Genomic DNA, 57,671 nt, shown 5'->3' with positions numbered 1-57,671 from the left:
TTGATATCCCTGAGCTGCTAAGTGACGCACTTCTTGGATGATATCCTCTGGACGGCGACTACGCTCTTTCCCTCGTGTCATTGGAACGATGCAATAAGTACAGAACTTGTCACATCCATACATAATATTTACCCATGCTTTAATTTTACCGTTACGTACTTTAGGAAGATTTTCAATTATATCCCCTTCTTTTGACCAAACCTCTACCACTTGGGCTTTGTTAAACATTGCATCTTTTACTAGGTGTGGCAAGCGGTGGATATTATGTGTACCAAAAATAAGATCAACATGTTGGTGCTTTTTCATGATTCGATTTACTACGGACTCTTCCTGTGACATGCAGCCACAAACCCCAAGAATTAAATCTGGCTTTTCCAGCTTTAGCGGTTTTAAATGTCCAATTTCACCAAACACCTTATTTTCTGCATTTTCTCGAATAGCACAGGTGTTTAGTAAAATAATGTCTGCTTCATTTGTATCGGATGTTGATTCATATCCCATCTCTGTTAAAATACCTGCCATTACTTCTGTGTCATGCTCATTCATTTGGCAGCCGTATGTACGGATAAGGAATTTTTTCCCTTTTCCAATATTCGCCATATCTTCAGGGATGGAAAAGTCATAATGGAACTGTACATCTTCTTTACGACGTTTTCTTGCCTTCTTTATATCGGGCGGTTGATAGCTCGTTTGAAAATACTTCGCAATCATTTCATCACTAGAAGTGCTCTTAATACGATCCACATTATCCTTGCCGGATTTTACGTCCGTTGGATTGGTGCTTTGCTGGATTTGAGCTTGTTCTTTTCGCTGTTGCTCATTCATAAGGAATCTCCTTTCTTCTATAAAACACTTATTTTTATGCATAGTTGTTCATTATTTCAGTATAAAGCCTACACTTAAATTTAACAACAGAAGATCGAAACTGCAAATAAAACCTCTATAAAACTTTAAGTTAAGATTACTAAAATTGTCATATATTGATTTAAGTTAATCCTGCATAATGGGCCGTAATCCCCCGCTGATTCACGATTAACTTTATTCAAATAGTTACAAGTTTCAAAGTGAGTAAGACACATTGCTGATCGGAATCCTCAAACAGATATCTCTTAGTTCTCCACGGAAAAAATAACAATAAAAAATCGTGCTACGTAAAAACGCAGCACGGAATGGACAATCATCATTTCAATTATCTTGGTTCTACAATTAATTTAATTGCTGTACGTTCCTCATTATCGATTAAGATATCGGTAAATGCTGGAATACAAATCAAATCAACACCACTTGGGGCTACAAATCCTCTCGCTATGGCTACTGCTTTGACGGCTTGGTTTAAAGCACCCGCGCCAATAGCTTGAATTTCCGCTGATCCACGTTCTCGTAATACATTTGCAAGTGCACCTGCTACTGAATTTGGATTTGATTTAGCTGAAACTTTTAATATTTCCATTACTAGTACCTCCTTCATTTGCTATTATAGTTCTACTGCTACTATATTCTTGGAGATGTTAGCTTATTACCATTATGCATGAAGAATTCAAAAAATTCAAATACCCATTTAAGGATAATTAACCTGACCTTACTCAAAAAAATGCATGCAATTGTAAGAACGATGATGGCCAAAAACTACTTATAGATAAATTACCTATTCATAAAGTTCCACTTAACTACTCCTGGAAAAGAAATATAATTATTCTTATTCGAAGAAAGTGTGGTCATCATTAATTAATATGCGCTCTACCTTTTTGGCATGCCCAATATTTTTATCAATTGTTACTACTAAACCATTTAATTGCGTCCTTCCCTTTTTATCAATATCAAAACGTACAGGTAAGTTCGTTTTGAATCGTTTTAAAACTAGCTCTCGTTCTACACCTAATACCCCATCATATGGTCCAGTCATCCCAACATCTGTTATGTATCCTGTTCCGCCTGGTAATATTCGTTCATCAGCTGTTTGTGTGTGTGTATGTGTTCCAACGATACAGCTTACACGACCATCTACATACCACCCCATAGCTTGTTTCTCACTTGTAGCTTCCGCATGAAAATCGAGAAAGATAATGTTCGTTCTTTTTTTAGCTTCTGCTATTAACTCATCAACTTTTTGAAAAGGATCATCTATTGCAGGGAGAAAGGTTCTACCCTGTAAATTAATTACAGCAACTTTTGTGCCATTTATATTCATAAAGGTGATTCCCTTCCCCGGATTTCCTTCAGGAAAATTCGCAGGTCGTATCATATTTTTAGCATCATCAATGAACTCAAAAATTTCTTTTTTGTCCCAGGTGTGATTGCCCATTGTGATAACATGTGCACCCCATTCAAGGAATTGCTTATATATTTTCTCGGTGATACCTTTACCAGAAGCGGCGTTTTCTCCATTTATAATGATCATATTTGGACGGTATTTATCTTTTAGTTTTGGTAAATATTCTTGAATCATATCTCTACCCGGTGAGCCAACGACATCACCTATAAACAATATTTTCATTGTATTTCATCCTATCTAATAGTTTAATCGTGTAATAATGAGTAGTAAAATCTCCCGCCATAGGAAAGTCTAGAAGCGTTGGAGGGAGAAGTCAACTACATGATTTTCCCTAGTTACAACTTATGAGGCAGGGAGTGTCCTGCCTATAATTGAAGGTTTATTTTATGTATAGTTTTCCATAGTTAATATATATTGTCAAAAAGTAAAGATGCAAAGAAAAAAAGCGGGCTTACAAGCGCCGCTTTTTTCCAAAGGGTTCGTACTTATTAATAAGGCTAAACCCAGTTTATTTCGCATATTCTACTGCTCTCGTTTCACGTATAACGGTCACTTTAATATGACCCGGGTAATCGAGCTCACCTTCTATTCGTTTTCGAATATCACGTGCAATACGAACGGATTCAATGTCATCTATTTCATCCGGTTTCACCATAATTCGAATTTCTCTACCAGCTTGGATTGCAAATGACTTCTCTACACCTGTAAACGACTCAGAAATTTCTTCAAGTTTCTCTAAACGTTTAATGTAGTTTTCCAATGTCTCACTTCTTGCTCCAGGTCGAGCTGCGGAAAGTGCATCAGCAGCAGCAACGAGAACAGAAATGATGGAAGTAGCCTCTTCGTCCCCATGGTGTGAAGCAATCGAATTAATGACGACCTCATGCTCCTTGTATTTCATTGCTAGCTCTTTACCAATTTCAACGTGGCTGCCCTCTACTTCATGGTCAATAGCTTTCCCAATATCATGAAGTAGTCCGGCTCTTCTTGCGAGTGTTTCATCTTCACCTAACTCAGCAGCTAATAGTCCAGCTAGATATGCTACCTCAGTTGAGTGCTTTAATACATTCTGACCATAGCTTGTACGATATTTTAGACGACCGAGTATTTTAATTAAATCAGGATGTAGACCATGTACACCAACCTCAAATGTTGTTTCTTCACCAACTTCTCGTATATATTCATCTACTTCGCGTCGAGCTTTATCCACCATTTCTTCAATTCTCGCAGGATGGATTCTGCCGTCTTGCACAAGTTTTTCTAATGCCATACGAGCTGTTTCTCTACGTATTGGATCAAATCCAGATAGGATTACAGCTTCTGGTGTGTCATCAATGATTAAATCGATTCCTGTTAAGGTTTCTAAGGTTCGAATATTTCGACCTTCTCGCCCAATGATTCGACCTTTCATCTCATCATTTGGTAGGTTTACTACTGAAACCGTTGTTTCAGCAACGTGGTCCGCAGCACAACGCTGTAAAGCTAATGAAAGGATATTCTTCGCTTTTTTGTCTGCTTCCTCTTTTGCACTATTTTCAGCCTCTTTGATCATTAATGCTGATTCATGTGCGACTTCTTTTTCGATCCGTTCTAAAATAATATTTCTAGCCTGATCAGTAGTATATCCTGAAATGCGCTCAAGCTCGACTTGCTGCTCTTGTTTCATAGATTCCACTTTGCTTTCCATTTCTTCAATTTGTTGTTGTTTTTCTGCTAGTGAGTGTTCTTTCTTCTCTAACAAGAGCTCACGCTTATCTAGCGTTTCACTTTTTCTGTCCAGATTCTCTTCTTTTTGCATCAGGCGATTTTCTTGTTTTTGTGCTTCAGCACGACGTTCACGTAATTCATGCTCTGTCTGCTGGCGAAGTTTATGATTTTCATCCTTCGCCTCAAGAAGTGCCTCTTTCTTGGCGGCATCTGCATTTCGATGTGCTTCATCAACTATTTGTTTTGCTAAGGTTTCTGCACTTGAAATCTTAGCTTCCGCAATAGATTTACGAATCAGATAACCAACAACAATACCGACGACTAGGAAAATTAAGGCAAGCAAAATGGAGATGATTAAGGCTTTGTCCACGGTTTCACCTCCTCTTGCTATAAAATTGTTCAATTCATTATTGTCGGCATGTACCATATTCAATGAATAAAATTAAATTCGTATAATAAAAATATAAAATTATACATTTTAATTTTAATTGTCTTGTTAATGGTTGTCAAGGAATCGTCATATATTAGGTATAAATTATTGTGAAAAAGAAAATATCCCCTACTTTACGTAAAGGATATCGGGCGTTACCTTCTAAACATCTAATGTTTCTTGTTCAGGGTCTTCTTGTATTTCAGCAGCTGGTTCATCATCTAAATTATAATGAGCACGAACTGCATTGTGAATTTGTTCCATAATATCAGTATTTTCTTTCAAAAATTGTTTTGCATTTTCTCTACCTTGGCCTAGCCGTTCACCTTCATAGGAATACCATGCACCGCTCTTTTGTACAATATCTAAATCAGATCCAATATCCAAAATTTCACCTTCTTTTGAAATACCTTCTCCATACATTATATCAACTTCTGCTTGTTTAAACGGTGGAGCTACTTTATTTTTAACAACTTTTATTTTAGCTCGATTTCCTACCATGTCGTTACCTTGTTTCAATGTTTCCGCTCGACGAACTTCTAAACGAACTGAAGAATAGAATTTCAGTGCACGTCCACCAGGAGTTGTTTCAGGATTACCAAACATAACCCCTACTTTTTCACGAATTTGGTTGATGAAAATTGCAGTTGTTTTTGATTTATTAATGGCACCTGATAGCTTTCTTAATGCTTGTGACATTAGACGTGCTTGTAAACCAACATGGGCATCACCCATTTCACCTTCAATTTCCGCTTTTGGTACCAATGCAGCAACAGAGTCAACAACAATAATATCAACTGCACCACTGCGTACAAGAGCTTCGGCAATTTCTAGCGCTTGTTCTCCGGTATCAGGCTGAGATAAAAGAAGTTCTTCAATATTTACCCCTAACGCTCTAGCATAGGTTGGATCAAGCGCATGCTCCGCATCAATAAACGCCGCTTGCCCACCCTTTCTTTGCGCCTCTGCAATAGCATGTAGTGCAACAGTTGTTTTACCAGATGATTCTGGTCCATATATTTCAACTACGCGTCCCTTCGGATATCCACCGATACCTAGCGCAACATCTAGAGCTAGTGATCCACTTGGTACTGTTGCTATTTTTTGTTCAGCTTGCTCACCTAGCTTCATAACAGAACCTTTACCAAATTGCTTTTCTATTTGTCTTAACGCCATATCTAAAGCTTGTTTTCTATCACTCAACGAAACTACCTCCTCGAAATAACTACCTCTATCATACATTGTTTTATCCGTTTTGCCAAGCGAAAAACGAATGAATGTTCTTATTTTTTTATAGCCATTTTATCTACAATCTTCAATTTTACTACGTACAAACAATGCAGAAATCTAATTTTACCATAAAAATAGGCAGTTCTTTATTATTTTAAATAGTTTAATAATAATTCGAATCCTTTTAATACTGCTTTTCTCCGTATGGCTTCTCTACTACCGTGGAAATTACATTTCTCGACAACAAATTGCGTATTCTCATCGCATAGTGCAATATAAACTAAGCCAACTGGCTTATTTTCAATTGGTTCTGGTCCTGCAATTCCAGTAAAACTAATCCCAATATTCGTATTTAATAGATTGCGTACTTTGTTTGCCATTTCTATTGCACAAGCTTCACTTACAGTACCTTCTTCTGCAATGGTTTTTGCTGAAACACCTAATACGTCAGTCTTAACATTCGTATTGTAACAAACGATTCCGCCTGAGCAAACCGTGGATGCACCCTTTACTGAAATAAGATTTTCAGTAAACTTACCACCTGTTAAGCTTTCGGCAGCAGCTATTGTTTTTCCCTTTTCTTTCAATAAAGAGATTATTTTACGGTCGATTGTTTCCTCATTAATACCAACAAAATGACTACCAACTCGTTCTAATATTTTTCTTTTGGTATCCTGCAATAAATTCGATGCAGTATTTATCGAATCCGCTTTTGCAGTGAGTCGAATCACTACCCCATCAGCTTGAGCTAGCGGTGCGATGGTAGGGTTTACTTGCGATTGTATTATATCAATTATTTCATCTTCCAACTTAGCTTCTCCAATACCAATGAATCGCATTACCATTGATTCGATGATACTTTCATTTTCCGTTATTTCTTGAATGAAAGGTATTACATCATCTTTCATCATCTGCTTCATTTCTTTTGGAACACCGGGTAAAAAGACCCAGTTTTGCTTCTGTTGTGAAACAATCATTCCGGGTGCCATACCTACTTTATTCTCTAATACATTAGCATTGGTAAACACATGTGACTGTTTTCGGTTATTAGGAGTCATCTCCATACCTTGTTTCTGGAAATATGCTTCTATCTTGTTCAAAGATGGGCGGTGCTCCATTATATCTAATTTACTCACTAACTGAAACGCTTCTCTTGTTAAGTCATCTTCTGTTGGACCTAGTCCCCCAGTAACGATTACAAGATCCGATCGATCCTTTGCTTGGGAGAAGGTGTCAGCAACACGTTTAAGATTATCACCTACTACACCATGATAAAATACATTCACCCCATATGTTGAAAGTTCCTGGGAAATCCATTGTGCATTCGTATTGGCGATTTGCCCTAATAATAATTCTGTACCTACTGCTATAATCTCTGCATTAATTTGTTTCATTACTTTGAATCCCTCATTACATGCCAGTTTTTAATAAAATAATCGACACCAGATAATATAGTAAAGAAAAGTGCGATGTATAGCATGATCGTTGCAAATGGGAAGCCGATAAATGAAAACGGAAAATTATGTAGTAACAGTGCAGCAATACCTACCATTTGTGTCGCAGTTTTTAATTTCCCCATATTTCCTGCGGCCAGTACAATACCTTCACCAGCAGCTACTAATCTTAAACCAGTAACAGCAAATTCTCTACTAATTATGATAATAACAACCCACGCAGGTGCCAGTCCCATTTCTACTAGTAATATCAACGCTGCTGATACCAGTAATTTATCCGCCAGCGGGTCCAAAAATTTCCCTAAATTTGTGACAAGGTTATACTTTCTTGCATAATAACCATCAACCCAATCCGTCGCAGATGCAAATATAAACAATATTGCAGCTACAAAGTCCGCGATCGGTAAAGAAGTTTCTCCAATATCCCATTCTCCCCAATTGAATGGAACACTAAGTAATATAATAAAAACTGGAATAAGTAAAATTCGTGAAATCGTAATTCTATTTGGGATGTTCATATTTCTTTCCTCCTTAACATTTTATAAAATTGTTTTATCATCAAACCTTCACGGTGACAAGCCAACAAAGAAAGGGGTTGAAAATCTCTTCTCTGCCTATATAAGGCTAAAACCCTTCCATGTATAATTAGGAAGGGTTAACATGTTACTCATTTTCTTGAATTACATTTATCCAAAGTCGTTGAAAATCTTTTTCTGAAGGATCAATTGGATATTCAAGTTCAACTCCATTAATGGAGATTTGTAAATTTGGAGTACTTCCAATATTAAAGTATATTCGCTCCTCACCACTTAAATCAAGTTCCATCGGTGATGCATCTGAATTGAAATTATCACTATAGAATACCTCGTCTTGATCATTTTTGACATCAAGCCATGATTGTCCAGTAGTTTCCATTGTTACAATAAGCTCGTCTCCTGGATTCGAGAGTTCTAAAGTAGACTCCGGTGGATTCCCTGTTCCGGTTTCTACAACTGTTAGTTCAGGTTCGACAGGATCTTCTTGAACTTCATCTGTTTCCTCGTCAATATCCGTTTCTTCATCTTCTGTTTCTTCATTATCTTCTTCGGAAGAGTCCTCTATATCTGGATCGTCATTGTTATCATTTGGTCGAATGATTTCTTCACTATCATTAGGTTCTTCGGTATTATTCGCATCATCATTGTTTGTGTCAGACTGTAAGAACCACCAAGCGGCAAAAACAATACCGATCACTAATAAAATAACAATTATTGTAGGTATCAGAGAAAAGATTTGTGAATTTTTGGCTGGACTATTATCTTTTCTCGAGCGATTAATTCTAGTATATTGTACGGTGTTTTCCTCTGGAGATGGAATATCTTCCTTGAATTCCTCTAATAGTTCGTTTGGATCCAAACCAACCGCCGTCGCATACTCTTTAATAAATGCCCTAGCATAAAACTTACCAGGCAAAATACCATAGTTCTCTTCTTCAATGGCAATTAAATACCTTTTTTGAATCTTAGTTGTGTCTTGAAGACTTTCTAAAGATATATCTTTTTCTTCTCTAGCTTCTTTAAGCTTAGAACCTATTCCCATAGTTAACACCATCCAATTTAAAAATCAAACATTGAAAAACCATTACTTTGGTCAAATTCTGTTTTTTCAAATTGTTCATATGTAATTTCTTCCTCTTCGTGACTTCGTAATTCGATAATATAATCAAAATCATCAATCGTATACTCTGTAGCTCGAACAAAAATATCCGGGTGTTCGACTACTTTTATTGCAGGTAATTGCATTATTTCTCGTATTAATTGCCAGTGTTTCTCATTTGCTTTTCGTTTAGAAACAACCCCATCAATAATAAATATATTATCTGTACTATATTCCCCTTCAATGAGTTGATTACGAACGGTTTGTTTTAATAATGTACTTGATACAAATAACCACCTTTTATTTGCACAAACACTTGCTGCGACAACCGATTCTGTTTTACCAACTCGTGGCATTCCACGTAAACCTATAAGCTTATGCCCTTCTTTCTTATATAATTCAGCCATAAAATCAACTAATAAACCAAGTTCATCACGAACAAAACGAATCGTTTTACGGTCATCTACATCTCGGTGTATATATCGTCCATGACGTACAGCAAGTTTATCACGAAGCTTTGGTTTTCTTAATTTGGTGATTTGAATTGTATCCATTGTATCTAATATGGATTTTAATCGTGTGATTTGCTCATCGTATTTGGATAACAATAACATGCCTCTTCGGCCATGTTCAACACCGTTTATCGTAATAATATTTATGGATAACATTCCTAATAAGGAAGAAATATCTCCTAATAAACCAGGGCGATTATATTGAATTTCATATTCTAGATACCATTCCGTTCGAACCATAAGCAAACTCCTTTAAACTGGTAACACTTACCTATTAATGCAATATAACTCTATAATAAATCATTTTTGCTTATCTTGAAAGGAATTAATGATACATAAATAAAATAATTAATAAAAAGAAGCTGCGCATGATAATGCAGCTTCTAATCAAGAGCTTAATTACTGAGTATTTCCTTGATTTTGCACTAACTTAACCATTGAGCTTGCTATAGCATGCTGTTCTTCTTTAGAAGCAGCATTCCAGATTTCTCTTAAAACTGCTTCTTCACTATTTTTTGCATCAACGCTCTTTGCTAGGTAGTCCCCAACTTCATAAGCCACTTCATTAATTGTCTGTTGAGACATCCCTTGTGACTGCGCTTGCTCAAGACGGTTTGCTAGGAAATCTTTCCAAGTTCCAAAATTATCTAGAACAGACATTTTATCTCCTCCTTCATGATTACAAGCTTAGTATTTGAACTTTTAGTTTGTTTATACATCTTTACACAAAGGAGAAATGAAAAAAATATAACATATCTATGCTACCAGCCGCCATTTATCCGGATGATTTCTCCGTGAATATAATTGGATTCTTCGTCCATAAGAAATCGCACAGCATTTGCTATGTCCTTCGGCAACCCTACACGTTGAAGCGGTATATCTGAAACAATCATCGATTTATCCTCAGGTTGTAAATGTGCATTCATTTTAGTATCGACAAAACCAGGGCTAATTCCGTTGACTAAAACGCCACTTGGCCCCGTTTCTTTTGCTAAAGCTTTAATAAAGGAGTTTTGTGCTCCCTTTACTGCTGAGTATATAACCTCGTAACTTGCTCCAATATCACCCCAAATGGAAGTAATAAATACAATTTTTCCATATTGCTGTTTGATCATAGATGGCAATAAATTTTTTGTAATTATCATTGGGGATTTCACATGTATATTAAGCATTTCATCCATCTTTGCTTCGGATGTGTTTTGAAATAATTCATAGTACGCGTTCCCGCTTGCAAACACAATACCATCAACATGAAAAGGGATTTCTTGAAGGAGTTGAATTACTCCTGATTGACTACTTAAATCAGCCTGAATTTCGCTTAGAATACATTCATTACCTACCGTATTTCGCAAATAATTTATTTTTTCTCTATTTTTGTTGTAGTGTAACAATAACTGATAACCTTCTCGCCCTAATTTTTCAGCAATTGCACTGCCAATATCTCCACTCGCCCCAATAATTAAGATATTTTTCCCCATGTTCATCCTACTTTGCTACGATTTTACACACCGATAAACGGTCTTCTGTAATCCAGTTTTTCAAATAATCATTCGCTTGATCTAACGATATTGATTGAATTGCTGGTATTAAATCAAAAAAGTCAATTCCCACTGCATGGTAATGCAAATGTTTACTCGCAATAAATTCTAATGAATTCATGGAGCGAAGTAATTGACCAATCTTTTTCTTTTTCATTCGCTCAAAATCGTCTTTCTGAATCGATTCTTTCGTAGTTGTTAGTAACAATTCTTTTATTTTATTTCCTAATTTATCCGGATCATCTGTATTTCCTCCGATAAGTGTGTATCCAAAGTTTCGATCTAAATTCGTCTCGAAATAAAAACTATCGTCAATTAAACCACTGTCATAAAGTTCTTGGTAAAAGGATCCACTTTTCGAGAAATAATAATTCAAGACCATATCCTGAAGTAAATCTTTGGTAAGGAAAGTATCACTATCTAGCTCTGTCACTTCCTCTTTTATACCAACCGTACATTTAGGTACCGAAACAGGCATTTCAATTGTATTTTCTTTCATAGCAACCTGCTGAGATTCTTCTGGGAACGATCTATGAATTTCTGTCATATTATCAAATTTTTTGGCTGCCTGGTTTTCTTTTATCAATGCCATCATTTTTTCAGGGTCAAAGTTACCTGCAATAAATAATGTCATGTTCTCTGGATGGTAAAATGTATGATAACATGTATATAAATCATCTTTTGTAATCGAATTAATGGATTCAACGGTTCCGGCAATATCTACATTTACAGGATGATCTTTAAACATCGTTTTAATCGTCCCCATGAAAGATTGCCAATCAGGTTGGTCATCGTACATTTTTATTTCTTGAGCAATAATCCCCTTTTCTTTTTCAACGGATTCCTCCGAAAAATAAGGATCTTGGACAAAGTCGAGTAAAGTCGTTACATTGTCATCAATATGATTGGTAGCTGAAAATAAATAAGCTGTTTTCGTAAACGAAGTATAAGCATTAGCAGAGGCACCTTGCTTACCAAAATCGGCAAAGACGTCTCTATCTTCTTTCTCAAATAATTTATGCTCTAAAAAATGAGCGATTCCTTCTGGGACCGTTATTTGCTCCGATTCTCCAATTGGAACAAACGTTTGATCAATAGAGCCGTAGTTCGTGGAGAATATACCATATGTTTTTGACATTTCTCGTTTTGGTAATAAAAAGACAGATAAACCATTATCTAATTGTTCGGAATAAATGGTTTCGTTAATATTCTCATATACTTTACTACTCACCTGGCTCACCTCCGCTAGTCGTTAATAAATAAACGGTATCTTCTTCAACCTTAGAAGCAATTTGGACTACTTCATCTAATGTCACCTTTTTTATCTTTTCTATTAGTTGGCTTGGCTTCAGACTTGTTTCTGCGATCACTTGCTGATATAACATTTCAATGATTCCTTGAGGATGATCTAATGTTTCTAATAATTGATTAACAATGAGATCCTTCGTTTCTTTTAATTCTGATTCTGAAACATCACCATTTTTCATTGCGCTCATTTGAAGTTCGATTATTTCTCTTGCCTTCTCATAATCTTCTGGTGCAATTCCACTAAATACGAGTAGCAAGCCTTTATGGCTTTCCAGTCTTGATGATGCATAATAAGCAAGGCTATTTTTTTCCCTTACATTTATAAACAATTTCGAACTAGGAAAAGCACCTAAAATTCCATTAAAAACTTGTAAAGCGGGATAACCATCATCGCTGTACGTACAGTTTGTCCGGTATCCAATATGAAGCTTTGCTTGTTGAATATTTTGCTTCTCTATCACTTCATTGGGTTTTTGTTTATTGGATTGTCCTTGCCCACTAGTAGCGTTCTTATCGCGAGCTGCTTTTCCTGTGGAACTTCTTTCAATGGTATTCGAAATGAGGTTTTTCATTTCTTGTGAATCAAAGTCACCAAGCACAAAAAGGTCTAGTTCATCTTCTTGTAATAATGATTGATAATATCCAAAAGTATTCTGTGCTGTTAAATCAGTTAAATCCTCTTCATAACCATGAACATGTAGTTGATAGGGTTCCCCTTCACACATTTCATCAATTAAGCGCATGTTAGCAAAGTTCATTTTATCATCTTTAATTGAATTAATTTTTTGCTTTAACGTATTTTTTTCGCGATTGAAGATCTCAGGATTGAAAGAACCTGCGTTACTATTGGGATTAAATATAACGTCATTAAGTAACTGAACAGCCTCTTCTAAAATTCCAGTTTCGTTCGGAATGAATTTTTGGTTTGCAACTTCCAAACGCATGCTAATAATATGGTTTTCTCCTTTCTTTCCACTGTCGATGGAAAGGACAGCACCATATAAGCTATCTAATTTTGTTTGTAAGTCCTTCCTACTAGGGTAACTTTTAGGACCTTGTTTTAAGACATATGGTAGTAAGGCACGCTTCGTAATGGTGCTTTTTTGTAGAGGTGCTTTAAATTTCGCAACTAAATTTATTGTTTTAAATTTCTTATTCGGAATTAAATGTAAATTATATCCATTTACATTTAATACTTCCTCTTGAATTTCATTCATAACGTATCCTCCATTTGATCAACCTTATTCATCCGTAATAGTTTGTACTTTTTTTAGAATCATAATCACAAACTCATAAATCATTTATATTGAGTTTACCATTATATGGATGTAAAGGAAACATTAGAAGCTTAGCATTTTTAGAAAATCCACAGGTCGAGTACTTTAGAATATTATAAAAAAACTGACTCGCTTACTTGCAAGCGAGTCAGTTTTGCTAATTTATCTACTACCTTTAATATATGGTACTCCATTTGCTCTAGGTGCATCTGCACGTCCAATTACTCCTGCTAATGCTAAAATTGTTAACACATATGGTGCAATCAACAGGAATACTTGTGGGATATCCTGTAGTAATGGGATACCAGAACCAACAATACTTAGGCTTTGAGCTAAACCAAAGAATAATGCAGCTCCCATTGCTCCAAGTGGATGCCACTTACCAAAAATTACAGCCGCTAAAGCCATGAATCCTTGTCCTACAATCGTTGAATGTGAAAAGTTTGAAACAATTGTAAGTGCAAAAACAGATCCACCTAATCCGCCTAATACACCTGAAATAATAACTGCAACATAACGCATTTTATAAACGTTAATCCCATTAGTATCTGCTGCCATAGGATGTTCGCCGACTGCACGCAAACGTAAACCAAAGGAAGTTTTATAAAGAATATACCAAGCTATAAAAGCAAGAATGATCGCAACATAGGATGTTGCATAGATTCTTTCGAAAAATATAGGGCCGATCAATGGAATTTCAGATAAAATTGGAATATCTGTTCTGAAAAAGCCATCTACCATATCAGTTTGACCTTTACCATACCACTGTTTGGTTAAATATACTCCAATTCCCAACGCTAACATGTTTATGGCTACACCACTAACAACTTGGTTCGCATTAAAAGACACAGATGCTACTGCATGAATAACGGAAAATATACCTCCTACGATAGCTGCAGCAAGAATTGCTAGCCATGGTGTCATGGAGCCAAAAACATCCTCAAAAGTTAAACTAAACACGATACCTACAAATGCCCCCATTACCATTAATCCTTCTAAACCTATGTTTACAACTCCAGATCGCTCACTAAATACTCCGCCTAGTGCCGTTAGTATTAGGGGTGCTGAGTAGAATAAAACAGTTGGAATAATTGATTGTAATGCGTCAATCATTTATTTCCCCTCCTTTTTAAAGCGAAGTATAACCCATCGAATAATATAACTTGATGCAACAAAGAAGATAATAAGAGCAATGATAATATCTACTAGTTCGGTTGGTACACCTGCACCTGTAGGCATTTCACCGGCACCTTCTTTTAATACACCGAATAAAATAGCTGCCAACACAACGCCAAATGCGTTATTTGCACCGAGAAGTGCTACAGCAATTCCGTCAAACCCTAGATTTGTAAACCCGGACATTACTGAAATGTTACCGTAAGTTCCTAATCCTTCCATTGCACCAGCGAGACCAGCGAATCCACCAGCAATTACCATGGATAAAATAATGTTCTTACTAACGTTCATTCCTGCATATTTCGATGCATGTTGGTTGAAACCTACAGCTTTTAGTTCATAACCGATCGTAGTTCGTTGAATTAAAAACCACATAACAGCTGCAGCGAATAGCGCAATTAAAATACCATAGTGTAAGCGAGAATAAAAAGTTAATGTTTGTAGCCACTCGGATGATAAAGATGCTGTTTCTGGAATTCGATCTGTTTTAGTCGCATGATCAGTTAATACGGAGCGAATGATTTCATTTGTAATAAATAAAGCGATATAGTTCATCATTATCGTGACAATTACTTCATGAACTCCAATTTTCGCTTTCAATAGACCTGGAACAAAGCCCCAAATTCCACCTGCAATTCCACCTGCTAGTACTGCTAAAGGAAGATGTATAATCATAGGTGCATCAACGGCTAAGCCAACCCAAACAGCAGCCAACCAACCTACAATTACCTGTCCCTCTGCCCCAATATTAAAAAGGCCAGTACGAAATGCAAATGCAACAGCAAGTCCTGTTAAAATAAGAGGTGTAATTCGGCGAATTGTTTCTCCTATTGTAAAGGCATCACCAAAAGCCCCTCTCCATAAAGCTAGATAACCATCAATAGGATTATAACCAGAAAATAACATAATAATAGCACCTGCGATTAATCCGAGAATAACAGAAATAACAGGAATTAATAATGATAAAAACTTATTGTTTGATGTCATTGGGAACCACCTGCCTTATTCAATTGACTTCCCGCCATTAATAGCCCAAGTTCTTGCTCATTTGTCTCTTCAGGTTTTACATATGCAACGATTTTTCCATCAAACATTACAGCAATACGATCACTAACATCCATAATTTCATCGAGTTCAAACGAAACAAGTAGGACCGCTTTTCCTTTATCTCGCTCCTCTATTAATTTTTTATGAATAAACTCAATAGCACCAACATCTAGACCTCTAGTCGGCTGAGCAGCAATTAACAGGTCTGGAGAACGGTCTACTTCTCGACCAATAATCGCTTTTTGTTGGTTACCTCCTGAGAGTGCCCTAGCTAATGTTTGCGCACTTGGAGTTCGTACATCATATTCTTCAATTAATTCTTCTGCTTTGTCATAAATCTCTTTGTAATTTAGTACTGTTGCTTTCGAATACGGCTTTTGATAATAAGTTTGTAAAACAATGTTTTCTCCAATCGGATAATCAAGTACAAGCCCATATTTATGACGATCCTGAGGAATATGTCCAACTCCGCTTTCGGTCACCTTTCGCGGGGATAAATTTGTAATATCTTTATTGTTTAGCTGGATTGATCCAGAATGACTCTTACGTAATCCTGTAATTGCCTCAATTAATTCAGTTTGCCCATTTCCATCAATACCTGCTATACCAACAATTTCTCCAGCGCGGATGTCAAGGTCTAAACCTTTCACTAAATCTACTTTCCTTGAATCCCTAACATATAGATCTTTGACTTTAAGTACATTTTCTGTAGGTGTAGCTTCTTTCTTATCTGTTTTAAAACTCACTTCTCTCCCAACCATTAAGGAAGCTAGTTCATCTACGTTTGTTTCCTCTACTTCAACGGTACCAATACCTTTTCCTTTTCGGATAACCGTACATCGATCACATACTTCCATAATTTCTTTTAACTTATGGGTTATTAATATTATTGATTTCCCCTCTTTTATTAAAGAACGCATAATTTCAATTAGTTCCGTTATCTCTTGAGGTGTTAAAACAGCAGTAGGTTCATCAAAAATTAATACTTCTGCACCTCGATATAGCGTTTTCAAGATTTCGACGCGTTGCTGCATTCCAACTGAAATATCACTGATTTTGGCTGAAGGGTCTACACTTAAACCGTAGCGATCAGATAGTTCCTGAATTTCTTTTTCAGCTTTTTTAATATTAATTTTTCCAGTCTTGGTTTTTGGTTCATTTCCTAATATAATATTTTGGGTAACTGTAAATGGTTCAACTAACATAAAATGCTGGTGAACCATACCAATTCCTAAGTCATTCGCAATATTGGGGTTAGAAATCTCTACCTTTTCCCCATTAACCCGAATTTCCCCCTTTTCAGGTTGATATAATCCAAATAACACATTCATTAAAGTTGATTTTCCTGCTCCATTTTCACCAAGTAAAGCATGAATTTCTCCTTTTTTTAGTTGAACAGTTATATTATCGTTTGCTACAATACCGGGAAATTCTTTGCGAATATTTAACATTTCAATCACATAATCCACGAATGATCACCTCTCCAACTTAAATATGGTTCAAACCATATTTTAAAATAAACAAATAAAATGCTTTTAAAATAGTGTAATAAACATAAAATTTTCAAATGAAAAAGACGTATTGAAACATCTTCTTCAGTTGAGAATTTTATTTAACTGAATAGGAAAAGGTTGAATGGATTCAACCTTTTCCTGAATTTTTATAGAGATTCAAGGAATGTATCTAATTCATCATGCGTTTTTGGAATATCTACATCTCCATTTAATATTTTCTCTTCCCACTCATTAACACTGTCAATAATTTCTTGGTTCATTGCATCTTCGTTCGTAGTAGCAATGTCAATAGCATTATCTTCCAGTCCGAATTCTAAGGTTTCACCACCTGGGAAATCCCCGTTCATAGCAAGATTAGTAACGTCTTGTACTGCAACGTCAACACGTTTAACCATAGAAGTTAATGTAACATTATGGTCACCAATTTCGCCCTCTTCATATTGGTCACGGTCAACACCAATTACCCAGATGTCACGATCTGGATCACTATTTTTAAGGTCTCTTGCTTCATTAAATACACCGTTTCCAGTAGCACCAGAAGCGTGATAGATAATATCTACACCATCGTTATACATATCTGAAGCAATCATTTTCCCTTTTGATGAATCTGCAAATGATTCGGCATATTGTACATCAACCTCAATATCTGGATTTACTGATTTTGCACCTGCAATAAATCCTACTTCAAATTTGTTTATTAACGGTGAATCTACACCACCTACAAAACCTAGTTTGTTCGTTGTTGTTTTTTGCGCAGCTGCTACACCTGCTAAGAATGAGCCTTGGTGTTCTTTAAACAAAATACTTACTGCGTTTGGAACTTCCACTACATCATCAACTAATGCAAAATGCTTGTCTGAGTTTTGTTTAGCAACTTCCTCAATACTTTCTTGTAGTTCAAAACCAATTCCGAAAATTAAATTGTAATCATCACGAATTAAACGATTAAGGTTTGGAATATAATCAGATACATCATCAGATTGTGCATAGTCAAAGCCATTTCCTTGAGATAACCCATGCTCTTCACCCCATGCATTCAATCCTTCCCAAGCTGATTGGTTAAAGGATTTATCGTCTACACCACCAACATCGGTTACCATTGCAGCACTAAAGTCTTCTGCTTCTTCTTCGTTTGTTGCATCGTTTCCAGTAGAGCCTTCATCATTTGTATCTTCATCATCAGCTCCACCACCACAGGCAGCTAGTAGCATACCTAGACTTAATAATAATGCGAATAATAATACTAACTTACGATTTTTCAATGTAATTGCCTCCTTTTATACGATTCAATATTATATTGTGATAAATAAAACTTCGTATTCTTCTGTTTGAATCACCTCCTACAATGGATAAAAAGAAAACCCTTACAATCGTTTTCTTAAAACATAGAAACTGAATACATCCGACCGGAAATAGTTTGATGAGTAGAGAACAGGCTCATCATCCTCTGTATAATGCATTTGTTTCAGGAGTAATAACGGTTGGTTCGGATCACAATTTAAGATTTTGTAAATCCGGTCATGATAACTTACAGGCTCAATATAAGTAACGGCATAAGTTACTCTCTTATTTGCATGATCTTCTAATAATTTAAATAATGAATCTTCATACTTAACTAAATCCAAAGGAATATAATCTTTTGGAACTTGGTCAATACAGAAGACAACTGGTTCACCATCAGCTGTACGTACACGCTCAATTTTAGCTAATATACTGATTTCTTTTGGTGAGAACTGCCTTCGTTCTTCTTCTGTAGGTTCCATAATATCTGTGGATAAATATTGTGACCCAGGATTTCTTCCAAATTGTTCGATCATATCTGTCACACTTGTTAATTGCTCAATCCCTGAAGAAAAGATCGGCTTTTGATTAACAAACGTCCCTACCCCATGCTTTCTCGTAACAACATTATCCTCTTCTAAAATTCGTAAAGCTTCTCTTAACGTAGCCCGCGATACTCCGAGTTTTTTTGATAATTGGAATTCAGAAGGAAGCTTTTGTTTTGCTTGATATGTACCTTTTTCTATATCACGTTTCAATTCATCAATTACCTGGAGATATAGATGACGTGAATCCGCTTTAATTGACATAAATAATCCCCCTTGTTGCCAGCATGTAATGTAGAGAGATCTGACCTCTGACGTTTGACTATCTCAACTGAAATTATCATATCATTATTTAGCGAATAAATAAACCACAAAATAACAAATTTCTTAAATAAGTCATAATAATTGTCGATTTTTGACTGAAATAAGGGGATAAAAAAAAGACAATAAAAATAGGATGTTATTTTTATTGTCCATTTATGGGTGTTCATGCTATCTAGGATGTCTTTTCTTCCTCTATTTGTGATACTAATACTGTTCGAGGCTTGCTTCCTTCATAAGGACCTACGATTCCTCGATCTTCCATCGCATCAATTAACCTTGCAGCCCTTGTATAACCTATACGAAATCGCCTCTGTAACATTGAAACACTTGCGCTTTGCATTTCTAGAACCATTTGAACGGCATCATCATACAATTCATCGTCCACTTCTGTAGGAGACTCTTGGACATCTTCAGGTATCATTTCTTCCTGATAGGAAGCTTTCTGTTGTTCCACACAATGATCTACAATTCGTTCTACTTCCTCGTCAGACAAGAAAGCACCTTGTACACGTGTTGGTTTGGATGCTCCAACTGGGACGAACAACATATCTCCTCTACCTAATAATTTCTCCGCTCCACCAGAATCTAATATTGTACGTGAGTCAGTAGTTGATGAAACACTAAAAGCAATACGTGATGGAATATTTGCTTTGATAACACCAGTGATAACGTCTACAGACGGTCGTTGTGTTGCAATAATCAAGTGAATTCCAGCTGCCCTTGCCATTTGTGCTAATCGAGTAATGGAATCTTCTACATCATTAGAAGCTACCATCATTAAATCAGCTAATTCATCTACTAAAACTATGATATAAGGTAGATTGGGCTGTGCTTCAGATTCATCGACCGTTTGGTTATATTTTCGTACATATTCATTATAACCTTCTATATTTCGTGTACCTGTATCTGAAAATAGCTCATATCTTCGTTCCATCTCGGAAACGACTTTTTTCAATGCCTGTGATGCCTTTTTGGGATCAGTCACAACCGGTGCAAGTAAATGAGGAATGCCGTTATATACGTTTAATTCTACTTTTTTCGGGTCGATCATCATCATTTTCACTTCATGTGGTTTTGCACGCATTAATATCGTCGTAATAATTCCATTCACACAAACACTCTTTCCGCTCCCAGTAGCACCAGCAATTAATAAATGCGGCATCTTGTTTAACTCTGCTACAATAGCATCTCCAGAGATATCTCTACCTAACGCAAATAAAAGTTTGGAAGATTGATTGTGAGCGATGCTATCCAATACCTCTCGTAGTGACACCATCGCAACTTCATTATTTGGGACTTCTATTCCAACAGCAGATTTGCCTGGAATAGGTGCTTCGATTCGTATATCTTTTGCAGCTAATGCAAGCGCTAAATCATCATGTAAATTTACAATTTTACTAACTTTAACCCCTGCTTCGGGATAAACTTCATATTTTGTTACTGCCGGTCCAACATTTACTTTAGTAACTCTAGCTTTCACCCCAAAACTATGAAACGTTTTTTCAAGCTTTCGAACTATCGCTTGAATTTGTGATTTTTCATGTTGTTGTGAATTAACCGTTGGCTCAGCTAATAGATTTGTGGATGGTAAGATGTACTCATAGTTTTCTGGTTCTGTCATAGGCATCGATTGTAATAAGTCTACATCTGTATCTATCGACTCACCTTTTACCTCATCTTTTTTCTCATGTTGTTCATTTTCAATTTCTTGAGGGTCAGGCGTATTACTTGTCTTTGGAGTATTCCCATCAAAGGCATAGGTTACATCTGGGTAGTCTTCAATCTCAGGTTCTTTGACAGACTGATTTGTATCCGATATTTCTGGTAAATCTATTTCTGCATCTAGTGCTTTCTCTTGACGCTTTTCATGCCACTTTTCTTTTAAATTATGTAAAAATGAACTTAGTTTTTTCATAGTTTTGGAGAAAAAGTCACCCAACGAAAACTCAGTCATGAAAATTATACCGATTAAGATAGTAAATAGGACAATTATTCTAGCTCCGTCCAAAGAAAATAGATAGTAACTAAAAGCAAATAAGAATGCTCCAATCATGCCTCCGCCTGTTTGTGCTTGAGTACCTTGTCCATCCAAGTAAGCGAAAAAACTGTTCCATGTTGCTTTTATTATTGATACGTCACTTTCCGGAACCATTAATTGGTTCATCGTTTGGATATGAGTTAGTAATATGATACCGGTAAAGAAAATATAAAAACCAATTAATTTTTTATGGGTAAAATTAGGATAACGTCGTTTAACTACTAAAATGACTCCAGTAATAAATAAGAAAATGGACGCCACGAAATACCAAATACCTAGAAAGAACCGAAATAGATTCTCTAACCCACCAGGAATCGCCCCATCACTTATGATGCTAGCACCACTACCGAAAATTGCTAGAAATATAAACAGAAGTCCTAATAACTCATATTTGACTTGTTTTTTTAGTTTGCTTTTTCTTTTTTTGCGATTTTTTTTAGCCATCATTTCACCTCTGTGTGTTGACCGATTATATATAGCAGAGTAAACCCTTGCCGTTAAATTGGCAAGGGTTTACTCTCAGATGTCATTATGTCTAGTATAACACAATTTGTACGTTTGAATAATATTGAAAAAGAAAAACGCCTTAGTTTATGATTGTACCGGGACTGTAATTATCGTCCAAAAAATCTTGCGGATCGGTAGACAATAATTGTAGAAGCTGGTAACTACCATCTTTATTTTTTTCGACAAATACTTGCTTTCCGTTATAATTTATACATTCGCGGTTAACGTTCTCCCCTGCTTCATGAGGAAAAATATCTGTTTCTGCCAATGGAGTATATAAGATCATTGAATAACCTCCTGTTGTGGACCTTGGGTATTATCGATAAGTTCATTCACTTTCTCCATCGCTTCTTTTACCCCACCTACACCATCGATTAAGCCATAGTCTACTGCGTCATGTCCAACAACATTCGTGCCAATATCTCTTGTTAAATTTCCTTTAGCGAACATTAAATCTTTGAATTTCTCTTCTTTAATATTAGAATGACTTACTACAAAATTAATGACTCTCTCTTGCATTTTATCTAAGTATTCAAAGGTTTGTGGTACTCCGATGACTAGCCCTGTCAATCGAACAGGATGAATTGTCATTGTAGCAGTCGGAACAATAAAAGAATGATCGGCCGAAACAGCGATAGGTACCCCAATAGAATGACCGCCACCTAATACAATTGATACTGTAGGTTTTGACATAGAAGAAATCATTTCAGCTAGTGCTAGTCCTGCTTCAACATCACCACCAACTGTATTAAGTAAAATGACCAATCCTTCTATTTTAGGGTTTTGCTCTATTGCAATTAATTGTGGTAGTAAATGCTCATATTTTGTTGTTTTATTTTGTGGGGGTAATTGAATGTGTCCCTCGATTTGTCCAACGATGGAGAGAACATGAATATTAGAATCTGGTGCTTGAGGAACATTGGTTTGACCTAATGATTGTATTTTTTGTACCAAAGATGATGAATTTGAAGATTGATCATCTTGAGTTTGACCTTCTTTTTTCTGCATGTCTTTATCCATTTACGACACTCCCTTAACTATTTATAAGAATAGTATGATCGTAATCTGGGATATACATGCATATATAAATAAAGATACCGGCATTCATCCGGTACCTTTTACTTTTATTAATCCGAAGCATTTAATAGTAAATTACTAAAGAAGCCTTATGTTAATAACTGTCTTAATTGATCTTCTTCCTCTTCCGTTAATGGTACTAACGGTAATCTTACTCCCCCAACATGAAATCCTTTGACTTTTAAGGCTGTTTTTACAGGTGTAGGGGATGGCGCGCTAAATAAACCATTCATAATCGGTAATAATTTACGGTGTAAAGAAGCTGCTTCTTTAACATTACCACTTAGGTAATGTTTCACCATCGTTTGCATGTCATTTCCAATAATATGGGACGCTACAGAAACAATACCATTTCCTCCGATGGATAACATCGGAAGTGTTAATCCGTCATCACCACCGTAAACAGAGAAATCATCACTCGTGTTCTCGATAATTTCTGAAGCTTGATCAAGGTCCCCGGTTGCTTCTTTAACAGAAACTATATTGTCAATCTTACTTAAATTAATGATCGTTTCGGGAGTCATTTTAACTACAGATCGACCAGGAATATTATACAACATTACTGGCAAAGTTGTTTCCTTAGCAATGGATCGGAAATGCTCGAATAGTCCTCGTTGGTTTGGTTTGTTGTAATAAGGAGCAACTAACATTACCCCATCTACACCACATTGTTCCGCCTTTTTCGTTAAAGAAATGGAGTTAGCTGTATTATTGCTACCTGTTCCAGCTATAACCGGTACGCGTTTATTCACTACTTTAACTACATGTTCAAATAACTGAATTTTTTCTTCCGTAGTTAATGTAGGAGACTCCCCAGTCGTACCAGCAACGACAAGTCCATCTGTTCCATTTTCTATTAAATATTCTACTAATTCACTTGTTTTATTCAAATCAATATTTCCATCTTGATCAAAAGGAGTGATCATTGCTGTAAGAACTTTACCGAAATCCATTTACATTCACCTTTCTACATCATATTTACATTACTTAACTTAAAAACATCGTGTAAAGCATTTACAGCGAGCTTTAAGTCTTCTTCATGAATCAAAACCCATATCGTCGTGTGGCTATCTGCTGATTGTAATATTTGAATACCTTGATCAGTTAGTGCTTCTACAATTCGAGAAGCAACACCAGGTACACCAGTCATTCCTGCACCAACGACGGAAACTTTTGCACAGTTCTCTGTTACTTCTGGTTGAAACCCTAATAACTCAAGGATTTCAACTGCTTTACCAGTAAGTGGAGCAGGAACCGTATAAACCACACCAGTTGAAGAGATATTAATAAAATCAACTGAAATACCAGCATCTGCCATTGCTTTAAATACATCTGATTGAAGTCTGTAACCTTCTTCTTTGGTCTGTACTTTTATTTGAGATACGGATGGAATGTGTGCAATTCCAGTAACTGGACGATCAGCAATTTCCATCCCAAATTCCAATGATCTAGATGAAGTAACGAGTGTACCACCATCTTTTGCATATGTTGACCGGACTCGCATTGGTATTTTAGCCTGCATTGCAATTTCAACAGCTCTTGGATGAATAACTTTTGCGCCTTGGTAGGCTAGGTTACAAATTTCCGTATACGTAACGACATCTAGTGACCTTGCTGATTCAACTACTCTAGGGTCAGCCGTCATAATTCCATTTACATCCGTAAAAATCTCGACACGTTCTGCCTGAAGGGCCGCACCGAGAGCCGCAGCAGAGGTATCACTCCCCCCTCTGCCAATTGTAGTGATCTCACCATTTTCCGTTTGGCCCTGAAAACCAGCTACCACTATGACATCATGTGATTCAAACTCAGTTAAAATACGCTTCGGATTTACTTCTTTAATTTTCGCTTGCGTAAAATCTGAATTAGTTAGAAAACCTGCTTGCGCTCCTGTTAGAGCAATTGCATTAATATGATTTTTTTGTAATTCATTTGATAAAACAACGGAAGCGATTGTTTCTCCACATGACATGATTAAATCAAGCTCTCGCTTCGAGTTGTAGTTTTTAGGGAAATCGATTAGCTCCAGTAATGAATCTGTAGCATAAGGATCAGGTTTTCTTCCTAATGCCGATACTACAACTACCAGTTTATAGTCATTCGTAAGTGCTTCTTTAATATGATCAATGACATGTTTTCTATTTTTTTCGCTTTGAACAGAAGTGCCACCAAACTTTTGAATTAATACCTGCAATTATTACACCTCTTACTTACAAACGTAGATACTTTTAATTTTTGAGCCAATTATTTTTAATAAGACTTTCTGCAATTTGAATCGTATTCCATGCAGCACCCTTCATAAGGTTATCCGAGACTACCCACATATGAAAACCATTTTCATAGTCTAAGTCTTTCCTTACACGACCTACAAATACTTCTTCTTTATTTGCAGCGCTTAATGGAGTTGGGTATGTTTGGGTACTCGGATTATCCTCTAAAACGACACCATTCGCTTTTTCTAACTCATTCCATACATCTTGAACAGAAAGCCCTTTTTGATCTAACTCTACATAAACACTTTCTGCATGAGATGTAAAGAATGGCAATCTTACACACGTAGCTGCAACAGATAAATCTGGTTCATGCATTATTTTTTTGGTCTCATTGATCATTTTCATTTCTTCAAACGTGTATCCATTTTCTTGAAATACATCAATTTGCGGAAGTGCATTAAAGGCAATTGGATAATGCTTTTCATCGCCTTTAACAGGTAGGATTTCTGCTTGCATTTCCTCCCCATTCAAGAATTGCTGTGATTGTTCTGCTAATTCATTATTTGCTTGCGTGCCTGCTCCTGATACAGCTTGATAAGTCGAAACAATGACACGCTTCAAGCCGAATTTATCCTGTAATGGCTTTAATGCTGCAACCATTTGGATCGTTGAACAATTTGGATTCGCAATAATTCCCTGATGAGATGCAATATCCTCCTCGTTCACCTCGGGAACAACAAGCGGTACATTTTCGTCCATACGAAATGCGCTAGTATTATCAACTACTACTGCTCCATGCTTCACTGCTGAAGGAGCAAAGCGTTTTGACACACTACCTCCAGCAGAGAATAGAGCTATATCAATTCCTTTAAAGCTATCATCTGTAGCTTCCTCAACAATTATTTCTTTATCTTTAAATACCAGTTTATTACCTGCTGAACGTTTGGAAGAAAGAAGTTTTATTTCATTTATTGGAAAATCTTTTTCTTCTAGTAATTTAATAATTTTTTCACCAACTGCACCGGTGGCCCCTACTACTGCTACATTAAACGTTTTGTTCTCAGCCATGCTGCTGACTCCTTTCTCATTCCACAATTAAACTATTTCTCTCTAAATATTAATATTATCATATTTAGTCTAAATGAGGAACAATAACTGGTTGTAATTGCCTACTTTCTAGTGCAGCTTCGATTGTATCTGGTAATAAGTCCATTTTGGCAACTAAAGAATTTGGTTTTTTATAAGGATCATCCTGCCCATATGGAATAAAATACATATACTTACTAGCCATTAGACGCATTAAGTTAACACCATTTAATCCAAGGGCATCATTTGTTGAAATTCCTAAGACAACAGGGCTTTGATTTCTCATGGTTGCTTTCGCTGCCATTAGTGGTGGAGAATCGGTTAATGCATTTGCTAGTTTACTTAATGAATTTCCTGTTAATGGTGCCAAGACCATGCAATCGAGAGGATACTTTGGGCCCAGTGGTTCTGCCTCTGGCATGGTTGAGATCACTCTTTTTCCAGTAATGGATTCAATTTTTTCAATATGATCTTCTGCCTTACCAAACTTCGTATCCGTATTTCTAACTGTATAAGAAACTATTGGAACAACCTCTGCACCTTGCTCCATTAATCTTTCTAATTGTGGAAATACATCATCATACGTACAATGGGATCCAGTAAACCCAAATCCAATTCTTTTCCCCTCTAAACTCATACTTCTAACTCCTTTCGTTCGTTAAGGATTTGCGTAATAACATCCGCTAAAATTTTCCCCGCTGTTTTTGGCGCGACTATACTAGGCAGGCTTGGTGATAGCATCGCTTCTATGCCGCGCTGTTTCGCAAATTCAAAATCAGTCCCACCTGGTTTGGAAGCGAGATCAATAATTAATGCATGGGCGGGGAGCTGTTGAATGGAGTTCTTATCTATAATTGGAGCTGGAATTGTATTTATTAGTAAGTCACAATCATTGGTATATGCTTTAAGATCATCTAAAGGAATTGCTGTCAGCCCCATTTCTGTAATTCTGGCTAAATCTTTAATGCTTCTTGCTGCGACAGATACTTTTGCACCAAGAGCTGAAAATTTATTCGCAACCGTATGGCCAACCCTACCAAATCCTGTAACAATCACTCGAGAAGAATGAATGGTATAATCCGTATGCTCGATTGCCATCATAATTGTTCCTTCTGCAGTTGGTATGGAATTATAAATAGCTACATCATCGCGGTTTAATAATGGGATTAGCTTTGTTCCTGTTTCTTCAGTTACTTTTGTTAGATAGTCATTTGTAATACCAGTAAATACTACAGCAGAATCTTTAAGGTTACTAAACCAATCCTTGGTTAACATTATTTCTTGATCTGAAAATACAGGCTCTACTTTGCCTTCTTTATTTGTGCCAGTTATTGGCAAAATTACCACATCTATTTCATGTGCATCCTTATCTGTGAAATCCATTTGTTTTAATCCAGTGAACCCTTGTTCCAATTTATCGTATCCTACAAGAATAATAGATGTATCAGGAAGTCCTTTTAACTGTCGAATGAGTTCTAAATATCGTGCATCTCCACCTATTACTGCTATTCTTCGTTTCATGTTGAACACCCTCCAAACAACTGTTGATCAGTGTTGTTTATAAGCATAAAGAAACTTACAAGACAAAGTCTCAAGTTCCACTTTCTTTTATAGCTTATGAATTATTAGGCGGATAGTGAATGGTAGTTAGAAAAAACGTAATAAATGCGCAAGTGCCCGTTTTGAACAGTGGAACGGATCCTATCTGTAAAGTGTAAGCGCTCTAGGGAGTTTGGTACGTACGTAGGGGATGGGAATCTTATGCTTGCTATACCTTTGTCTAAAGGCATTATACATAAAACTAATTCGCTAATCTTTGGTCGTTGGTCGAAGAAAACACAACGTCTTGTAACATCTCCGAGAATTGGATTTAAGCCGACATTTATCCCTTGGGAATAAAATTTCTTAAGCAATAAAAAAGGTTGGTATCCATATTCAGGATACCAACCTTTTTAAGGGTAATGACGTTATTCTACATCGATCATAATCATGTCTTCACCGATTTTAGTAATGGAGTTCCAATATATCTTCGTTTCTTCTCCTTCTTTTTTTAACCCAAACCATTTATAATTGGGTAAAATAAACGATTGTATTTGACCGGTTTTTTCATCGATCTCTAAGTCGGTTTGCCCAAGAATACCTAATCTGGAACCATGCTTTACATTTACTATTTCTTTACCGCTAATATCCTTGTATCGCATGCAATAGCCTCCACTTCAATGTCCTTTTATCCAATTATATGCAAACGAAAAAGAGCTTATGTTAGAACATAAGCTTCTTAATTAGAAATCTTTGGAGCTATTAAAGCCGTTGATGGCTGGTTATTAAATGTATTTTGAATCGCTTTTTGAATTGATTCATGATCAACTGCGTCAATCTCAGCAATCATTTCATCCAAGGTTCTGTGTTTTCTTAATAATAATTCGTTTTTACCGTTACGACTCATTCGACTATTTGTACTTTCTAAACTCAACATGAGTCCGCCTTTTAACTGCTCTTTACTATTTTTTAATTCCTTATCTGATAATCCATTTGCGATCAGGTTTTCCGTAGTTTTTTCAATTGTTTCCTTCAGTAAAGGTAACTGTTCTTTACCTGTACCAGCATAAATTGTTAATATTCCACTATCTAAAAACGAGGAATGATAAGAAAAGACAGAATAAGCTAATCCTTGCTTTTCACGTACCTCTTGAAATAATCGTGAACTCATACTTCCACCTAAGACATTATTCATAATAATTAAACTGTACATATTAGGATCGCCAATAGGTAAACCATTATATCCAATACATAGGTGCGCCTGCTCCGTATCTTTATTACGTTCAATTTGTTCTCCAATAAATGTTGGTGCTGCTATCGCATCTTGTGAAACATTAGATTCGTAAGTCCCAAAATAACCTTCAACTTTATGGATAAAGGATTCGTCAACGTTTCCAGCTACTGAAATAACTACATTTCCTGGTACATAACGTTCCTTTACATAATTCTGTAAGGTGGTAGGTTTGAACGTTTTTAGTTGATCCTCTGTTCCAAGAATCGGATAACCTAATGGGTGTTCGCCATAAGATGCCCGAGCTAATAGATCATGTACAATGTCGTCTGGTGTGTCTTCATACATCTTAATTTCTTCATAAACGACTTTCTTTTCACGTTCCATCTCTTCTTCATCAAATGAAGAATTAAAGAACATATCTGCTAAAATCTCTAAAGCATATTCTTTATGAGTGTCTAGCACTTTTGCATAATAACACGTGTATTCTTTAGAAGTAAATGCATTCACTTGCCCACCGATAGAGTCAAATGCTTCTGCAATTTCTATTGCTGTTCTAGATTCTGTTCCTTTAAAAAACATATGCTCTAAGAAATGAGAAATTCCATTGTTTTGCCTTGTTTCATTTCTTGAGCCTGTTAATACCCATACACCGATTGTTACCGAACGGACTGCTGGGATATTCTCTAAAACAATTCTTAATCCGTTTTTACTCGTATGTCTTTGTATCAAAATGATGCCTCCTATACATATCCGTTACTTTATGTACATCGTTATTATCTTGCTTCATCCAATAATTGATCAATCGTACCAATTTTAAAACCCTTTTCTTTAAAGCCGGAGATCATGTTCGGCAATGCATTTACAACAGATGACGTTGGGTGCATAAGTACGGTTGCACCTGGATGCACTTTCCCCATTACTCGATTCATCATAACACTAACAGATGGATTCTTCCAATCAATTGTATCTACCGTCCATAATATCGTTTCCATGCCAAGTTGATCCACTTTTTCTACTACGAGGTCAGAATAGCTTCCACTAGGTGGGGCAAACCATTTTGGCTCGTCACCTGTGATCGCTTTTAGTACTTCATTTGTTTTTCGTACTTGTTCAACAATTGCGTTATTAGATAATCTCGCCATATCTGGATGATTATATGCGTGATTACCAATTGTATGCCCTTGTTCGTCAATCATCTTAACATATTCTATATTTTCTTTCGCCCACTTCCCTTCTATAAAAAAGGTTGCCTTTACATCATGTTCTTTTAGTATGTTGAGCATGTCTGGTATGTATTCTCCACCCCAAGAGACGTTAATTAAGAGGGATACCATATGTTTTTCTGGATGTCCTCGATAAATTGGAGCAGCTGGTAAATCTTCCAAAGTTATATCAGGAGGTACTTGGTCATATATAAGCAATGATTCATTAAAACTCCCCTCTTTCTTCATTTGTTCATAAGAACGATGGATGTTAACTTTTAAACCATTTCTACCAGGAGTTTTTTTCCACACTTTATCAATATACGCATCTTGTGCTTTTTGATTCAAATTTGTGCTTTTTTCTTGAATTTCTTCATATAAAGCATCTGATGTTGACATATCTGTTACGGAAACCGTTTCTATATTATTTGTAGTAAATGGATTGGTGTCAACATTAAATGTAAGTGCAACAATAATGATAAATACAAAAAGATTGATAAAATCTTGATATCGTTTCATACATAATTCCTCCTTATGTAAAAACATATGATGTCGGAGGACAAGTTATGAAAAAGAAGTTATCAATTCATACATTCGATGTCGTTTCGTGTTAACTCAGTTTATCGATAATTACGTGAGTTTCGTGAAATCCCAAGGAATAATGTAAATCATAAAAAAAAGAAACTGGGGTACCAGCTTCTTACTTTTTTATGATTTTAATTTTTCCGCTTTTTCCTTCTCTTCCTTTAAAACGGCCTTACGAGAAAGGTTTACGCGACCTTGATTATCGATTTCTTTTACTTTTACCATAATTTGATCACCAATTTTAACCACATCTTCTACTTTATTCGTACGTTCTTCAGCTAATTCAGAAATATGAACTAATCCATCTTTACCTTTAAATAGCTCTACGAATGCACCGAATTTTTCAATCCGTTTAACGGTACCTAAATACATTTGACCTACTTCTACTTCTCGAACTAAGTCTTCAATAATTTTCTTCGCTTTATCATTCATGTCAGGGTCTGTGGAAGAAATGAACACACTACCATCTTGTTCAATGTCAATTTTAACTCCAGTTTCTTCAATGATTTTATTAATTTGCTTCCCACTTGGTCCGATAACATCACGAATTTTATCTGGATTAATAGACATTGTTAAAATTTTAGGAGCATATTGTGATAGTTGTTGTTTTGGCTCTTTAATGGTTGCCAGCATAGAGTCTAGAATTTGCATACGCCCTTTTTTCGCTTGTACAAGAGCCTCTTCTAGGATCTCTCTAGATAAACCATCAATTTTAATATCCATTTGAAGTGCTGTAACTCCTTTTTCTGTTCCAGCAACTTTGAAATCCATATCTCCTAGTGCATCTTCCATACCTTGAATATCTGTAAGTATTGTATAGTCTTCCCCAGACTTTACAAGACCCATTGCAATTCCAGCAACTGGAGCCTTGATTGGAACACCTGCATCCATCATCGCTAACGTACTCGCACAGATACTAGCTTGCGAAGTAGAACCATTTGATTCTAATACTTCTGATACTAGTCGAATTGTATATGGGAAATCTTTTTCAGAAGGTACGACTTTTTCTAAGGCACGTTCCCCCAGTGCTCCATGTCCAATCTCACGGCGACCAGGTCCTCTAATTGGCCCAGTTTCCCCAACACTATATTGCGGGAAATTATAATGATGCATAAAACGTTTGGACTCTTCTAAATCCAATCCATCTAGAATTTGTACATCTCCTAAAGCACCTAATGTACAAATACTTAAGGCTTGAGTTTGTCCTCTAGTGAATAAGCCAGAGCCATGTGTTCTCGGAAGTGTATTAACCCGTGAGGACAAAGGACGAATTTCGTCAGGTTTACGACCATCTGGACGTACCTTCTCTTTTGTAATCAGTCGACGTACTTCCTCTTTAACAATTTTATCAAGTATTGACTTTACTTGGCTAATAACTTCATCTTCCGCATCCTCATAGCTAGCAAGAATTTCTTCTTTTACTTGACTGATTGCATCTTCTCTAGCATGCTTTTCTTTCACTTGAATAGCTTGAACGAGCTTGTCTTTCGCAACTGTTTCAACTTTTGTAAGAAGACCTTCTTCTAGTTCAAATAATTTAACTTCTGATTTTTGCTGGCCAACTGCTTGGACAATTTCCTCTTGAAACGCAACTAAACGTTTGATTTCCTCATGGCCAAACATAATAGCTTCTAGCATCGTTTCTTCAGGTACTTCATTCGCTCCAGCCTCTACCATGTTGATTGCATCCTTGGTACCGGCTACTGTTAAATCAATATCACTTTTTTCTTCTTGTTCAATCGTAGGATTGATGATGAATTCACCGTCTACTCTTCCAACATGCACACCAGCAATTGGCTCTTCAAATGGAATGTCAGAAATCCCCAATGCTATGGATGAACCAATCATTGCGGCTATTTCTGAAGAACAATCTTGATCGACACTCATTACCGTACTTATTACTTGTACTTCATTACGGAATCCATCGGGAAACAAGGGACGGATTGGGCGGTCAATTAAGCGTGATGCTAATATCGCCTTTTCACTAGGTCTACCCTCTCGTTTGATAAAACCTCCAGGTATTTTCCCTACCGCATACAATCGTTCTTCATAGTTAACTGTTAATGGGAAAAAGGGCAGGTCCTTAGGTTCTTTAGATGCAGTAGCTACGGATAATACAGATGTATCACCATAACGGATCATACAGGCACCATTTGCTTGCTTTGCTAATTCTCCAGTTTCGACGATAAATGGTTTACCAGCGATTTCCGTGGAGAATACTTGTTTTTCTTCTGCCATTATTACTTGATCTCCTTTCAATGTTCATTCTCTATTTATTTTATAGTTTATCAGCAGGAATGTAAATTTTATGTACATAAAAACTTTTGATTTTCGTATAGGTATGAACAAAAGCGCAAGCGCATTGGGTAGAGACGTACGGACTGGACTGAGCTGTAGGAGATAAAGGAAACACGGCGACCGAAGGAAGCCGATGTTGACTTATCGTACGAAAGCGAGGGAAGTCTCGCTAGTCTCTGGGCGCTGGAGCTGGACGTGGCTGTTGCTGTAAGTATACTTAACTAAGTCAAATTTTTATACTTTCTTATCACTGAAAAAAAGCAGGATTGCTCCTGCTTTTTAGCGACGTAAACCAAGCTTTTTGATCAATTCACGATAGCGAGTAACGTCTTTGTTACGTAGGTAATTAAGTAAGTTACGACGCTTACCAACCATTTTCAAAAGTCCACGACGTGAATGATGATCTTTTTTATGAACACGTAAATGTTCGTTTAATGTTGTGATTTCTTCCGTAAGTACAGCAATTTGTACTTCTGGAGAACCAGTATCATTTTCATGAACCTTGTACTCATTAATGATTTCATTTTTACGTTCTTTTGTAATAGCCAATTGGCCCACCTCCTATTACTAATAATCCCCTGTCCCCTAGCAAACGTCGGTGTTACGTATTGCCAAGCGAAGGTTTCAACTTTTATATCGTACAACTTTTCTAAGAAAAATGCAAGGATAAATGCAGTAAAAACATAGATTAACTAAAAAATCCTCGAATAATCGTTTCATCTTGTTCTATTTTTTTGATGAGTTGATCCACATTATCAAACTTTTCTTCATCTCTTATAAACTTATGCCATTGCAACTGTAATTCTTCCCCATATAAATCATTATTATAATCAAAAATATGAACTTCCAGGGATAAGTCAATTCGATCCTCTGTAAAAGTAGGATTGATTCCTAAACTTGCCATACCTTCATATACATTATTTTTGATTATTACCTTTACTGCATATATGCCTGGTTTTGGTAATAACGTATCCTGATTTATAAAAAGATTAGCTGTTGGGAACCCTAGTTCTCTACCACGCTTGGCTCCTTCAATAACCTCACCAGTAATGGATAGTGGTCTACCTAGTAGTTCTTGTACTTTCTCTACATTACCATTTTCGAGTAATTTTCGTATTCTTGTCGAGCTCACCTTCTCACCGTCAAGGACTACTTTATCAATCTTTGTATATGTAAACCTTTCTTGTGCATGATCGTCAATGTTATCCATATTTCCTTTTCCTCTATGTCCATAGGAAAAGTCAAAACCAGCAACCAAATGCTTAATATGTAAACCTACAATAAAGTGATTAATAAATTCACGTGGAGATAAATTAGACAATTCTTTATTAAACGTAATGATGTATAATCGATCTACATTCATTTTTTGAAGAATTGCTTTTTTCTCTTTAATCGGTGTAATATATTTAACTTGTTTTTCAGATTTATTTAAGACAACAGATGGATGAGGATGGAATGTAATAACTGCACTCTCCATTTGATTGTTGCTGGCCTCTTGTACAGCTGTTTCAATCACATGTTGATGTCCTTTATGTATCCCATCAAAGAAACCAATGGCGGCTACTGTTTCTGGTAATTCGTTTAAAGTTAATGTATGGGGGAAGCTTAACTCAATCGTTCTCATCATTAATCACCTCTAATTTCCTTGCTCACGAAAATACACGAACCGGTTTGATTTCCTTTGGATTATCGGGATGAATTTGATAGATTGCCAATACTTGATCACCGTGCATCACAACAAAAGGTCGATCCTGATCTACAGCAGTTGGTTTAGTTAATTTTTGGCCAACTAAAACCTTTTGCTTTGTATATAAATCAACATGTAATTTCTCTAAATGAGTGAGACCATTACTTATTGGCAACAATAAATTTTCTTGCCGTTCTTCTTTAACAGCCCGTTCTATCGTTTGAAAACCTACTGTTTGTTCACTTGAAATTGATCCAGTGGAAACCCGTACTAAATCAGACATATGCGCAGGATATCCAAGTTTTTTCCCTATATCTACACATAAAGTTCGGATGTATGTACCTTTGGAGCAAACCACTTTCATTTTTATAGTTGGTTGATTTTCCTTGTCGGATGGCAAATGCTCGATATCATATATTGTCACCATTCTTTTTGGGCGTTCAACCGGTTGATTCGCTCTAGCATATTCATAGAGTTTTTTTCCGTTTACTTTTACTGCAGAGTACATGGGGGGAATTTGAATTATATCGCCCTTAAAAGATTGTAACACGTTTTTAATATTCTGTTTAGATGGAATTTCTGTTACATCCATTTGCTCAATAATTTCACCTTGGCTATCCTCCGTTTCTGTTGCGGTGCCAAGCATTATTTCAGCAAGATATTTTTTTTTCGTATCGGTTAGAAAAGGGACAATTTTTGTTGCCTGTCCAATGCAAATCGGTAATACCCCTTCAACTTCGGGATCTAAGGTTCCTGTGTGCCCAACTTTTTTCGTTTTAAATAGTTTGCGAATTCGAATTACGCAGTCATGTGAAGTCATTCCTCTTGGTTTCCATAAAGGTAAAATGCCATTCATGTTCATTTACTCCTTTTGCAATACGAGTTTGAGGGAATAATTCCCAACAATAGTGTCTGCCTTTCACTATTGATATGGAAAAATCTGACTCCTTCCGTAAGTAGAATCGAGTCAGATTTTAGTTAGTATTATTTGTTTAAATCACGTAATATTGTTTCGATACGATTACCATAATCTAAAGCTTCATCGAATTCAAAGTTTAATTCAGGTGTTTTTCGTAAACGAATACGATTACCTATTTCAGAGCGAATAAATCCTTTAGCTTTTGCAAGACCTAACAATGTGTCTTGCTTCTTCTTTTCGTCACCAAGTACTGATATATAAATTGTAGCTTGTTGCAAATCACCTGTTACTTCTACATCCGTCACTGTAACAAAGCCAACTCTTGGATCTTTAATCTTACGTGTTAAAATTTCTCCTAATTCCTTCTTCATTTGCTCTGCTACTCGACTTGCTCGTAAATTACTCATTTTCTACCACCTCTTTATCCCGAATGAAACGGGCAGTAAAATTGCGTCTACGTTTTTAGATCTTAGAACTATAACTGTTCGACATTGGTAATCGTACGCTCGAGCTCGGAATAAGTGTCAATTACATGTAACACTTCTTGAATCACTTGCTCTCCGTGTTTTCGTTCATTTGATACCGTGACAATGGCAAATTTAGTCCGTTGCCATAAATCATGATAGTCCATTTCAGTTATAGCGACATTAAAATCATTTCGTAATTTCGCCATAATCCGTTTGATAACGGAACGCTTTTGTTTAAGTGAATGTCCCTCATACATGATACATTCTACCTCAGCGTAAAAGATCATTTCCTTTCAATTTCCTCCATAACAAATGCTTCGATAACATCGCCTTCTTTAATGTCATTAAAGTTTTTGATTGTTATTCCACACTCGTAGTTTGTGGCTACTTCTTTTACATCATCTTTGAAACGTTTTAAGGCGTCAATTTCACCTTCGAACTGAACTACTCCGTTACGGATAAGACGTATACCTGCATCACGAGTTATTTTACCTTCTGTTACATAACTTCCCGCAATTGTACCAATTCGTGACACTTTAAATGTTTCACGTACTTCTGCTTGCCCAATAACTTTCTCTTCGAATTCTGGATCAAGTAAGCCTTTCATTGCTGCTTCGATTTCCTCAATCGCTTTATAAATAACACGATGCAAGCGGACATCTACTTTCTCAGAGTCGGCTGCTTTTTTAGCATTTGCATCTGGTCTAACATTAAACCCAATAACAATTGCATTGGAAGCAGAAGCTAAAATAATATCTGATTCCGTAATTGCCCCTACCCCAGTATGGATAATCTTGATTTTAACGCCTTCTACTTCAATTTTCTGCAATGAAGATGCTAAAGCCTCTACAGAACCTTGCACATCCGCTTTTAAAATAACATTAATTTCCTTCATTTCACCTTGTTTAATTTGTTCAAAAAGGTCATCTAAACTTACTTTCGACTGTTCGCCACGATTTTCTTGGATTTGTTTTTGTTGACGCGCTTCACCGATTTGACGAGCTTTTTTCTCATCATCAAACACCAAGAACTGATCACCAGCTTGAGGGACATCATTTAATCCAGTAATTTCAACTGGTGTTGATGGTCCTGCCTCTTTAACACGTTTGCCAAGATCATTAACCATTGCACGTACACGACCAAATGTATTTCCAACTACAATTGAATCACCAACATGAAGTGTACCGTTTTGAACGAGTAAAGTTGCTACAGATCCACGACCTTTATCCAATTCCGCTTCGATTACTGTTCCAAATGCATTTGTATTTGGATTTGCTTTTAATTCTTCTACTTCACTAACAAGTAAAATCATTTCAACTAGATCATCGATACCCTCATTTTGGAGTGCAGAAAGTGGTACGAAGATCGTATTACCGCCCCAATCCTCAGGAATTAATTCATATTCCGTTAACTCCTGCATTACACGGTCAGGGTTGGCCCCTTCTTTATCGATTTTATTCACCGCGACGATAATTGGTACTTCGGCAGCTTTGGCATGATTGATCGCTTCAACTGTTTGTGGCATTACTCCATCGTCAGCAGCAACAACTAAAATAGCAATATCAGTTACTTGAGCACCACGTGAACGCATGCTTGTAAATGCAGCGTGACCTGGTGTATCTAAGAAAGTAATTTTTTTGCTGTCGCTTTCGATTTGGTACGCACCAATATGCTGTGTAATCCCACCAGCTTCGCCCTCTGTTACTTTCGTATGTCGAATAGCATCTAGTAACGTTGTTTTACCATGGTCTACATGGCCCATGATAGTTACAACAGATGGTCTTTCTTGCAAGTCCTTTTCATCATCTTCTTGTATATATTTATCAAAATCCGTATCTTCTAGTACAATTTCTTTTTCAACTTCAACATTAAATTCAGAACAAATCAATTCAACTGCATCATCATCTAAATCTTGGTTTTTAGTTGCCATCACCCCTAGGAACATTAATTTTTTAATAATTTCAGATGCTTCTTTATTTAATTTTTCCGCTAATTCACTAACCGTTAGCGTACCTGAATATTTAATTTCCTTTGGTGTTTCTTTAACTGCAGGTTGTTGTTTTTGAGTTGCTTGGTTATTATTATGTTTTTGTTGTTTCTTATTTTTATTTTGGCGATTTTGCTGCTTGTTTTTCTGACCTTGCTGAGGATTGCCTTTAGAATGAGGCTTTCCCTTATTATTACGATTTTGTTCATTTCTATGATTCGCACCAGAATTCCCCTGTTTTTTAGCTTTATTTTGTGAGGAATTCTCATTAGCATTTGATTGTTTGGAATTTTTGTTATCCTGTTTATTATTTGTTTTAAATTTCGCATCTAATTTGGTAATGATATCATCAGAAATTGTAGACATATGGTTAGATACTTCTACATTCAAATCTTTAAGGTAATTTATTACTTCTTTACTACTCGTGTTGCTTTGTTTTGCATATTCATATACACGCATTTTACTCATACGTTCACCCCCGAATTTATTTACCCGAGTAACGACTTAATCTTAGTAGCGAAACCTTGATCTAAAATTGCAATGGCTACTCTCTGGGATTTTCCGATCGCTTTTGACAGTGTATCTCTATCATCAACGATCACATAAGGAACATTATATGTGTTACATTTATCGGTTAACTTTTTATGTGTTTGGGCACCAGTATCGTTTGCAATCAGTACTAATTTCGCACGTTTTTTTTGGATATCTTTAACGATGGTTTCTTCACCTAAGGAACACTTTCTCGCTCGATAGGCAAGCCCAAGCATATTCAAATAGTTATTTTGCATTATTTTCACCAAGGATTAGTTCACGAAGCTCATCATAAATAGTCGAGTCAATCTCAGTATTTAATTGACGATTTAATGTTCCCGACTTTTTGGCTTTTTCAATGACTTCTAGATCTTTAGATAAATAGGCACCACGACCATTTTTTTTACCCGTAGGATCAACAAAGACCTCTCCTTCTTTGTTGCGAACTACTCGAATGAGTTCTTTTTTTGGTTTCATTTCATTTGTTACGACACATTTACGTTCCGGAATTTTTCGTTTTTGAACCATAAAATACCTCCTCTATTCGAACAAGTCTTCATCGATGTCAGAATAAGTATTTTCATCTAGTTCTGTTGGTTCTTCAGAAAGGAGACCTTCCTCACGAGCCTCCGATTCACTCTTAATATCAATCTTCCATCCAGTTAGTTTAGCAGCTAATCGGGCATTTTGACCCCGTTTACCGATAGCTAGCGATAATTGATAGTCAGGTACGATTACGGTAGTTGATTTTTCCTCATCATCTACGAGTACGTCTACTACTTTGGAAGGACTTAAAGCATTGGATACATAAACAACCGGATCCTCAGACCACTCCACAATGTCGATCTTTTCTCCCTTGAGTTCGTCTACAATGGCTTGAACTCGTTGCCCTTTTTGACCAACACATGACCCCACCGGATCGATTTCCGGATCTGGTGCATGAACAGATATTTTCGAGCGATCTCCAGCTTCTCTGGCAACAGATTTAATTTCCACAATACCGTCATAAATCTCTGGTACTTCCATTTCAAATAGTCTTTTTAGAAGTCCTGGATGTGATCGAGAAATATAAATCTGTGGTCCTTTACTTGTATTTTCTACCTTTGTAACAAAGACCTTGATACGATCATGAATGTTGTATTCTTCCGTCGGCATTTGCTCTGACTCTGCCAGCTTTGCTTCAATTTTCCCTAAATTAACATAAACAAAACGATTATCTTTACGCTGAATAATTCCAGTCATTACATCTTCTTCACGATCAGCATATTCTCCAAAAATGACACCGCGCTCAGCTTCTCTAACTCGTTGAGTAACAACTTGTTTTGCAGCTTGTGCAGCAATTCTGCCAAAGTCTTTTGGTGTTACCTCTACTTCGATGATATCTTCTAATTCATAGTTAGGATCGATTTTTTTTGCCTCATCCAGAGAGATCTCTTGTTGGTTGTCTTCTACTTCTTCAACAACTGTTTTTCTAGAGAAAACACGCATTGTTCCTGCGTTTTCATCTAAATCAACACGCACATTAGCAGCCGATTTAAAATTCTTCTTATAAGCTGAGATTAAAGCAGCTTCCAATGCCTCTAATAACACATCTTTGTCAATACCTTTTTCTTTTCCTAAATGTTCAATCGCGTCAAATAACTGACTGCTCACTTTCCTTTTCCCCCTTTATAATGAAACTGCTAGCCTTGCTTTAGCGATTTTATCATATGGTATTTCAACTTGTTTTTTCTGGGTTTTCACCTTATATTCTAAGGTGACAATATCATTCGTGAATTTTTTTAAAATACCTTGGTATTCTTTTTCTCCATTTATGGGCTCATATAATTTGATATATACATTACTATCAATATTACTTGCAATATCTTCCTTCGTCTTTAGCGGACGTTCCACTCCTGGAGATGATACCTCAAGAAAGTAGGCATCTTTAATCGGGTCTACTTCATCTAGTTTTTCACTTAGTTGTTCCGACACTTCGCCACATTCTGTTATATCGACACCGCCTTCTTTATCGATGTACACCCTTAGAAACCAGTTTTGTCCTTCTTTAACATATTCGACGTCAACTAATTCTAAGTTTCGATCAGCTAATATTGGTGAAACTAATTCTTCAGTTGTCTGAATAACTTGAGAGCTCAATTCTTATCCTCCTTTACGATGTTGCCTATTTCTTTTTATTATGGACAAATAAACACAATTTCATTTCCTTATGTATGACACTAGTCATATTCAATATAAAACCCTTGCCAATTAATGGGCAAGGGATACGACAAAAGCTGAAAATTGTACGTATGAAAGAAAGAGTGGGGTTCACCCACTCTTTTACCGTTCATATCATTACTTTTTTAATATAACATAAGAATAGCACTTGTGCAACAAAATAACAAAACACTTACTGTGTCATTAGATTTATAGATGATATTGTTTGATCAGAAGGTATATCCATATTCAAGTAATCTTTTAGGGCCATTTGAAGCGAGCCTTTTGTATCCGCTTTGGATCCAAAATCAATGTCTAGCTTTACCATTTCCCTTACAATTTCTGGTCTTAAACCTGTTATAACGGATTTGGCTCCCATCATCGAAATGGCGTCAAGTAGTTTTAGGAAATGTTTAATTGCTTCATGATCCATCTCTGCAATCCCTGATAAATCCATTATTAATGTCTGAATCCGTAATTTCCCTATTTCAATTAATACCTTTTCTTCGATAATACTAGCTCTATAAGTATCAATAGTACCAATTAATGGGAGGATACAGACAGATGGTGTAATCGGAATAATTGGTACTGATAAATTATCGACCATTTTACGCTGGGCTTCGATTAATTCATCCTTGTATTTGGAATAGCTGATAAAGAAAGAATTCAAAAACAGATCTACTAAATCGTTTATTCTGCTTTCTAATTCATAAAATTGATCATTCGTCTCAATTTGTCCACTATGAATATCATATTCCCTTAAAAACCTCCATAGTGTTCTACGTATCGCTTGTAACCATTCAAGTTTGAATGCCAAGGTTAAAGAAAACTTTGCCCATAAAACGCCTTCCTGTTTAGCGAACCTCGTAACTTCATCAACATCCTCATCTACAAAGAGGAGTACTAATTTATGTGCGTTTTTTAATAAATTAATATTGCCTATGTAATGGATCTCATCAATTTTATCTCGGACATTTACCGCTTCATTTAATAAATTCTCTTCAAATATAGCCTTGTTCGCTACTAAAAAATCGTGAATTTTCATGTTTTCTTGATACGTTAGGTCCAAAGCATTCACTTCCTTACAATAATTAAAATAAATACGTGATAATGATCACATCAATCGTGTATTTTATTATAGCATATCGCGCGTATGGCTTTCTATAACAAAAACCTTAATTTTCTAATAAGTATATGTATACGAATTTTATGGATAAACTCTTACAAACAACCTCCATACTAGGTATTCATCGCTTATTACAAATAATGCGTCCGCACCCTTTTGTTTCATCTTTCCATTTCTAATGAAAGTTGGTTAAGAAGTCGCTATGGCATAATGCTTCACTTTTTGCAGAGGTTTACGCAGCGCTACATTCATTATTAATGGCTAAAGCATCATCAAAAAATACGATGCATAGGATAAGAAAACATTATAAATGCCTCTGATATTAGAATTACATCAATTCAGAGGCATTTAACTTACTCTTACATTTTATGCTTTAGAATAAAGATAATTGGTTCTTCTCTGCCATTCCTTCTAAGCATCCATGATTATCCATATATTCTAAAACTGTTTTAGAAATTTTACTTCTTTCACGTAAATCTTCCTTCGACAAAAACTCACCATCTTCACGTGCTTTCTCAATATTAATGGCTGCATTTGTTCCTAGCCCGTCAATCGCATTAAATGGTGGAATTAACGTATTTCCATCTACGATAAACTCTGATGCCTTTGACTTATATAAGTCGACCTTCTGAAATGAGAATCCACGTTCACACATTTCAAGTGCTATTTCTAGTACAGTCATTAAGTTTTTCTCTTTTGGTGATGCATCAAGCCCTTTTACAGAAATTTCCTCGATGCGTTTTCGAATCGCATCTGATCCCTTCACCATTGTATTGATATCAAAGTCTCCAGCTCGAACCGAAAAGTAAGCAGCATAGAAATAGATTGGATAATGAACTTTAAAATAGGCAATTCGTACAGCCATTAATACATATGCAGCGGCATGCGCTTTTGGGAACATATATTTAATCTTCTTACAAGATTCAATATACCAATCTGGTACGCCATGCTTTTTCATCTCAGTAATCCATTCGTCCTGTAGCCCTTTTCCTTTACGAACAAATTCCATAATTTTAAAAGCTAATGAAGCCTCCAACCCTTTGTGCATCAAATACACCATAATGTCATCACGGCAACCGATAACTTCTGCTAAGGTACAGATTCCATCATTTATTAATTCATCGGCATTACCAAGCCAAACATCGGTACCATGGGATAAACCAGATATAATAACGAGCTCAGAAAACGTACTTGGCTTCGTATCTTCAAGCATTTGTCTTACGAACCTAGTTCCAAACTCAGGAACGCCCAATGTTCCTGTTTTGCAATTAATTTGCTCTGCTGTAACTCCAAGTGATTCTGGACCAGAGAAAATTTTCATTACTTCCTTATCATCTGTGGGAATGGTCGTAGGATCTATCCCACTTAAATCTTGGAGCATACGAATAACGGTCGGATCATCGTGTCCCAGTATATCTAGCTTTAATAAATTATCATGAATAGAATGGAAATCAAAATGGGTTGTTCTCCATTCACTTTTACGATCATCAGCAGGATATTGAATTGGTGTGAAATCAAAAATTTCTTTATCATCAGGGACTACAATTATTCCACCTGGGTGTTGTCCGGTCGTCCTTTTTACTCCAGTACAACCTTGCACCAGTCTGTCAACCTCAGCATTTTTATAGACTAATTGCTTATCAGAAGCATATCCTTTAACATAACCATAAGCTGTTTTCTCTGCTATTGTACCTATGGTACCTGCACGATAAACATTGTCTTCACCAAATAAAACCTTCGTATAGTTATGGGCATTTGGTTGGTATTCTCCAGAGAAATTCAAATCGATATCCGGGACTTTATCCCCTTTAAAACCTAAGAAAGTTTCAAATGGAATATCTTGTCCATCTTTTGTTAATGCTGTATCACAGTTCGGGCAGTTTTTATCTGGTAAATCAAATCCACTACCTACTGAACCATCTGTGATCCACTCGTTGTGATGGCAAGTCATACAGACATAATGAGGTGGTAATGGATTAACCTCTGTAATTTCGGTCATTGTCGCAACAAGGGACGAACCAACGGAGCCCCTCGAACCAACTAGATAGCCATCATCAAGTGATTTTTTAACTAGCTTATGTGAAATAAGGTAGATTACTGAAAATCCATTACTTATAATACTGTCTAATTCTTTTTCCAATCGATCCACCACAATTTGTGGTACTGGTTCTCCGTAAATAGATTTGGCACGAGAATAGCAAAGATCTCGCATTTCTTGGTCTGCACCTTCGATTGTTGGTGTGAAAAGCCCGTCTTTTACTGGAGAAACGGTATCAATCGAGTCGGCTAATGCTTGCGTATTTTCAATAACAATTTCATGTGCTTTGTCTGCACCTAGGAAATGAAAGCATTCTACCATTTCATTTGTTGTACGAAATGGTGTATCAGGCAATGTAACACGGTTTAACGGGTTTCCCGCTTGAGATGCAATTAATATTTGTCGATATAGCTTTTCATGTTGCTCAATATAGTGAACATTTCCAGTTGCAATAACTGGTTTATCAATTCGAGTACCTAAATCAACTATTTTTGTTATAATATCAAGTATTTGTGCTTCGTTTTGAACTAAGTCTTTCTCGATCAAATGTGTGTAATTTGTCGGTGGTTGGACTTCAATATAATCATAAAATGCAGCAACACTTTCTGCTTCTTCAGCTGATTTCTGCATCATCGTTTCAAATACTTCACCTTGATCACAGGCTGTTCCTACTAAAATACCACTTCTCAATTTTTGTAATAATGATCGTGGGATCCTTGGAACACGATAAAAATAATCAATATGTGCATGTGACACAAGTTTATATAGGTTTTTTAATCCTTCTTCATTTTTAGCGATTAAGGTACAGTGGAATGGTCGAGATCGTTGATAAGCGTTACCTTCACCCATATGATCATTTAATTGATTATGGTTCGTAATATCCTTTTCTAAAAGCTTTTGGACTAATTTCCATAATAAATAACCAGTAGCTTCTGCATCATAGATCGCTCTATGATGTTGAGTTAATTCAATATCCATGTGCTTACATAGCGTATTTAAACGGTGGTTTTTTAATTCTGGGAATAAAAACCGAGCCAATTCCAATGTATCAATAACCGCATTAGTTACTTTATCATAATCAATACGCTGGTATCCTTGATTCAAAAATCCAATATCAAAGCTGGCATTATGGGCTACTAAAATTCCATCTTTACTCCACTCATGGAAATCTCTCAATACATCATCTACTTCTGGGGCATCTTTTACCATATCATCCGTTATTCCTGTTAAATCAATAGTCGTCTGAGACAATGGATGATGAGGATTAGCAAATGATTCAAATCGATCAACAATTTCGCCACGATGAACCTTTACAGCAGCAAGCTCAATAATGGTGTCGTAAACAGCGGATAATCCTGTTGTTTCAACGTCAAAAACTATATAACTACCGTTTTCCAAATCTAAATCGTGTTCGTTGTATGCGATTGGAACCCCGTCATCAACCAGGTTCGCTTCCACACCGTACATTACCTTAATTCCATGTTTTTGCCCTGCAGCATGAGCATCCGGAAAACCTTGTACCCCGGCATGGTCCGTAATTGCAATAGCCTTATGTCCCCATTTTGCTGCTTGTTCAACAAGCCTTCCAGGAGATACAACAGCGTCCATTTGACTCATTGTCGTGTGGGCATGAAATTCAACACGCTTTTCGTTCTCATCAGCAAAGTCTTTCCGAGATTCAACGTTAATTTCATGCATATCATTAGCCATCATTGCTAATTCATTCGAATACATGTCCGTTTGAATACTTCCTCTAGCTTTAACCCACATTCCTTTCTTTAACTGCTCAAATTTTGCCGCATCTTCATCACCTTTAGAAAACATTTTAATTTGGAGAGAATCTGTATAATCCGTAGCCTTCGCGATGAGCAAACTTCTCCCTGAACGCAATTTACGAATATCAACGTCAAATATATATCCTTGTACCGTAATACGGCGCTCTTCTTCTTGAATTTCTTCCATAAGTGATGGTTCATCCTGAATTTTATATCCAATCGTGAAAGGCTGTTCTTGATCAGTTAGTCTTTGCTGATCACGTTTTTCCTTTTCCTGGATGGTTTTCATAACTAATTGCTGATCCTCTAATGCCTTTTGTTCTCTAAATTTTTTAATTTCTGCTTCCTCGGTTTTAACCTCAACTTCTAGAGCGGAAAATGGAATACCAACTTTTTTACTAAATGCACGAAAGTTATCTTCCAACCTTTTTTTCACTGCAGTAGCTTCTGCATTATTTCTTGAAGTTAACATAATTTTGTTATTGTTAACCCGAGGTTTTTGATTATAAACTAAATCCCGATAAGCTGGTGACAAGTCTGGCGTGGAATGTATATACAACTGCCAATAGTCACCTATTACTTCAGGATCGCATTTGTTATCTTGGGGATTAATTGTTACGTCAACAGCGGCTATCTTACTAAAGGCTTCTTGTAGTTTTGCATGAAATTCTTGATAAACCTGTACTGGTAATACACGGCTGACTTGAACATGAAAATGCCATTTTTTTTCATTTTTATATACATCCAAACGTTCTAATAAACTATTCTCAAAGAATTGGTTGACTTGGTCCATATTCATTTGGATTTGTTGTAGTAATATACTCATTCTTTCTTGTTTTGAATTATCCATACCTATTCCCCCTGCTACAATTAAAACGTGTAACAAATAAATAACGGAAACCCTTGTCATCATGAATTTCAGACAAGGGTTTTCGAACTGCTAAAGTGCAGTCCCTATACTTCTTCTATAAAAACAATCGTTGTATATCGTTCCAGGTTACAATGATCATTAACAACATTAAAAAGGCAAATCCTACAAAATGAAAGATACCTTCCTTTTCAGGTTCCAATGGTTTTCCACGTAATAATTCTACTCCAACGAACAACAAGCGACCACCGTCTAGTGCTGGTAGTGGAACTAAATTAATTACGCCTAGGTTAATACTCAAGATAGCTGTCCACATCAAAAAGTTCATGAATCCAGTTTGTACTACTTGATCCGTAGCATCATAGATACCAACCGGTCCAGAAAGCATATCAATTGAATATTGTCCAGTAATAAGCATTCCTAAATTCGTTAAAATTAACGAAGTTGTCTCATAAGTTTTCGTAAATCCATATTCAACGGTACCAAGGAAAGATTTCTCAAACGCTTGATATACACCAATTTGTCCAATTACTTCCTCCCCTTCAGGCCCCTCTATGGTAGCTTCTGCAGGTATTACTGCTATGCTTTCTGTATTACCGTTTCGTAAAACGGTCATTTCTAGCTCTTCACCTGGATTGGCTCTGACAATCGTGGTAAATTCCTCCCAAGTAGAAATTGCTTCCCCTTCTATTTGGATAACTTCATCATTTGCTAGAAAACCTGCCTCTTCAGCTGGTGTATTTGTCTGTATCTCTCCTAATCGTGCTTCATCAGTAGGAACACCTTGAACAATACCTAGAATTAGGAAAATAACGATCGCTAATAGAAAATTCATCATCGGACCCGCGAATAACTGCATTGCTCGTTGTGATGGACGCTTTGATGCAAATTGTCTATCATACGGAGCAATTTGGGTTTCCCTTTCATCCATCACAAAATTAGCATGACGATCAACATCAAAGTGTAGCTTTTCATCCTCTTCATCAATTTCATAGCCTTCTATAATTAATTGATGATCTAAGTCTACATGTTCTACTTCAATCACTCGAGCATTTGGATGCTTTGATTTATTATTTACAATAATTTTATTTACTTTTCCTTCGTCATTAAATTCGAGCCCTATGTGATGGCCGGGCTTTAAATCAATAATTTCAGGATCCTCTCCCGCGACACGAACATATCCACCTATCGGTAATAGACGAATCGTATATACTGTTTCATTTTTCGTAAAAGCAAAGATCTTTGGACCAAATCCAATTGCAAATTCTCGCGCTAACATACCAGCTCTTTTGGCAAATATTAAATGTCCAAATTCATGGATAAATACAAGTAAACCGAACATGAAAATAAATGCAATAACCGTAGTCAAATAAATACACCTTCCTTTAATGGGCTAGGAATTATAGCTTATCCACTTTTGATCAAATAAATTGGAGAAAATGTAGCATTGGAAAAACAAAAATTAAGCTATCAAATCGATCGAGAACTCCTCCGTGACCGGGTAATAAATTACCCGAATCCTTAACATCATAATGTCTCTTAAATGCCGATTCCACTAAATCACCAATTTGTCCAAAAATGGATACTAAAACGGAAACTATGATAATAATTGATATGCTATAGGAAAGTGGAAAAATGACATAATAGGTTACACCAACAATCGTTGCCAATATTATACCACCAATAGCACCTTCAATTGTTTTATTGGGACTAATTTGTGGCCATAATTTATTTTTCCCAAATGATTTCCCACTAAAATAAGCCCCAGTGTCTGTAGCCCAGACAACTAGTAATACAAAGAAGATTAGGGATAATCCATCTGAGGCAATTCTGGTCTCATGAAAATAGTAAAATCCCATGCCGACATATAGTGCTGCAAGCAAAATAAACCCTGAATCATCAAATGTAAACTTGTTTTTAACCAATACAGTATATGCTAATAATAACATAACAAACAGCATGATTAATTCTGTCTTATTAAACAATATATAAGTTGATATTTCCGTTGTTTCTGGAAGAACAATTAACCAGACTAGTCCAATTGCTAACAACGATGGAAGCGAAAAAATAGGTATTTTATGCATTTTTAGTAACTCAATTAAACCTAAAGTAGCCAATAGGTAAATAAGAATCGAAAAAGGCAGGCTTCCATAAAGTACAATTGGTATAAATATAATTAAAGCTAAAATAGCAGTTTGTATCCGTTGCTTCATTTGCCTTTCATCACCTTAAATACCTCCGTAACGTCTTTTTCGGTTTTGATAATCAAGAAGTGCTTGTTTAAATATATCATCATTAAAATCTGGCCAAAGCACATCAGTAAACCAAAATTCAGAGTATGCCAACTGCCATAACAAGAAATTGCTTAAGCGCATTTCACCACTAGTGCGAATTAATAGATCGGGATCTGTTAAACCTGTTGTGTATAAATACTCGGAAAAGGTGTCTTCATCTAAATCATCTAGAGATATTTTCGAATGGTCTGCATCCGAGATAATTAGTTTTATTGCCCGCATTATCTCATATCTACTACCATAGTTTAAAGCAAAATTGAGTAATAAGCCATCATTATTTTTTGTTTGTTCCTTTGCATATTGAATTGCTTCTTTTGTATGCAATGGTAAAGTATTGAAATCACCGATTGTCTCAATTCGGACATTGTTCTCCATTAATTCAGGCAGATATTTATGAATAAATTCCTTTGGTAATCGCATGATAAACTCGATTTCAGACTTAGGTCGCTTCCAATTTTCCGTAGAAAAAGCAAATAGCGTTAGAATTTTTATATCAAAGTTCACGGCTGCTTTTACGGTATTCCTAACAACATCCATTCCCTCTTTATGCCCTGCCACTCGAGGCAACCCCTTTTTCTTAGCCCAACGGCCATTCCCGTCCATGATGATTGCAACGTGTTCAGGTATGCTGGATAACTCAAATTCATCTTGGAGCTGTTCTTCTGTTTTCTTTTTAAAAAATGGAAGTTTTTTTGACATATTCTGTCCTCCGAACCCTGATATTAAACCCTAGTATGCTCTTACAACGTTTATTACTATGATAATGTAAATCGTAATATAACATGTTATGTATAAAAGATAAATATAATTCCATTAATCATTATAACGGTATTTACACAAGAAAACAAAAACCCTCTATAAAAAGAGGGGTTTGCTCCTTATTTCCATCATATAAAGAAATCAACTTAAACTTCTAGAATCTCTTGTTCTTTATTCTTGGCAAGCTTATCAATTTCTGCAATATGATTATCCGTTTCTTTTTGAACCTCATCTTGAGCTGAACGTAATTCATCTTCCGTTAGTTCACCATTTTTTTCAGCTTTTTTCAATTGGTCATTGGCATCACGACGGACATTACGTACTTGAACTCGTGATTCTTCAGCATATTTTCCAACCACTTTTACCAAATCTTTACGACGTTCTTCTGTTAAAGCAGGAATATTGATGCGAATGACATTACCATCGCTGGAAGGTGATAAACCAAGGTCAGCCTTTAGAATTGCTTTTTCAACATCTGCAATAGCTGACTTATCAAACGGTGTAATCACGAGTAAACGAGCTTCTGGAGCAGTTACAGTTGCAAGTTGATTGAGTGGTGTAGATGCACCATAATAATCTACAAAAACACTATCCAATAGACTAGGATTCGCACGTCCTGCTCTTACTGTTGCTAAATTTCTAGAAAATGCTTGTACCGCTTGATTCATTTTATCCTTGCTTTGATTTAAAATAGCATCTGACATTATTATTTCCCCCTTATTGTTGTTCCAATTTCTTCACCTTGGACAACTCTTTTAATATTTCCTTCTTCCGTAATTGAAAATACTACTAATGGAATATCATTATCCATACAAAGTGATGATGCTGTTGAATCCATTACTCCTAAACCTTCATTTAACATTTCCATATACGATAAATTATCGTATTTTTCTGCGTTTTTATTCGTTTTAGGGTCATCCGTATAAACACCATCTACATTATTTTTGGCCATCAAGATAACATCGGCTTCGATTTCAGCTGCACGTAAAGCCGCTGTTGTATCTGTTGAGAAGTAAGGATTACCTGTACCAGCTGCAAAGATAACAACACGTTTTTTCTCTAAGTGGCGAATTGCTTTTCTTCTTATATATGGCTCCGCAACTTGACGCATTTCAATAGAAGTTTGTACACGAGTAGGGATTCCAATCGTTTCCAAGCTATCCTGTAGTGCAAGTGAATTCATTACAGTTGCTAACATTCCCATGTAGTCTGCGTTCGCACGATCCATTCCCATTTCACTTCCAACTTTACCTCGCCAAATATTACCGCCACCTACAACAACAGCCACTTCAACACCAAGTTCTGCGATGTCTTTTACTTGTTGAGCTATTGATTGGATAATTTTTGGTTCGATTCCATATCCTTGTTGACCGCTAAGAGCTTCTCCACTTAATTTTAACACAATTCTACGGTAACGAGCTGTTGTCATAATAACCTCCATCGAAATTTAATTTAGTTTCTTACAACTTTTCCTTATTTGCATGGAGAAATAGGGAACACGCCAATGTCCCCTATTTTTAAAATTTATTTTTTAACTTGGCTCATTACTTCTTCCGCGAAGTTTTCTTCACGTTTTTCCATTCCTTCTCCAACCTCATAACGAACGAATGTATTTACTGTAGCACCTTTATCTGCCACAAATTTCTTCACTTTTTGATCAGGATCTTTAACAAAGTTTTGCTCTAATAAACAAATTTCTTCGAAGAATTTACCTAAACGTCCTTCTACCATTTTCTCAACAATATTTTCTGGTTTACCTTCGTTTAATGCTTGTGTTTTCAACACTTCACGTTCATGAGCAACCTCTTCTTCAGATACTGCATCACGGGATACGTATTTAGGATTTACTGCAGCAGCATGCATTGCAACATCTTTCGCAACAGATTCATCGGTAGTTCCTTCTAGAAGCGTTAATACGCCAATACGTCCACCCATGTGAAGGTATGCACCAAATGAATCATTATCTGTTTTAGTTAAAACAGTGAAACGGCGTAGAGAAATCTTTTCACCGATTTTTGCAATCGCTGAATTAATATAAGTCTCAACTGTATCACCGTCACCATGTAATGGTTGTTGTAATGCTTCCTCTACAGTTGTTGGTTTTTGATTAACTAAATGCTTCCCTAAGTCAGATAAAAGGTTTTTAAACTGATCATTTTTTGTTACGAAGTCAGTTTCACAGTTTACTTCTAATATTGCTGCTGTGTTGCCTTCCACTTCAATATATGTAGAACCTTCTGCTGCAATACGATCAGCTTTTTTCGCTGCTTTTGCGATACCTTTTTCACGAAGATAATCAATAGCTTGATCTAAATCGCCATCTGTTTCTGTAAGTGCTTTTTTACAGTCCATCATTCCAGCGCCAGTTTTTTCACGTAGTTCTTTTACCATTTTAGCTGTAATTGCCATGTTAATTTCCTCCTAATGAATGATTGAATTTAGTTTTTTAAAAAGGGTGATAAAAGGCTTATCCTCTTATCACCCCTACCTTTTAAAAGACGTCAAGCTCTAACACCCAACACATTTCTCACCTTACAGCCTGATACTGTACAGTTCGTTATGTGTTATCGCTTTTTAAAATTAGTTTTGTTCTACTTCTTCTTTTTCAGCAGTAACAGTTTCTTCTGTTTGAACTTCTTCCATTTCTTCACCTTGTTTAACTTCTAAAATAGCATCAGCCATTTTTCCAGTTAAAAGTTTTACGGCGCGAATTGCGTCATCATTTGCCGGAATAACATAATCGATCTCATCCGGATCACAGTTTGTATCAACAATTCCGATGATTGGAATGTTTAACTTATGAGCTTCTGCAATTGCAATACGCTCTTTACGAGGATCAATCACAAATAATGCATCTGGAAGTTTTTTCATCTCTTTAATTCCACCAAGGAACTTAACAAGACGATCTTTTTCTTTTAATAAGTTTACTACTTCTTTCTTCGGAAGAACTTCAAAAGTTCCATCTTCTTCCATGCGCTCAATATCAATTAAACGATTAATACGTTTACGGATTGTTTGGAAGTTCGTTAATGTACCACCTAACCAACGTTGGTTAACATAGTACATCCCTGAACGGATTGCTTCTTCTTTCACAGAATCTTGCGCTTGTTTCTTTGTACCTACGAAAAGAATAGTACCGCCATTCGATGCGATTTCTTTCACATAGTTATACGCTTCATCAACTTTTTTAACCGTTTTTTGTAAGTCGATGATATAAATTCCGTTTCTCTCCGTGAAGATATACTTCTTCATTTTTGGATTCCAACGGCGAGTCTGATGTCCGAAATGTACACCAGCTTCTAATAATTGCTTCATAGAAATTACTGACATAAAAATTTCCTCCTAAATGGTTTTTTCCTCCGTTTGTATCATTTTTGTATAAGACCATATAAAATGGCACCGATATACAAATTAACAAACGTGTGTTTTTTTTAATGTTCACAATGAATTATGTAAACATTGTATTTACACCAAAAATAAATATATCATATAGACCACGCGTAATCAAGTGATTTTATTAATTTTTTCCATGTAATTTCACGGTAAGCTCAGCCTCTGTTTTTCCACAGTTTAATTTACGTGCAATTTCTTCTATTGAGAAACCAGATTGATGGAGCTGTAGAATTCTCGATTGTAGTGATGCTTGCACTTTGTCATCCATACTGTCCGTTTTTGGTGCAGGATATTCATCTAATTTTTGATCTACTGCCTTAATTGTTTGATTGGGTTGGGGTTTCGATTGTGAGTCCGATTTATAAGTAGGTTTTGGTTTCCTCTTAACCGGGCTAGCAGTTAGCTCCTCTTGGAGTCTTTTATTTTCGGCCTTTATTTCACCTAAATACGACTCGAGTAATTCTGGAAGATCCTCTGTATGATTTTGTGCTCTTAGTATTTGAATTTGTTTTAATAAAAAATAGATACCGCTGATCGTGATAATATGTAATAAAAAGCTAATAACTAATAAAAATGATGTCATATAACCCCTCTATCCAGAAAAATCAAATTTTGTTCCCAAGTAAGGATGATCAAGTTTATTTTCATTACCATCCTTTTTCTTATTATTAGAATCCTGAGAATCTGTATTACCATGTTCCTCTTCTTTTTGATTTCTTACTTCTTCTGTATCATCAGATTGCTGCACTTTTTTCCGTTTCAACTCTTCTTGCTTTATGTGATTCTGTGCAAGTGCTTCTTGAAAATGTTGGTTCTGCTTTAGCATTTGGTCTTGTAGCTTACCGGCATCTTGACTTCTTGGAAGTGCTACCTGCATTTCAATTGATTTCCAGCTCAATGAAAATCACGCTCCCTTATTTATAAATTAAGGATTGAAATTTCGTTCTTGTCCATTTTCATTCGTATATGCTGAAATTCTCTTTTGATTGCCTTTTGATATTTACCAAAACTAACAATTACATTTGGATAAAGGTGACCATGAACTACTAATTTTGCTCGTTTTTCATTTCCTAAACTAGCATTTATATTTAATAAATGGTTTTCTACCTCTTCTAACCTTTCACTAGCTTGTTCATAGGAATGTTGCTGACGTAGCCAAGCAGCTTTTAACTTAGGATCGGTTAGGACATTATTGCTGGCTTTCAGTTTATCTCCGATTAATTTTAACTTCGATAAATTAGCTTGTAAGTCCTCTTTCTCTTGTACTAATTGTTGTTCCTTCTCACTCTGAATCTTATTTAAGCCGAAGAGAATTTCAGTTTTTATATACAACTTATTTCCTATTTCTTTTGCTTCAACTAGTTCCCCAGCAGAAATAGAACCGCCAATAATATTACCACGTTGACAATAGGCTTGTTTTCCGACGGTGCATGTACTATGTAAGATTGAATTTTCAACATATAAATCATTACCACATGTTACAATCCCTTGATTAAGATATCCTATATGAATATTCTCCCCAGCATTTAGACTACCCGTTTGATGACCTGCTAATCCTTCAGAAACAAAAATGGAAGCACCAGCAATAACTTGAGCATTCTCAACCATTCCAAAGACCTTTACATCTCCACCTGCCTTAACAGTAAATCCAGATGGAACATCTCCATTAATGACAATTGAACCTACAAAATCCAAGTTTCCTTCTTTCATGGAAAGCGTATCACTTACTTCAAATACTTCGTATACATCTATGTAATCGCCATTAATACTTACTTGTCCATCAGTCGCAGTATAAAAAGCCATCGACTCTTCTTGAAATACTACATTTTTTCTAGCCTTCATCGAAGTTGGCTTGCCCGGCTTTGAAGGGACCTCATTACCATATACGTTTTTTCCATTTACACCTTCCGTTGGTGGAATAACTTTTGCTAATCTTTGTCCGGTTTTAACGGAAGGAATACGCATAACATCTCTAAAATTCCAATCCTCCGTTTTGTCTACTTTCGCATCAAAATTGTACTCGTATATAACGCTTCCATCTTTCCCGTTCTCCACTTCCGTTCCTTCTGCAATTCGTACAGGAAACGCATTTTCAGATAACTCTTCTGTTAATAAACGTACATGCTCTAATAGGATTCCATGTGTGATTTTATTATCATTTATAAACTGTAAAATCTCAGACTCGTCAAATTCGATCGTTTCTTCACCTTCGAAATATGTTTCTGTAGGGTGAATTTCGGCAATCATTTGATCGCTTGACGTTTGTAATTGAAAATAATCCTGTAACTGACCCATATTCTTCCCCTCTTTGTCTTTTATAGTTTTTGAAGAATATTTCTTAATTTTAAGACTGCTTTTTTATGGATCTGTGATATTCTCGATGTAGTTAAACCTAAGACTTGTCCAATCTCTGTAAATGTTAATTCATCATGATAAAATAAGCTAATTATCATTTGCTCATTTTCATTTAGCGTCTTGATTCCCTCTGCTAATTCTTTATGGAGTTCGTGTTTCATGATGTGCTCGTCAGGTGTGTTCGTTTTTTTATCTGGGATCGAATATCCAATACCTTCTTTTTGATCAAATGAACCATCTTTAGGTTTTTCTTCGATCGAGAGTATATTAGCAAATAATGAGTCCCTAAGTAATGTTTCAACCTCTTTAGCAGGAAGATCTGCTTTCTCAGCAATTTCTTTAATACTAGGCTCTCTTTGATATGATTGCTCTAGCTGTTGTGAGATCTGTTCTACCTTTTTGGTTTTATCACGAATGGATCTTGGTAACCAATCTTCTTTTCGTAATCCGTCCATAATTGCTCCGCGGATACGAAAAGACGCATAGGTTTCAAATTTTAAGTCTCTATCGATATCGAATTTCTTTAAGGCGTCGTATAACCCCATTAAACCGAGACTTTTTAAATCTTCCTTCAACACACTGCTAGGCAGATGGCTTGCAGTACGATCAACATGAAAATTAACTAAGTACATGTAATGTTGAATTAATTCATTAGCTACATCATTATCGTTATCGTTGAACCACTTATCCCACAATTCTTGCTCTAGAGGAGATCTATTCGTTTTCAATTTATCTGCTCCTCCTTACTCTTTTCATAGTCTTGCTTATAACTTTCTAATCAATTCCCCTTAAGTATAAGACCACTATCATTTTCGTAAGGTTTCATATTGCAAATTATTTATTTATCAAATAATTTCTTCCCCTTTCGAAACGGTACGGATTTTTAACTCTCCCGTATTGGGGTCAAAATCAATTGTCCTGCCACAATTCCCACCTACATCAGAAGCGACGACTGGGATTTGATGCTCACTTAATTTTGTTAATACTGCTTCTACGTTACGTTGTCCAATCCGGATCATATCATTACTAGAAGTGAATTGGAACATTTGGGCTCCTCCGGTAATTTTCGCTTTAAGAGCAAATTTACGAACACCACACTCATATAATTTATCTACCATATTATCTATTGCCGTGTCTGCATATTTAAATTCATTAAATGTAGCTTGTTTTGCCAAATTAGAATCTGGAAGCATAATATGTGCTAATCCAGCAACTTTTTTGGGTAGGTCATAAATCACAACACCAACACAAGATCCAAGTCCGGACGTACGAATTGTAGTCGGTGCAGTTACAATATTTAGATCAGCAATTCCAACTTTTACAATCGACTTCGTATCAATCATAATCATTAATTCCTAATGCATGGAATAGTTTTGTAAATGATTCTGGAGCTGGCAGTAATAAAAATTGTCCATTAATTCCATTCTTGCTTTTCGTGTCGTGAATTTTCGTATCAATTATTATGGCGTAATCGGTAACTTGTGATAACTCCAACAAACCTACTGATATAATTGCGCCAGCCATGTCCACACTTAAATGTGGGACAGACGGGTGCATATTAATGTTAGTAAAATCGGAAAGTGCAGATAAATAGGAACCTGCCAAAATATTCCCTGTTTCTTGTAAAGCTGAAATAGCGAATTCATCCGGTTCACCGTCTGTGAACAATTTTTGATTGGAATTTAATGTAATATGGCGCACCAGTTCCTCCGCTTCTTCCATCGAAAAGATTAAATAGACCGTACCAGGTGCCTCACCTTGAATTTGAAAAAGGATGGAAACAATTACCTTATCTGCTCCACCAATTTCGTCCATTAATTCGTTAAATTCAACAATACTTACGTTTGGAACGTGCATGTCTATTTTTTCATTAATCATTTTAGACATGGAAGTAGCTGCATTTCCAGCACCAATATTGCCTATTTCTCTTAGTGCATCAAGTTGTATAGATGATAATTTATCCATTTTCATTTCATTAACCTTCTACAGATTTAAGATCTTTCATGTCCTCATTTGTTAATACTTTTTGTAAATTGAGCAAGATCAATAAACGATTTTCTAATTTTGCTACTCCTTCAATATAATCTACATCTACATCAACAGCACCTACTACTTCTGGAGCTGGTTCAATAGCTTCTGTTGGAATATCAATTACATCATTAGCAGCATCTACTATTAATCCCACATCCATATCATCTAAAGAAACAATAATAATTCGTGTAGATTCATCAAATTCAGTAGCCT

General features: G+C 36.1%; 56 protein-coding genes (2 of these 56 cut by a window edge). All 56 read right to left on the bottom strand.

Annotated elements, in window-relative coordinates; translation table 11 throughout:
- Nucleotides 1-825 carry the 5' portion of a tRNA (N6-isopentenyl adenosine(37)-C2)-methylthiotransferase MiaB gene (gene miaB, locus BMX40_RS02885; RefSeq protein WP_090866652.1) on the bottom strand. It extends 756 nt beyond the left edge of the window, so 825 of the gene's 1,581 nt are visible here — the first part of the coding sequence; its start codon is at nucleotides 823-825; its stop codon lies off the left edge, out of view.
- A 364-nt stretch (nucleotides 826-1,189) separates the two neighbouring features.
- Nucleotides 1,190-1,450 (bottom strand): stage V sporulation protein SpoVS, encoded by a 261-nt coding sequence (gene spoVS / locus BMX40_RS02880; RefSeq protein WP_027447636.1) that lies wholly within the window; start codon nucleotides 1,448-1,450, stop codon nucleotides 1,190-1,192.
- Between the two features lie 246 nt (nucleotides 1,451-1,696).
- Nucleotides 1,697-2,494, bottom strand: a complete 798-nt coding sequence (locus BMX40_RS02875) for a TIGR00282 family metallophosphoesterase (RefSeq protein ID WP_090866650.1) — start codon at nucleotides 2,492-2,494, stop codon at nucleotides 1,697-1,699.
- Nucleotides 2,495-2,780: 286 nt separating this feature from the next.
- Nucleotides 2,781-4,349, bottom strand: a complete 1,569-nt coding sequence (gene rny, locus BMX40_RS02870; protein ID WP_090866648.1) for a ribonuclease Y — start codon at nucleotides 4,347-4,349, stop codon at nucleotides 2,781-2,783.
- A gap of 222 nt (nucleotides 4,350-4,571) precedes the next feature.
- The gene (gene recA, locus BMX40_RS02865) at nucleotides 4,572-5,612 is read right to left on the bottom strand and encodes a recombinase RecA (protein ID WP_090866646.1); all 1,041 of its coding nucleotides are present in this window, start codon (nucleotides 5,610-5,612) and stop codon (nucleotides 4,572-4,574) included.
- A gap of 176 nt (nucleotides 5,613-5,788) precedes the next feature.
- Nucleotides 5,789-7,033: a competence/damage-inducible protein A gene (locus BMX40_RS02860; protein WP_090866644.1), complete on the bottom strand. Its 1,245-nt coding sequence runs from the start codon at nucleotides 7,031-7,033 to the stop codon at nucleotides 5,789-5,791.
- Nucleotides 7,033-7,611 carry a CDP-diacylglycerol--glycerol-3-phosphate 3-phosphatidyltransferase gene (gene pgsA / locus BMX40_RS02855; RefSeq protein WP_090866642.1) on the bottom strand — a complete coding sequence of 193 codons (579 nt, stop codon included), beginning with the start codon at nucleotides 7,609-7,611 and terminating at the stop codon, nucleotides 7,033-7,035. Before pgsA ends, BMX40_RS02860 begins: the two co-directional genes overlap by 1 nt.
- Before the next feature lie 145 nt (nucleotides 7,612-7,756).
- Nucleotides 7,757-8,671: a helix-turn-helix domain-containing protein gene (locus BMX40_RS02850; RefSeq protein WP_090866640.1), complete on the bottom strand. Its 915-nt coding sequence runs from the start codon at nucleotides 8,669-8,671 to the stop codon at nucleotides 7,757-7,759.
- 17 nt (nucleotides 8,672-8,688) lie between these two features.
- Nucleotides 8,689-9,480, bottom strand: coding sequence for a DUF3388 domain-containing protein (locus BMX40_RS02845; RefSeq protein ID WP_090866637.1), 792 nt, complete (start codon nucleotides 9,478-9,480; stop codon nucleotides 8,689-8,691).
- 159 nt (nucleotides 9,481-9,639) lie between these two features.
- A complete protein-coding gene (locus BMX40_RS02840) occupies nucleotides 9,640-9,900 on the bottom strand; it encodes a DUF3243 domain-containing protein (protein WP_090866635.1) in 261 nt (86 codons plus the stop codon).
- Between the two features lie 101 nt (nucleotides 9,901-10,001).
- Nucleotides 10,002-10,718 carry an elongation factor P 5-aminopentanone reductase gene (gene ymfI, locus BMX40_RS02835; RefSeq protein WP_090866633.1) on the bottom strand — a complete coding sequence of 239 codons (717 nt, stop codon included), beginning with the start codon at nucleotides 10,716-10,718 and terminating at the stop codon, nucleotides 10,002-10,004.
- A gap of 7 nt (nucleotides 10,719-10,725) precedes the next feature.
- Complete coding sequence (gene yfmH / locus BMX40_RS02830) at nucleotides 10,726-12,009, bottom strand: EF-P 5-aminopentanol modification-associated protein YfmH (protein ID WP_090866631.1); 1,284 nt, start codon at nucleotides 12,007-12,009, stop codon at nucleotides 10,726-10,728.
- Nucleotides 12,002-13,303 carry an EF-P 5-aminopentanol modification-associated protein YfmF gene (gene yfmF / locus BMX40_RS02825; RefSeq protein WP_090866629.1) on the bottom strand — a complete coding sequence of 434 codons (1,302 nt, stop codon included), beginning with the start codon at nucleotides 13,301-13,303 and terminating at the stop codon, nucleotides 12,002-12,004. The genes yfmH and yfmF overlap by 8 nt, the downstream gene beginning before the upstream one ends.
- Nucleotides 13,304-13,525: 222 nt before the next feature.
- Nucleotides 13,526-14,476: an ABC transporter permease gene (locus tag BMX40_RS02820; protein ID WP_090866627.1), complete on the bottom strand. Its 951-nt coding sequence runs from the start codon at nucleotides 14,474-14,476 to the stop codon at nucleotides 13,526-13,528.
- Nucleotides 14,477-15,526 (bottom strand): ABC transporter permease, encoded by a 1,050-nt coding sequence (locus tag BMX40_RS02815; RefSeq protein WP_090866625.1) that lies wholly within the window; start codon nucleotides 15,524-15,526, stop codon nucleotides 14,477-14,479.
- On the bottom strand, nucleotides 15,523-17,055 hold the full coding sequence (locus BMX40_RS02810; RefSeq protein ID WP_090866623.1) for an ABC transporter ATP-binding protein: 1,533 nt from the start codon (nucleotides 17,053-17,055) through the stop codon (nucleotides 15,523-15,525). The genes BMX40_RS02815 and BMX40_RS02810 overlap by 4 nt, the downstream gene beginning before the upstream one ends.
- A 191-nt stretch (nucleotides 17,056-17,246) precedes the next feature.
- Nucleotides 17,247-18,362: a BMP family lipoprotein gene (locus BMX40_RS02805; protein WP_090866621.1), complete on the bottom strand. Its 1,116-nt coding sequence runs from the start codon at nucleotides 18,360-18,362 to the stop codon at nucleotides 17,247-17,249.
- Nucleotides 18,363-18,464: 102 nt separating this feature from the next.
- The gene (locus BMX40_RS02800; RefSeq protein WP_090866619.1) at nucleotides 18,465-19,190 is read right to left on the bottom strand and encodes a GntR family transcriptional regulator; all 726 of its coding nucleotides are present in this window, start codon (nucleotides 19,188-19,190) and stop codon (nucleotides 18,465-18,467) included.
- Between the two features lie 232 nt (nucleotides 19,191-19,422).
- Nucleotides 19,423-21,732 carry an FtsK/SpoIIIE family DNA translocase gene (locus BMX40_RS02795; RefSeq protein WP_090866618.1) on the bottom strand — a complete coding sequence of 770 codons (2,310 nt, stop codon included), beginning with the start codon at nucleotides 21,730-21,732 and terminating at the stop codon, nucleotides 19,423-19,425.
- 142 nt (nucleotides 21,733-21,874) lie between these two features.
- Nucleotides 21,875-22,081, bottom strand: coding sequence for a YlzJ-like family protein (locus BMX40_RS02790; protein WP_090866617.1), 207 nt, complete (start codon nucleotides 22,079-22,081; stop codon nucleotides 21,875-21,877).
- A complete protein-coding gene (locus BMX40_RS02785; RefSeq protein ID WP_090866615.1) occupies nucleotides 22,078-22,815 on the bottom strand; it encodes a ClpP family protease in 738 nt (245 codons plus the stop codon). The genes BMX40_RS02790 and BMX40_RS02785 overlap by 4 nt, the downstream gene beginning before the upstream one ends.
- Before the next feature lie 146 nt (nucleotides 22,816-22,961).
- The gene (dapA, locus tag BMX40_RS02780; RefSeq protein ID WP_090866613.1) at nucleotides 22,962-23,825 is read right to left on the bottom strand and encodes a 4-hydroxy-tetrahydrodipicolinate synthase; all 864 of its coding nucleotides are present in this window, start codon (nucleotides 23,823-23,825) and stop codon (nucleotides 22,962-22,964) included.
- 14 nt (nucleotides 23,826-23,839) lie between these two features.
- Nucleotides 23,840-25,066 carry an aspartate kinase gene (gene dapG / locus BMX40_RS02775; protein WP_090866611.1) on the bottom strand — a complete coding sequence of 409 codons (1,227 nt, stop codon included), beginning with the start codon at nucleotides 25,064-25,066 and terminating at the stop codon, nucleotides 23,840-23,842.
- Nucleotides 25,067-25,100: 34 nt separating this feature from the next.
- Nucleotides 25,101-26,153: an aspartate-semialdehyde dehydrogenase gene (gene asd, locus BMX40_RS02770; RefSeq protein ID WP_090866609.1), complete on the bottom strand. Its 1,053-nt coding sequence runs from the start codon at nucleotides 26,151-26,153 to the stop codon at nucleotides 25,101-25,103.
- A gap of 64 nt (nucleotides 26,154-26,217) precedes the next feature.
- Nucleotides 26,218-26,808: a dipicolinate synthase subunit B gene (gene dpaB, locus BMX40_RS02765; protein WP_090866607.1), complete on the bottom strand. Its 591-nt coding sequence runs from the start codon at nucleotides 26,806-26,808 to the stop codon at nucleotides 26,218-26,220.
- A complete protein-coding gene (dpaA, locus tag BMX40_RS02760) occupies nucleotides 26,805-27,692 on the bottom strand; it encodes a dipicolinic acid synthetase subunit A (RefSeq protein WP_090866605.1) in 888 nt (295 codons plus the stop codon). Before dpaA ends, dpaB begins: the two co-directional genes overlap by 4 nt.
- 446 nt (nucleotides 27,693-28,138) lie before the next feature.
- Nucleotides 28,139-28,372, bottom strand: coding sequence for a YlmC/YmxH family sporulation protein (locus BMX40_RS02755; protein ID WP_090866603.1), 234 nt, complete (start codon nucleotides 28,370-28,372; stop codon nucleotides 28,139-28,141).
- A 77-nt stretch (nucleotides 28,373-28,449) separates the two neighbouring features.
- The gene (locus tag BMX40_RS02750; protein ID WP_090866601.1) at nucleotides 28,450-29,673 is read right to left on the bottom strand and encodes a M16 family metallopeptidase; all 1,224 of its coding nucleotides are present in this window, start codon (nucleotides 29,671-29,673) and stop codon (nucleotides 28,450-28,452) included.
- A gap of 44 nt (nucleotides 29,674-29,717) precedes the next feature.
- Nucleotides 29,718-30,665 carry a polysaccharide deacetylase family protein gene (locus BMX40_RS02745; protein WP_090866599.1) on the bottom strand — a complete coding sequence of 316 codons (948 nt, stop codon included), beginning with the start codon at nucleotides 30,663-30,665 and terminating at the stop codon, nucleotides 29,718-29,720.
- 189 nt (nucleotides 30,666-30,854) lie between these two features.
- Nucleotides 30,855-32,969: a polyribonucleotide nucleotidyltransferase gene (locus BMX40_RS02740; protein ID WP_090866597.1), complete on the bottom strand. Its 2,115-nt coding sequence runs from the start codon at nucleotides 32,967-32,969 to the stop codon at nucleotides 30,855-30,857.
- A 339-nt stretch (nucleotides 32,970-33,308) separates the two neighbouring features.
- On the bottom strand, nucleotides 33,309-33,578 hold the full coding sequence (rpsO, locus tag BMX40_RS02735) for a 30S ribosomal protein S15 (RefSeq protein ID WP_090866595.1): 270 nt from the start codon (nucleotides 33,576-33,578) through the stop codon (nucleotides 33,309-33,311).
- A gap of 139 nt (nucleotides 33,579-33,717) precedes the next feature.
- Nucleotides 33,718-34,653, bottom strand: a complete 936-nt coding sequence (locus BMX40_RS02730) for a bifunctional riboflavin kinase/FAD synthetase (RefSeq protein WP_090866593.1) — start codon at nucleotides 34,651-34,653, stop codon at nucleotides 33,718-33,720.
- 25 nt (nucleotides 34,654-34,678) lie between these two features.
- Nucleotides 34,679-35,572 carry a tRNA pseudouridine(55) synthase TruB gene (gene truB, locus BMX40_RS02725; RefSeq protein WP_090866591.1) on the bottom strand — a complete coding sequence of 298 codons (894 nt, stop codon included), beginning with the start codon at nucleotides 35,570-35,572 and terminating at the stop codon, nucleotides 34,679-34,681.
- 128 nt (nucleotides 35,573-35,700) lie between these two features.
- Nucleotides 35,701-36,042 (bottom strand): 30S ribosome-binding factor RbfA, encoded by a 342-nt coding sequence (rbfA, locus tag BMX40_RS02720; protein WP_090866589.1) that lies wholly within the window; start codon nucleotides 36,040-36,042, stop codon nucleotides 35,701-35,703.
- Nucleotides 36,043-36,110: 68 nt separating this feature from the next.
- Nucleotides 36,111-36,389 carry a DUF503 domain-containing protein gene (locus BMX40_RS02715; RefSeq protein ID WP_090866587.1) on the bottom strand — a complete coding sequence of 93 codons (279 nt, stop codon included), beginning with the start codon at nucleotides 36,387-36,389 and terminating at the stop codon, nucleotides 36,111-36,113.
- Nucleotides 36,386-38,557, bottom strand: a complete 2,172-nt coding sequence (infB, locus tag BMX40_RS02710) for a translation initiation factor IF-2 (protein ID WP_090866585.1) — start codon at nucleotides 38,555-38,557, stop codon at nucleotides 36,386-36,388. Before infB ends, BMX40_RS02715 begins: the two co-directional genes overlap by 4 nt.
- A 20-nt stretch (nucleotides 38,558-38,577) precedes the next feature.
- Nucleotides 38,578-38,877, bottom strand: coding sequence for a YlxQ family RNA-binding protein (locus BMX40_RS02705; protein ID WP_090866583.1), 300 nt, complete (start codon nucleotides 38,875-38,877; stop codon nucleotides 38,578-38,580).
- The gene (gene rnpM / locus BMX40_RS02700; protein WP_090866581.1) at nucleotides 38,867-39,148 is read right to left on the bottom strand and encodes an RNase P modulator RnpM; all 282 of its coding nucleotides are present in this window, start codon (nucleotides 39,146-39,148) and stop codon (nucleotides 38,867-38,869) included. The genes BMX40_RS02705 and rnpM overlap by 11 nt, the downstream gene beginning before the upstream one ends.
- 12 nt (nucleotides 39,149-39,160) lie before the next feature.
- Nucleotides 39,161-40,273, bottom strand: coding sequence for a transcription termination factor NusA (nusA, locus tag BMX40_RS02695; protein WP_090866579.1), 1,113 nt, complete (start codon nucleotides 40,271-40,273; stop codon nucleotides 39,161-39,163).
- 15 nt (nucleotides 40,274-40,288) lie between these two features.
- Nucleotides 40,289-40,759, bottom strand: coding sequence for a ribosome maturation factor RimP (gene rimP, locus BMX40_RS02690; RefSeq protein WP_090866578.1), 471 nt, complete (start codon nucleotides 40,757-40,759; stop codon nucleotides 40,289-40,291).
- Between the two features lie 253 nt (nucleotides 40,760-41,012).
- Nucleotides 41,013-41,864, bottom strand: coding sequence for an STAS domain-containing protein (locus tag BMX40_RS02685; RefSeq protein ID WP_090867196.1), 852 nt, complete (start codon nucleotides 41,862-41,864; stop codon nucleotides 41,013-41,015).
- A gap of 454 nt (nucleotides 41,865-42,318) precedes the next feature.
- Nucleotides 42,319-46,608 (bottom strand): PolC-type DNA polymerase III, encoded by a 4,290-nt coding sequence (locus tag BMX40_RS02680; RefSeq protein WP_090866576.1) that lies wholly within the window; start codon nucleotides 46,606-46,608, stop codon nucleotides 42,319-42,321.
- 115 nt (nucleotides 46,609-46,723) lie between these two features.
- Nucleotides 46,724-47,995, bottom strand: coding sequence for an RIP metalloprotease RseP (gene rseP, locus BMX40_RS02675; protein WP_090866575.1), 1,272 nt, complete (start codon nucleotides 47,993-47,995; stop codon nucleotides 46,724-46,726).
- A gap of 52 nt (nucleotides 47,996-48,047) precedes the next feature.
- A complete protein-coding gene (locus BMX40_RS02670; protein WP_090866573.1) occupies nucleotides 48,048-48,839 on the bottom strand; it encodes a phosphatidate cytidylyltransferase in 792 nt (263 codons plus the stop codon).
- Nucleotides 48,840-48,854: 15 nt separating this feature from the next.
- Nucleotides 48,855-49,619: an undecaprenyl pyrophosphate synthase gene (locus tag BMX40_RS02665; RefSeq protein ID WP_090866572.1), complete on the bottom strand. Its 765-nt coding sequence runs from the start codon at nucleotides 49,617-49,619 to the stop codon at nucleotides 48,855-48,857.
- Between the two features lie 206 nt (nucleotides 49,620-49,825).
- On the bottom strand, nucleotides 49,826-50,383 hold the full coding sequence (gene frr, locus BMX40_RS02660; protein WP_090866570.1) for a ribosome recycling factor: 558 nt from the start codon (nucleotides 50,381-50,383) through the stop codon (nucleotides 49,826-49,828).
- Between the two features lie 2 nt (nucleotides 50,384-50,385).
- A complete protein-coding gene (gene pyrH, locus BMX40_RS02655; protein ID WP_090866568.1) occupies nucleotides 50,386-51,108 on the bottom strand; it encodes a UMP kinase in 723 nt (240 codons plus the stop codon).
- Nucleotides 51,109-51,203: 95 nt separating this feature from the next.
- Complete coding sequence (tsf, locus tag BMX40_RS02650) at nucleotides 51,204-52,088, bottom strand: translation elongation factor Ts (protein ID WP_090866566.1); 885 nt, start codon at nucleotides 52,086-52,088, stop codon at nucleotides 51,204-51,206.
- Between the two features lie 171 nt (nucleotides 52,089-52,259).
- The gene (gene rpsB / locus BMX40_RS02645; protein WP_090866564.1) at nucleotides 52,260-53,009 is read right to left on the bottom strand and encodes a 30S ribosomal protein S2; all 750 of its coding nucleotides are present in this window, start codon (nucleotides 53,007-53,009) and stop codon (nucleotides 52,260-52,262) included.
- 187 nt (nucleotides 53,010-53,196) lie between these two features.
- On the bottom strand, nucleotides 53,197-53,655 hold the full coding sequence (locus tag BMX40_RS02640) for a DUF6115 domain-containing protein (RefSeq protein ID WP_090866562.1): 459 nt from the start codon (nucleotides 53,653-53,655) through the stop codon (nucleotides 53,197-53,199).
- 9 nt (nucleotides 53,656-53,664) lie between these two features.
- Nucleotides 53,665-53,970, bottom strand: coding sequence for a hypothetical protein (locus BMX40_RS02635; RefSeq protein WP_090866561.1), 306 nt, complete (start codon nucleotides 53,968-53,970; stop codon nucleotides 53,665-53,667).
- Nucleotides 53,971-53,990: 20 nt separating this feature from the next.
- Nucleotides 53,991-55,367 carry a flagellar assembly protein A gene (locus tag BMX40_RS02630; RefSeq protein ID WP_090866559.1) on the bottom strand — a complete coding sequence of 459 codons (1,377 nt, stop codon included), beginning with the start codon at nucleotides 55,365-55,367 and terminating at the stop codon, nucleotides 53,991-53,993.
- 20 nt (nucleotides 55,368-55,387) lie between these two features.
- Nucleotides 55,388-56,155, bottom strand: coding sequence for a FliA/WhiG family RNA polymerase sigma factor (locus BMX40_RS02625; RefSeq protein WP_090866557.1), 768 nt, complete (start codon nucleotides 56,153-56,155; stop codon nucleotides 55,388-55,390).
- Between the two features lie 117 nt (nucleotides 56,156-56,272).
- Nucleotides 56,273-56,770 (bottom strand): chemotaxis protein CheD, encoded by a 498-nt coding sequence (locus BMX40_RS02620; protein WP_090866555.1) that lies wholly within the window; start codon nucleotides 56,768-56,770, stop codon nucleotides 56,273-56,275.
- A complete protein-coding gene (locus BMX40_RS02615; protein WP_090866553.1) occupies nucleotides 56,763-57,398 on the bottom strand; it encodes a chemotaxis protein CheC in 636 nt (211 codons plus the stop codon). The genes BMX40_RS02620 and BMX40_RS02615 overlap by 8 nt, the downstream gene beginning before the upstream one ends.
- A 4-nt stretch (nucleotides 57,399-57,402) precedes the next feature.
- Nucleotides 57,403-57,671: the 3' portion of a chemotaxis protein CheW gene (locus BMX40_RS02610; RefSeq protein WP_090866551.1), read on the bottom strand. 208 nt of this gene lie beyond the right edge of the window; 269 of the gene's 477 nt are visible here — the last part of the coding sequence; the start codon falls outside the window, past its right edge; it ends in the stop codon at nucleotides 57,403-57,405.

The organism is Oceanobacillus limi (assembly GCF_900111445.1).
Classification (GTDB): Bacteria; Bacillota; Bacilli; order Bacillales; family Amphibacillaceae; genus Ornithinibacillus; species Ornithinibacillus limi.
Note: the sequence above shows the minus strand (reverse complement) of the source record. Positions and strands in the feature narration are given on the sequence as shown.

Bases quoted from the DNA above. Each gene is read 5' to 3' on its own strand.
- pyrH (WP_090866568.1), bottom strand. From the start codon at position 51,108: ATGACAACAGCTCGTTACCGTAGAATTGTGTTAAAATTAAGTGGAGAA.
- dapA (WP_090866613.1), bottom strand. From the start codon at position 23,825: ATGGATTTCGGTAAAGTTCTTACAGCAATGATCACTCCTTTTGATCAA.
- asd (WP_090866609.1), bottom strand. From the start codon at position 26,153: ATGGCTGAGAACAAAACGTTTAATGTAGCAGTAGTAGGGGCCACCGGT.
- dpaB (WP_090866607.1), bottom strand. From the start codon at position 26,808: ATGAGTTTAGAGGGGAAAAGAATTGGATTTGGGTTTACTGGATCCCAT.
- BMX40_RS02845 (WP_090866637.1), bottom strand. From the start codon at position 9,480: ATGGTTCGAACGGAATGGTATCTAGAATATGAAATTCAATATAATCGC.
- BMX40_RS02820 (WP_090866627.1), bottom strand. From the start codon at position 14,476: ATGATTGACGCATTACAATCAATTATTCCAACTGTTTTATTCTACTCA.
- BMX40_RS02640 (WP_090866562.1), bottom strand. From the start codon at position 53,655: ATGACATCATTTTTATTAGTTATTAGCTTTTTATTACATATTATCACG.
- BMX40_RS02730 (WP_090866593.1), bottom strand. From the start codon at position 34,653: ATGAGAACGATTGAGTTAAGCTTCCCCCATACATTAACTTTAAACGAA.
- BMX40_RS02685 (WP_090867196.1), bottom strand. From the start codon at position 41,864: ATGAAAATTCACGATTTTTTAGTAGCGAACAAGGCTATATTTGAAGAG.
- BMX40_RS02755 (WP_090866603.1), bottom strand. From the start codon at position 28,372: ATGCGATACAAGGATATTAGCGGTAAAGAAATAGTAAATGTAAAGCAT.
- infB (WP_090866585.1), bottom strand. From the start codon at position 38,557: ATGAGTAAAATGCGTGTATATGAATATGCAAAACAAAGCAACACGAGT.
- BMX40_RS02795 (WP_090866618.1), bottom strand. From the start codon at position 21,732: ATGGCTAAAAAAAATCGCAAAAAAAGAAAAAGCAAACTAAAAAAACAA.
- BMX40_RS02860 (WP_090866644.1), bottom strand. From the start codon at position 7,033: ATGAAACAAATTAATGCAGAGATTATAGCAGTAGGTACAGAATTATTA.
- BMX40_RS02790 (WP_090866617.1), bottom strand. From the start codon at position 22,081: ATGATCTTATATACTCCATTGGCAGAAACAGATATTTTTCCTCATGAA.
- BMX40_RS02850 (WP_090866640.1), bottom strand. From the start codon at position 8,671: ATGGGAATAGGTTCTAAGCTTAAAGAAGCTAGAGAAGAAAAAGATATA.
- BMX40_RS02705 (WP_090866583.1), bottom strand. From the start codon at position 38,877: ATGCAAAATAACTATTTGAATATGCTTGGGCTTGCCTATCGAGCGAGA.
- rpsB (WP_090866564.1), bottom strand. From the start codon at position 53,009: ATGTCAGTAATTTCTATGAAGCAATTATTAGAAGCTGGTGTACATTTC.
- BMX40_RS02670 (WP_090866573.1), bottom strand. From the start codon at position 48,839: ATGAAGCAACGGATACAAACTGCTATTTTAGCTTTAATTATATTTATA.
- BMX40_RS02785 (WP_090866615.1), bottom strand. From the start codon at position 22,815: ATGGATAAAGACATGCAGAAAAAAGAAGGTCAAACTCAAGATGATCAA.
- truB (WP_090866591.1), bottom strand. From the start codon at position 35,572: ATGAATGGCATTTTACCTTTATGGAAACCAAGAGGAATGACTTCACAT.
- rbfA (WP_090866589.1), bottom strand. From the start codon at position 36,042: ATGAGTAATTTACGAGCAAGTCGAGTAGCAGAGCAAATGAAGAAGGAA.
- dpaA (WP_090866605.1), bottom strand. From the start codon at position 27,692: ATGAAACGAAGAATAGCAGTAATAGGTGGAGATGCACGATATTTAGAA.
- BMX40_RS02680 (WP_090866576.1), bottom strand. From the start codon at position 46,608: ATGGATAATTCAAAACAAGAAAGAATGAGTATATTACTACAACAAATC.
- spoVS (WP_027447636.1), bottom strand. From the start codon at position 1,450: ATGGAAATATTAAAAGTTTCAGCTAAATCAAATCCAAATTCAGTAGCA.
- BMX40_RS02840 (WP_090866635.1), bottom strand. From the start codon at position 9,900: ATGTCTGTTCTAGATAATTTTGGAACTTGGAAAGATTTCCTAGCAAAC.
- BMX40_RS02745 (WP_090866599.1), bottom strand. From the start codon at position 30,665: ATGAAACGATATCAAGATTTTATCAATCTTTTTGTATTTATCATTATT.
- BMX40_RS02620 (WP_090866555.1), bottom strand. From the start codon at position 56,770: ATGATTGATACGAAGTCGATTGTAAAAGTTGGAATTGCTGATCTAAAT.
- BMX40_RS02715 (WP_090866587.1), bottom strand. From the start codon at position 36,389: ATGATCTTTTACGCTGAGGTAGAATGTATCATGTATGAGGGACATTCA.
- BMX40_RS02740 (WP_090866597.1), bottom strand. From the start codon at position 32,969: ATGGCAGAAGAAAAACAAGTATTCTCCACGGAAATCGCTGGTAAACCA.
- frr (WP_090866570.1), bottom strand. From the start codon at position 50,383: ATGTCAGATGCTATTTTAAATCAAAGCAAGGATAAAATGAATCAAGCG.
- BMX40_RS02615 (WP_090866553.1), bottom strand. From the start codon at position 57,398: ATGAAAATGGATAAATTATCATCTATACAACTTGATGCACTAAGAGAA.
- BMX40_RS02665 (WP_090866572.1), bottom strand. From the start codon at position 49,619: ATGTCAAAAAAACTTCCATTTTTTAAAAAGAAAACAGAAGAACAGCTC.
- yfmF (WP_090866629.1), bottom strand. From the start codon at position 13,303: ATGAATGAAATTCAAGAGGAAGTATTAAATGTAAATGGATATAATTTA.
- BMX40_RS02630 (WP_090866559.1), bottom strand. From the start codon at position 55,367: ATGGGTCAGTTACAGGATTATTTTCAATTACAAACGTCAAGCGATCAA.
- pgsA (WP_090866642.1), bottom strand. From the start codon at position 7,611: ATGAACATCCCAAATAGAATTACGATTTCACGAATTTTACTTATTCCA.
- BMX40_RS02815 (WP_090866625.1), bottom strand. From the start codon at position 15,526: ATGACATCAAACAATAAGTTTTTATCATTATTAATTCCTGTTATTTCT.
- rnpM (WP_090866581.1), bottom strand. From the start codon at position 39,148: ATGGTTCAAAAACGAAAAATTCCGGAACGTAAATGTGTCGTAACAAAT.
- tsf (WP_090866566.1), bottom strand. From the start codon at position 52,088: ATGGCAATTACAGCTAAAATGGTAAAAGAACTACGTGAAAAAACTGGC.
- ymfI (WP_090866633.1), bottom strand. From the start codon at position 10,718: ATGGGGAAAAATATCTTAATTATTGGGGCGAGTGGAGATATTGGCAGT.
- BMX40_RS02800 (WP_090866619.1), bottom strand. From the start codon at position 19,190: ATGTCAATTAAAGCGGATTCACGTCATCTATATCTCCAGGTAATTGAT.
- BMX40_RS02875 (WP_090866650.1), bottom strand. From the start codon at position 2,494: ATGAAAATATTGTTTATAGGTGATGTCGTTGGCTCACCGGGTAGAGAT.